Source organism: Bacillus cereus group sp. MYBK139-1, from assembly GCF_051916915.1.
Taxonomy (GTDB): Bacteria; Bacillota; Bacilli; order Bacillales; family Bacillaceae_G; genus Bacillus_A; species Bacillus_A pacificus.
In genome coordinates this window covers 519,045-576,715 of record NZ_JBQAHO010000001.1, presented here as the reverse complement: position 1 = coordinate 576,715, position 57,671 = coordinate 519,045, and the positions used below count along the sequence as shown (strand labels likewise).

The following is a 57,671-nucleotide window of genomic DNA, read 5'->3' as shown; positions in this document are numbered from 1 at the left end:
AAACGAAGCTCCTGTTCTTTCAAACTTCTCCTTATACTCCTTTACACAATAGTAAACAACTTCTTCTCCTCTTTTTACTAATTCTTCAATAAGAGCAAGAGTTGGGTCCACATGTCTTTCCCCCGGAAAATTAAACGTTAGTACCTTTTCCATATGATAGTTCCTCCTCTCAAATTAAAAACTTTCTATATTCAAGTACGTTTCTCTCCTCATTTTAATAATGGGTACTTGTGAGATTAAATGTAATAAACGAGTAAGAAACAAAGTTGATATACTATAAAATCTCCAAAGGTGGATGACTACTTCAAGTAGAGACTTTCTGAATTGCCATAAAAATAACTTTGAATATGCATTCTATTCTATGTAAGTAAAACGGAATGTGGAATATTAAGAGAAATGAATGAAATTGTATTCATAGAACGATATCCCCAAAAATGGATTTTCAAAATTAGGGAACTATAATGTCATATTGGAATAAATTAAGGGGGATAACAAGTGGACAAGGAAATGAATTATGGAAGTGATTACAAGTTTATTCCAGCAACTTCAATTGAAAGTGGTCATGGCCTCGAAGTATTGTCTGATTTATTTTGCTACACGATTCAAATCGTCAACATATGTTTTGTTGGAAATCCGCATACCGATGATTTTGTTTTAGTTGATGCTGGAATGCCTAAATGTGCAAATGAAATTATCTCTGTCACTGAGAAGCGATTTGGTACAAACAACCGCCCAAAAGCAATTATTTTAACTCACGGGCATTTTGATCATGTTGGGGGAATAATTGAACTCATCAAGTATTGGGATGTTCCAGTCTATGCTCATGAAATGGAGATACCGTTCTTGACTGGACAACAAAGCTATCCTGAACCAGATCCAACAGTTGAAGGTGGTATAGTAGCGAAAATGTCTCCCCTGTTCCCTAATGAACCAATTGATTTAGGAAGTAGCGTAAAAGCGCTACCTACCGATGGAACTATTCCTCATATGCCAGAGTTTAGATGGATTCATACACCAGGGCATACTCCTGGGCATATTTCATTATTTCGAGAAAAAGACCGAACTTTAATTGCTGGTGATGCTTTTGTTACAGTGAAACAGGAATATCTATATAAAGTATTTACTCAGGAACAGGAAATAAGCGGCCCCCCTCGTTATTTAACAACAGACTGGAAAGCCGCTAAAGAATCAGTCATTAAATTAGAAGAATTAAAGCCTCTGGTCGCTATTACTGGACATGGGATACCAATGTCAGGTGAATTGCTATCAACAAGCCTCAAAACACTTGTTCAAGAATTCGATAAAATCGCTGTACCCGACTATGGAAAATATGTAGACAAAAAGATACATTACGCATGAAAATACTTTTTTTCTTATATTTAAGAAACTAAATAAACAAATCCGAAGTGGGGATACATCTAAAAAATAAAAAAGTGGCCAATGCCACTTTTTTATTTTTGTTTATTAAGCTTGATCAGAATTTCTTACATGTAATGGAGGTGGAACTACCCACCCTTTTTTCTTACTTAAACGCAGCAAAGTTACACCTGCTTGCGCTTTTTTCATATGAAATTGTCCGAATAGCATCCCTACATCTTCTCGAAGACATTTTCCCATCACTTGACTACATGTCACAAGTCCAGCTGCTAATCCTGCAGAAACAGCTGCTGCTATTTCAACATCATTAATACGTGCTCCTGGAGGAATATCTTCAATAGATGCGACTGGTCGTTCTGGAGGAGCAGGCGGTAAAGCAACCCCATTAACTTTTAAAAGCGCCTTTAATTCTTCTATCTCCGAATTCATATCATTTTCAATTAAGCTTTCTAAAAACTTCTTCAAATCTTCATCACCTGTGTGATTCATAAATACTTGATGACTTGCAATCGCACCCTGTGCAGCAAGAAGATAACTCCAAATATCAAATACTTCTCCGTAATGTAACGGCTCATTTTGAGGATTTCCACTTAAAATACCCATTTTTAAATTCCTCCCTTTCGAAAATATCATAATCAATATTGATTTCAATATTGAAATCAAATTTTTAAGTATGCTTTTTCCTGCAAAAGATTTTCTACTATGCATGGAAAACACCTTTCCAACACTGCGTGTTTATTGTTTAGGAAAGTAGTTTACAAATCAAATACTCAAAGATTATGAAAGAAGATTATCAATAATCTTTGAGTGAGAATCCATTTACTATAAGGGTTTTTATTTTTACACATATACAAAAGAAATTGATTTACATATCTACTATATTGTATGTCAATTTACTTAGCGGTTAGCTCTACCACCAAGTTGTTGTTCAGCCATTGCTACTAAACGTTTTGTAATTTCACCACCAACAGATCCATTTGAACGAGCTGTTGTATCTGCACCAAGTTGTACACCAAACTCTTGTGCAATTTCATATTTCATTTGATCAAGAGCCTGTTCAGCACCTCGAACTAACAATTCATTACGATTTCCACTATTATTGTTTGCCATATTATTTCACCTCCGATGTTTTTAATATGCTACAGATTATGAAATAATAATTATCCTTTTTATGGGAATTAGTTTATGAATAAATATTGAATTTCTTCTTAAAATAGTGCAGAAGACATAAGAAAGAAGAGTTGCTATAACATACTGTCATAACAACACTATGTATAGATTCCTCTTTACTAAAGATTTCTGTTTTGCCAAGAGATACATATAAAGTGAAACTTTAATCAGCCCTCACCAATCGGGCTTTTACGTGCAGCCCGCCCCCCCACCTAACTTCTTTGCTTCCGCTGAATTTTGAGGTGGGGATCTTACTGCCCGTTAATGCGGGATAAATTTTGAAAAATGATTCCTAAGGAGATACGAGATGAAAGCTGTAACCTATCAAGGTCCAAACCAAGTACAAGTTAAACAAGTGGATGATGCAAAGTTAGAAAAAAAAGATGATATTATTGTAAAAATTACTTCAACCGCTATTTGCGGTTCTGATTTACATTTATATCAAGGTAACATGCCTTTACCACAAGGATATATTATTGGCCATGAGCCAATGGGCATTGTTGAAGAAGTAGGTCCAGATGTTACGAAAGTGAAAAAAGGCGACCGTGTTGTAATCCCCTTTAACGTTGCTTGTGGACATTGTTTTTATTGCCAACATGAAATGGAAAGCCAATGTGATAACTCCAATCCTCATTATGATTCTGGTGGATACTTTGGTTATACAGAGAAATTTGGTAACCATCCAGGCGGACAAGCAGAATATTTAAAAGTTCCTTTCGGAAATTTCACTCCATTTGTTATACCAGAATCATGCGAACTGGAAGATGAATCTCTACTGTTTTTATCCGATGTTTTGCCAACAGCTTATTGGAGTGTAATAAACGCAGGCGTTAAGCGAGGTGATACTGTTATCGTCCTTGGTTGTGGACCTGTTGGATTAATGACACAAAAATTCGCTTGGATGCAAGGTGCTAAACGCGTAATCGCAGTCGATTACTTAGATTATCGAATAAATTATGCAAAAAAGATTAACAATGTTGAGGTATTTGAGTTTACAAAATTTCCTGATATGGGAGAACATTTAAAGGAAATTACACATGGCGGTGCCGATGTAGTCATTGATTGCGTGGGGATGGATGGGAAAAAATCACCTCTAGAATTTCTGGAACAAAAATTAAAATTACAAGGCGGAACTCTCGGCCCTATTCAAATCGCTACGAAAGCCGTAAGAAAATATGGAACAGTTCAAATGACTGGTGTTTATGGCGGAAATTATAATGCCTTTCCACTCGGGGCATTTTGGGTTAGAAATATTAATTTAAAAATGGGACAAGCACCTGTCATTCATTTTATGCCGGAACTATTTGAAAAAATAACAAACAAAGAATTTGATCCAAAAGAGATTATTACGCACAAAATTCCCCTTGAAGAAGCGAGCTACGGTTATCAAATTTTTAATAATCGTGAAGATGATTGTATAAAAGTCATTTTAAAACCTTGAAAATTGATATGTGACTGGATCTTTGATTTTTCTATGCAGTAGACTGCTAAAAATACCCTACTGCATAGAAAGATACTCTAATCCACTTCCATTACATCCCTAAACTTAAAGATTCTTTGATTACGAAAAGCATCAGTACAAGTAATCGTCTTATTTAATGGATTTATATCAGCTACTGTTATGTAATTTTTATATAGATAGCCATTTTTATAATATGTAAGTAAAACCTCTTCTTCACCTAAATATGAAATTAACAGCTTATTCTCAATCCTTTCTTTTGCATCTTGCGTTAAAATTGGACGAGGGATTTTTGTTTGCTCCTGTATCATTTCTTTAATACAAACGAACTGCTCTGGCATACTGGCAAACGGTTGCCACTTTACCATCTCTCTTCCTTTTGGCATATTAGCATTCATCACGATTTATGTCCTCCTAATAACGTGTTTCTATATCTTGCTGTTGCGACGCTTGTGTAAGAAATTCCACGTAAAATACTGTTCTTACCAAATCGTGTTCGAATTTCGTCCATAACTTTCGTTAATCGCATTTCTTTTTCTCTTTGTATAATGTTATCGAAAAGCGAAATTTGCTCTTCCCCTTCATTTATTAGATTTGTTAAGGAAAGGCTTACCGATCGAATTGGTTCTCCTGTATGTCGCTCGTATAAAAAATAGGTACAAACATTATAAATATCCATCGTTAAATTTGTTGCTCTATTTAATGTATGTGCCTTTTTTATTCCCCCTCCATATTCCTTACTGTATCCAACTGAAAAATGAATCGTTTGCGCATATTTCTTTTCTCTTCTCAATCTGTAGCAAACTTCTTCTACATGCTCTAATAAAATAACGATGAACTCTTCTATCGAATAATCACGAAATAATATTTGGCTTTTCGCTATAGATGTTGTTGCTGGAACGTATTTTTCTGCTATTCTGCTAAAATCAATTCCGTTACTATGTAGATGTAATTCTTCCCCTATTACACCGAATGATTGCTTTAAATATTTCAAAGGATACTGCGCTAAATTTCCAATCGTATGTATACCTTTTCGATTCAATTTCATTTCTGTTTTATACGATATACCCCAAAATTTACTGAGCGGTCTAATGCTCCATAACTTCTCGGGTATATCGTCATACGTCCACTGCACTATTCCATCCCTATTCTTTTTCGCCTCAACATCCATCGCTACCTTACTCAATAATAAATTTGGACCAATACCAATCGTACTTTCAATCCGTGTACGTTCATATATTTCTCTTTTAAACTTTAATGCAAACTCACGCGGATTACTCGCAAACAAATGAATACTCGCGGTCATATCCATGAAAAACTCATCGATACTATATTGATGAAAATCTTCCGGCGCAACATACTGTAAAGCTAAACTGGTTATGTAAGTCGAACATTTCATATACGTATGCATAATTGGATTCACAATAATAATATCTGGCCGCTTCGGTATTTCGTACAACCTTGCCATTTTCTTAACTCCTAACACTTTAAGTGGCGGTGTTGCCGCTAATACAATGGACCCACTCCTGTTTACATCTCCTACAACAGCCAATTTTGTATATCGTGGATCAAGTCCTTTTTTAATACATGACACGTTTGCATAAAAGCTACGAAGATCTACACAAAGAATAATACGATTCGGTAAAAGAGAATAATCATACAAGGTTATCACTCCTAACAAAGAACGTTTGTTCTTATTATATACGAACCTACGTTCTTTTTAAAGGTATTTCTATGAAAATTTTGGTTAAAATAACCGTTATTACATTCAAGAAAAATTATAAAAATCTTCCCTCTATTCTTGAGAACTTTTTCAGTACTTAAAAATGTAAATAGATAAAAGGAGAAACAACTTCATTCTTCGTGAATAAGCACGGTATTTTAGGGACCATTCTTTGGTATTCAAAAAGGCTTGTATGTAAATAGATATTTTCATAGTAGCAAGATACCTATATAAGAAAGACTTATTTCGAAAAATAGTACTATTTAGCAGTGCTTTTTTATAACAATATCTCGAACAGACTATCATGAATCATAAATTGAATACATCGGATACATTAAAATTATAGCCTTTTTTTGAATTTTAAAAAAAGCCAACAATTTTCTCTAATCGAATCTCTAATTACATAATTTTGTACGAGAAAGGAATTGAATTTATGCACAACTTTAATTTCATTTGCGAACAATTTGCTACAATACTTAAAGGGAAAAGTAAAATAAGTCAAGGTGGTTGTTCGGTGTCTTTTCACCGCGATTTTAGAGTACTTGTACAAGGAAAACAAAGTACCTATGTAGTACCCGTCGGAGTAAGTTTTGAATCGTTGGATCAAAATGGTAATGCATTAAATTTAGGCGAAATTGCTATTCTACAAGAAGAGATTCCTGCATTTATGAAATCAATTGTACAACAAGGAATTATTGTAAGTGCTTTACATAATCACTGGCTGTACATGAATCCCTTAATTATGTATATTCATATCCAGTCGATAGAGCCCCCATTACATTTTGCACAAAAGTTAGCCAATTCTTTTTTGTCCTTAAGCAGCTATCCTATCGCTAATAATGAGGGGCAATGATTGGTGTTTAGGGTAATTACATTTTCTATATGTGTGAACATAATAAAATGATTTCACTTTGTGCCCAAAAGTAAAAAAACTACCTATCAAATTTTTAGATAGGTAGTTTTTGAATCTATTAAAGTAAAGTACTCTACTATTTTATAAAATACTATTCTCTAAACAAAAATACAGATTCTCAATTCACTGTGGCTTGCTTATCCCATATATTCCTCTAAAGTTAGTTTTTCCTTATATATTTTTTCAGCAACCTCTCCTATATAGCGTGAATATGCCAAGGCTCATACACATAACCAGTTATATTTCCCTTTGAATAACGAATGATGTACCCTGCCCAATGCACATTTTCTTTCATCCATTGTTAAGCCTGTTTTATGTTTGCTATGTCCCGTTTTTTCAAACAAAGACTCCCTGTACGTTCAGGATATCAACTTTGGTTTACTTCACTTTTTTTCTACACTCTGCATCTAGACGGTATATCCATTGACCACGGTAAGATTTATTTCAAACCCACAAAAAATAGATTACCTGCACACGAAAAAGTATAGCGTACAGGTAATCTGTTTGTTTTTGAGATTAATAAAAAACTAATTTATTTTTTGAATTCTTCCATCAATAACAGACTGAATTGGTTCTTTTGATTTTTTTATATAATCTACTAATGCTTCAAAATCAGTTGGTCCTGTTTCAGCATCTTTCCCGTTTTTAAAGGATACAAATCCATCTCCACCTGAAGCTAGAAATGCGTTCGCAACGACGCTGTAAGTTTTAGAAGGAATAATTTCTTCTCCATTTGTTAGGCGAATACTTGTTACTTTTTCTCCATTAGGTTTGTTTGCATCCCAATTGTATTGGATCCCTGAAATTTGAAGCATTCTTGTTATGTCTTTTTGCCATTGTTGATTTAAAATATCACGAATATCTTGACCCGTTAAATTTACTTTTATTAATTGATTTCCGAATGGTTGAATACCATATATCTCTCCCCATGTAATATCACCAGCATCTAAGTCATTACGAATACCACCAGGATTCATAAGTGCAATTTGAGATTGCATTGTTGCACGCTGGGCATCAGCAACTAAATTTCCAAGAGTAGATTCACCAGCCGTATTTAGTTTGCGATCTAGCGGAGCAATAGACTTACCTACAACTTCATTAACAAGAGGTGCGATTTTTGCTTGATATTTCTCCATCTTCTTCTTTATTTTTTTATCAGGCTCCATGCCTTCATGGTAAGTTGTAACAATTTCTGCTTTTTTCTCAACAATATCTTGTGTTTTACGATCAATCTTTACATCAACATCAGCAAAAGCCATACCGTAAGAATTTGCTTGTACGACAAGTTTATTATTAACAGTTCCATTTACATAAGTGTGGCTATGCCCACCAAAAATAACATCGACTTCTGGATCAGTCTCATTTGCTAATCGGACGATATCACCATTTGTTACGCCGTTCCCATCTGTTGTCCCCCCGTTATGTGCAAGAACAACGATAGATTTAACACCTAGTTTTTTTAATTGCTTTACGGATTTGTTAATAGCTTCAACTTCATCTGTAATTTCTACATTCTTTAGCATAGTAGGCATAACAAGGTTAGGCACATCCGTTGTTACGACTCCGATAAATCCAACAGGAACTCCTTGTACCTTTTTTATAGTGAATGGTGGTAAAAATAAACGACCAGTAGATTTATTATAGAAATTTGCGGCAACATATGGGAATTTTGCACCTTTAAATTTCCCTGTTTTCTCATGGTATCCACCATAAATAAGGCGGTTCATTTCTTCAACACCTTCATCAAATTCATGATTTCCTATAGTCCCAACATCGAATTTCAAATCATTTAGAAATTCAATGGTAGGTTCGTCTTGTAATAATGCTGAAACAGGAGTACTTGCTCCAACAACATCGCCAGCATGTACTTTTAATGTATTCGGATTTTGTTTTTCACGATCACGTAAATAAGCCCCTAAGTACTCGATTCCCCCTGCATCTTTATTGTTAATTTTTTTTACTGTGTCTAGTTGCCCATGAAAATCGTTAATACCGAGCATTTGTACATCTATGTAGCGGTTTGGTTCTGTACTTGCTTGGGCTGAAGGCACAGCGAATACACTAGTAAAAGTAACTGTACTTAATGCTAAAGCAACTGGAATGATTTTTTTCAACATAAAATTTCTCTCCCCTAATTAAAATCTTACATAATACAATGTTATTTTAATATATTAAGAGGATTATTTCTATAAAAATTCTACTAATTATAAAAATTAATAAGATTTTATCATTTTCCAACAAAACACTTCTTCTTCAAAAATTTGAAGATGTAAAACAACAATTTTAAGTGGAGATGATTATTCGTAGGTGGTAGTCTACACTTTTGGATTAGGATATAAAGGCCCTCTCTCAACTTAAGAAACTTCACTACACAAACAAGAACATGTACATTTCTTTGTTTTGAGAATTATTCAAAATATTATCTTGATAGTAATATAACAATGCTTCTAAGAGACTAAAAAACTCTAATCCATACATGTTAGCTGTTAAGAAGCATATTCAATCCAAAACTAATGGATATTTATAAACCTAACTCAATATCACCATTTAAAAATGAATAAAAATTTCGTTATGGAAGATTTCAATTCTTTAAATTGGTTACAGTGGTGCACTACGCCGCATTCAAAAAGATGCTCCTGGATTTATCCAAGAGCATCTTTTATAAAGCTTTATTTTTACTTGTTTATAATTTATCAATTAACAATTATATAGTTGTAATCAGTCCTTTAAAAATAATAGGAGTGCTTCATTAAATTCTTTAGGATGCGTTGCATTTAGCCCATGTGGACCACCCTTTATTAACGATACTTTAGAATTAGGAATTGCTTCATGTGTTAATTTCCCACTATATTCAAATGGTACAGTTGCATCAGAGTCTCCGTGAATAATAAGAGTAGGTATATTAAACTTCTCCAAGTCTTTTCTAAAATCTGTCTTACTAAAGGCGGTAATACAATCAAGCGTTCCTTTAGGTGATGCACCGGCTGCAATATCCCAATTATATAAACGGAATGGCTCACTAACTAAATCTGTTCGATCACCAGCCGCGAAAAATCCCTTAGTAAATTCATCAAGAAATGCAAGGCGGTCATTTATCACACCACTTTTGAATGCTTCAATTGTTGCATCATCTAACGCCCCTTCAGGATGATTCTCTGATTTGTATAAATATGGAGGAACTGCCCCAGCAAAAACAGCCTTTTCAATACGATCTGTTCCATACGTACTAATATACCGGGCTACTTCGCCTCCACCCATAGAAAAACCAACAAGTGTGACATTTTGAAGCTCTAAATGTTCTAATAATTGATGTAAATCAGAAGTAAAGGTATCATATTCATACCCTTCCCACGGCTGAGATGATTGTCCAAATCCTCGACGATCATATGTTATAACTCTGTATCCAGCCTCAACAAGAGCGGGAACTTGGTATTCCCAAGATCGACCACTTAACGGCCAACCATGAATGAGTACAACTGGTTTTCCTGTGCCATGATCCTCATAATATATCTCAATTGGTGCTTGATTTTCGGTTCCTACAGTAATTTTTGCCATTGTCCTACCTCCTTTAATATGTATCCTTTTCTTCAATAATCAGGATAAATCTCATAACCTATTTATGCCCATTTATATTGTGAACTCTATGTATGAAACTCTACTGTTTCGATGCATTCATTTTCTGTTTATGGACGATTCCCCATCTCCTACCTTTTTCATCACGAAGTATTTGCTGAACACTCCTCCTGTTCAATTCTAATAACAAAAATAGGTGACTATCAATATCATTCTATCTATAGAATGTATAGGTAAAATCAATCTATTTTACAGTAAAAACAACTATAGTTACGAACTATACAAATTATAGATAATTCAGAATTGATTAATGGATCAGTTTTCAAATACTATAAATTTGTATAGCGCTTCATGTTCCGTGAATGCTGCTATAACCAATATTATTGGTGAGCTTAGTTATAAACGAAGAAATTTATGATAGTATTCGACTATTTAAACTTTCTTCGATTACTTAATTTTTAGGAGGAATACATAATGACTGATCTCTATTCTCGTATTAACAAAGATGATGCTATCGTGCTTTTAGTAGATCATCAAACTGGTCTTATGTCCGGACTAGTACGTGACTATGGTGTTGATGAATTCAAGAACAATGTTTTAGCTCTTGCTCATACTGCTAAGTTTTTTAATTTACCAGTTATTTTAACAACAAGTTTTGAAAACGGGCCTAATGGACCTTTAATGCAAGAATTGGTTGATCTCTTTCCTCATGCACCAAAAATAGCTCGACCTGGACAAATTAACGCATGGGATAATGATAATTTTGTAAAAGCAATCGAAGAAACTGGAAAAAAACAACTTATCATCGCAGGCGTAGTTACGGACGTTTGTGTTGCTTTCCCGGCACTTTCCGCTATAAAAGCTGGATATGAAGTATTTGCTGTTACTGATGCTTCAGGAACTTTCAGTAAACAAGTTGCAGATGCTGCCAATACACGTATGGCACATAGTGGTGTGCAACTTATGAACTGGTTTAGCGTAGCTTGCGAATTACAACGCGATTGGCGCAACGATGTCGAAGGTTTTGGCAATTTGCTTGCTAGCAATCTTCCAGGCTATCAAAATATAATTGGAAGCTATAGAGGAGCTCAGCGAGATCTTAGTAAACAAAATGCATAAATGTATCTCAAGGAAATAGCTTTAAATCACCTTTTTTAAAGTAGATAGTATAAATTTAGTGCTGATTAAATCAGCACTAAATTTAAATTAAAAAGTATAGTAGAGCTTCAATTGACAGAAGATACATTACTTTCAATAAACAATTGAAAAAGGAGCGTTTTATTATGAGTAATTTAGAATTGTTAAATCCGGAGAACAGTGCCTTAATTTTGATTGATTTTCAACCTCAAATGACTTTTGGAGTTGCAAGTATTGATAGACAAACATTGATTAATAACGTTATGCTACTTGCTAAATCAGCAAAAACTTTTAACGTACCTACTATTCTTACTACAGTTGAAACACGTAGCTTTTCTGGTTATTTTTGGCCACAAATTCTTGATATATTCCCAAACCATGAAATTATAGAACGTAGTTCAATGAACTCTTGGGAAGATCCGAAATTTGTTGAGGCAGTTAAAGCAACCGGTAGAAAGAAATTAATATTTGCAGCACTTTGGACTGAAGTTTGCCTTGCATTCCCTGTGCTTGAAGCAATTAAAGCTGGCTATGAGGTATATGCAGTTGATGATGCTTCAGGTGGTACTAGTTTGACAGCACATAACGCTGCTATGCGTCGTGTAGAACAAGCTGGTGCAATTCCAGTGACAGCCATTCAAGTTTTACTTGAATACCAACGTGACTGGGCACACAAAGACACTTATGATGCTGTAATGGAGATTGTAAAGGAACACACTGGTGCTTATGGTCAAGGTGTAGAATACGCATATACTATGGTGCATGGCGCGCTTCCAAGCAGAAAAATATGAAACAAGAAGGAGTAACTGTCGAAGAGACTCATACAGAGAAAACAATGGATGCTACTGATCCAGTAACAACAATTGTTACATGGGAAATTCAACAAGGGAAAGAAAAACAGTTTGAAACATGGAGACATGAAATCGAAGCTGCCGCTACTAAATTCCCAGGGCATTTAGGTGTAAATCTAATAGTCCCCAATAACGAATCCAGAGAGTATACTGTTATTTTTCGCTTTGATACGTATGAGCATCTACGTGCTTGGCAACAATCAGATGTTCGCCGAAATTTGTTAAAAACAGCAGAACAATTTCAGGCTACTAATCCAACTTACAAAACTGAAAGCAGTTTGGCTTATTGGTTTGTTACTCCGAAAACGCCAGTTCCACCGCCAAAATGGAAAATGTCTATCGTTACCCTTCTGGGTGTATGGCCTCTTAGCATGTTAGTTCCTAAATTGATAGGACCTATTATAAAACATATGAATCCTATTATGTCCGCTTTTTTCGTTTCTGTATGTATAGTGTCCTTGCTATCATGGGTAGTTATGCCGATTTTCGGTAAATTATTTCATCCATGGTTACAAAATAATAGGAAGTAGACGAGGTGTGAATATGAATGTACCGGATATAATCTTATATAACGGAAAAATCACTACTCTTGATCCCTCTCAACCTGAGGTATCTGCTATCGCCATAACTGATGGTTTAATAACTGCAGTAGGTGGAGATGATCTTCTTAATAGTGCCACAGAAAAAACAAAAAAAATAGACCTTAAAAGAAAAAGAGCTATTCCAGGCCTGAATGACTCTCATATACACGTTATTCGTGGCGGTCTTCATTATAATATGGAATTACGATGGGAAGGTGTGCCTTCAATTACCATTGCTCTCGAAATGCTCAAAGAGCAGGCAAGGCGTACTCCTGCTCCTCAGTGGGTAAGAGTAGTTGGAGGTTGGTCTGAATTTCAATTTAAAGAGAGACGGATGCCAACTTTGGAAGAGATTAATGCTGTTTCTGAAGACACACCTGTCTTTGTGCTACATCTTTACGATAGAGCACTTGTAAATCGTGCAGGGCTGCGTGCACTCGGATACACAAAAGATACCCCAGACCCTCCAGGTTGTTTAATTGAGCGGGATAAACGAGGTAATCCAACGGGCCTTTTAATTGCGAATCCTAACGCTTCTATTCTTTATTCAAGTTTGGGTAAAGCTCCCATACTTAATTTTGACGACCAGATTAACTCAACTCGCCATTTTATGCGCGAATTAAATAGATTAGGTATTACAAGTGCCATTGACGCAGGTGGCGGTTTCCAAAATTACCCTGACGACTACAGAGTTGTTGAACATTTAGCCGAGAAGGAACAATTAACTTTACGTATTGCTTATAATCTATTTACGCAAAATCCTAATCATGAATATGAAGACTTTGCTTCATGGGCAAAAATTGTTTCTCCAGGTCAAGGAAATGATAAGTATAAGATGAATGGTGCCGGAGAAATGTTAGTATTCTCTGCAGCTGATTTTGAAAAATTTCAAATGCCACGGCCCGAACTAGCTACGATGATGGAAGCTGACTTAAAGAAAGTAATTTCTTTATTGGTGGAAAACCGTTGGCCATTCCGTTTACATGCAACTTATGACGAGTCAATCACACGTTTCTTAAATGTATTTGAGGAAGTCAACAAAGAAATTCCTTTTAATGGTCTACGATGGTGGTTTGACCATGCAGAAACTATCTCAGATCGTAGTATGGAACGTGTTAAGGCTTTAAATGGCGGTATTGCCATCCAAGACCGCATGGCTTTTCAAGGTGAATACTTTGTTGATTTATACGGAAAGGAAGCTGCAAAGCGTACTCCTCCGATTTATCGTATGTTAGACCTAGGTATACCTGTTGGCGCCGGTAGTGATGCAACTAGGGTTTCCAGCTATAACCCTTGGGTTGCTCTTTACTGGATGGTTGCCGGAAAAACCATTGGTGGGCTTTCCATATACGATGAAAAAAATAAACTTGATAGAAAAGTAGCTCTGGAATTATATTCAAAAGGAAGTGCGTGGTTCTCTGGTGATGAAAGTAAAAAAGGAACCCTTGCAGTAGGTCAATTTGCTGATATTGCTGTATTGTCTGCTGACTACTTTACTATGCCAGAAGAAGAAATTAAAGACCTTGAATCATTACTCACAATTATGGGCGGGCAGGTTGTTTATGGAAATGATGAATTTAAAAATTTATCACCTGAATTGCCGCCAGCATCACCTGATTGGTCACCGACAGGAGTTTATGGTTATGGTGGCGCTAACCTAGCCCACACTATACTTTCTCACAATTCCCATGATAATAAGTTACATAGTTGCAGTAATCCTCTCCATCAACACACTCATACCGTAATAGGAAAAGATGGAACTAAATGGGGTATTGGTTGTACTTGCTTTGCTTTCTAAGTCAAAACCACCGGTATAATGCCGGTGGTTTTCTTTCTACAATAAGGATATGTAGATTCAAAATAGCAATGTATATCCATAATGGGACTATACGATAAGAGCGAAGAGTTGATTGATTAACTTGACTTGTTTTTGACAGCCTTCTCTTCTTGTAAAGTCCGTCCTTTTTTCCTTAATTAAAAGTCAGTGGTATCCCCTTTTGATCGACTACACCATACATATAAATCCACTACCCTTTGACTTTAATATAGGTCTCATCTCAAGACGTATAGATTTTTTCAATTGTTACACTAAAATCATTATTATACTAATACCTTTTCATGGTTATTTAACTTCTGCATAAAGATACGTGCTGCAAAACTTAAAAATTTATCGTCAAAGTGAATAAGATTAATATCTTGCCTTGGTGTTGGATCAATAATACGAACTATACTCAAAGTATCATTATTAACAAAATCAACCAGTGAAAGAGGTATTATGGCAACCCCATGACCATTGTATACAAGGCTCAATAGAGAAATAGAAGATTTTGTTTCTATATTTGCTTCAGATAAAGATAACCCTAAACTCTCACAATATATTTTAATAGATTCACGACAACTACATGAAACCATTATTCTACTCAGTCCTACTAATTCTCTAAAAGAAACAAATGATGTTTCATTCAAAGGATGTTTTTTTGGAATGACAAGGACAAGCTCTTCGCTATACAAAAGGGTACTTGTTAATGTGTCTGGAATTTGAGCACTACGCGTGATGCCTATATCAATATTTTTATCAACGATTTGATTTACAGCAACTTCGGATTCTATAATTTTTACAACGATGTTGGGATAATGTTGTTGAAACTTCATAATATAAGGTGTTAAATAAGTGAGGTCCTCCAATAAACCTCCTATAGTAATTACACCTCTTTTTACACCCTTTAATTCAAAAATTTCATTATAAACGTCATCAAATTGTTGCATGATAAATTTTCCTTTATCAAATAGCAGCTTACCCGCTTCTGTCATTTTGATACCTCTTCCAACTCGATGAAACAAAGGTGTATCAAGTTCACCTTCTAACACACGGATTTGTTGACTTAAAGTCGGCTGTGAAATACCTAGAACTTCCGCAGCTTTAGTAAAACTATTATTATTACAAACTTGAATAAAGTACTCTAAATGACGTAATTCCATTCTTGATACCCACTCCCACTCTCCGCTTTATGAAAGATTTATAATGAAAAGGACAATATGTATACGTTATGCATAACAACTATCTTTCCTACTATATCAATTGCAATTACATAATTTCTTTATTTTGTACTACAATACATTTACTACTATTTCTTAATTTTCCCTCCTATTTATTTAATTTATATTTAATTAGGATATTACTAAACAGAAATAACATCTAAAAACTTACACTTTCTGTGCGTAATATCCTAACTTTTTCAACTGTTTACTTATCATTTTTTCTCAATATAATCCAAATTACCAAATATTTGCCGAATCCCCTCTTTATGCTGAGGAAAAATTAGTGTCACCAATTCAATACTTTCTGAAATAATTAATGCATACGTGACACGGCGGTCTTTAGGACATGGTTTCACCTCTTCTTTTCCAACCTATCCACTACATACGTGATACAAAAACTTGCAAGTAATATTTTGTCCCCAATTTTTTTATAGGCTGATCAGCTTTACTGTATAGTAGCTCAAGCACTGCAAATTCAGTTACATTAAGTCCATAAATTTTTAGATCCTTTTCAATACATTTAGTGATTGGCTGTAATTCCCTTGATAATATAACAAATAACTTTAAAGATAAGCTCTCATCGTTAATCACGCTCGCAATTACCAATCCTTTACAAATTATCTTGAATTCGAGATTTATTATATTATCGTCAAAATATTATGTCAATCATTCATTTTAGCTTGATCAAGCCACTTATAATTTATTTCTCAACATAAGACATATGGAATTAGAAGAAAACAATTGCTAATATATAAGTATCTCAATTACGTTATTTCTTTTAAAGAGAGCTTGTTTTTAATCGCAAGTTCTCTTTTTCCATATTCTAAATTGGATTCGAACAAATTTCAGATGATGAGTCTGTCCCCATGTATATGCTATAGTTTTTAAACAAAGATTACTAACCATATATCTATCATATTTTTTATAAACAGGATTAATTAGATTTAAAAAAAGACTTCTTTTTCTTTACTCGTAATAAATCACCTGTCCATCCTTTGACTCGCATATACAAATACATACCCCCTGTTGTAAAAATAATAAATAAGAGAGCGATTAAATAGCTATATTTCCATTCCAGTTCAGGCATATATTTAAAATTCATCCCCCACAATGCTCCTAAAGCCGTCAAAGGCGTACTTACAGCAGTTAATACAGTAAGAGCTTTCATAATTTCATTCCCACGATGAGAAGAAACAACTTCTTGTAAATGAATCATCGTGTCTAATTCTTCTTGGTATTCTTTAACGAGTTGTAATCCACGCTCTAATTTTACGTGTGTTTGTTTATAGCAAAGGGTGTTTGTTAAGTTTTCTAACCAAGCTTCCTCCAAGCCTTGTAACACTTCTTGTATTAAGCGAAACACATGTGTGTTCATAAATAATTCATGACGAATATGGTAAATTCTTTCTAAAACTGCTATGTTATTATGATGATAAAAATCCCATAACACATTTCTGAAATTGTTTTCAAAGTAGTCAACCTTTCGTAAATAGTGAGATATAAATATTGATAAGATCGCACATACTCCTTCAGCGGAACTATTACAATTTTTTATACTCATAGGGAAATTATGTATTAATTTTTGGAAATCCTCTTCCTCTTTTTCCTGGACCGTTATCAGTATTCCATGAGCTACGAAATAATGAAGAAAGTTTTGGATTTTGGCGTCCTTTTTATCTTGATCATATAAAAACGAACCATATACACAAGTTTGACTTGGTGATAACGTATAAACATATAATCCATTTTCACAAGGAGAACTTATTTTTTTTACAAATTGAGAGAAATAAGATGTTACATCACGAGGGATTATAGAAGAAAGTTTTTCAAGTTCACTAGTTTTCACATGATACCAATCCCATTTCGGCATTTTTATGCATTCCATATTATTCTTCCTTTCTGAATAGTTTTATGTTTGATCAAATAATATCCGTAATATGAAATTTATATGTAGGTATTCATGTCTTGGAGGAAAAGTTTTTAGATCCTCTAAATTACAAACTAATATATAGGAGGTCTTCTTCTGTTACAAGGAAGACCTCCTATATATTAGTTATTTGTATTCTCAATTTTAAACATTTCCTCTATACAAGTACTTTTTATCTTTTCTTATTGATATGTGGAAAAGAAGCCACATACTTTGGCGCGTCTATTCAACGAACTACATTCCGGTCGTTATTATAATTTAGATTCATATGCAGATTGATTGGTGATGTCGTCAAATACTTGACTTCCAATCATGTAGTATCCATGAAGTGCAGCCTCTTTCGAAGCGTCTACTATACGGAAAGAAGAAATTTCATCTTGCATTTTTTCAATTCGTTTTTTGTGGAGATCTACTATTCCTCCTGTCCAAATAATAGTGTCATACTGGTCTAACTTAAATTGTTCTTGTAATACACGTATTACGTCTTGGAAGTGTGTATCCAACTCTTTTTGAATCAAAGTATGAACCTGACTTGTCTGAGGATTTTCTTCTCGATCCCCATATCCTTTTTCTAATATGTTTGGCATGTCGTTAATATGCAAGTGATCACTTTCCCCTGCATGATTCTGCACGATATTCTTAATATTTTTCAAAGGCTTGCTACATCCTAGTTCCGTCTCATAATGATTTAAAATGACATTCTGTTTCATATCTGTCATTTCTAATGTACGAAATCCACCATCAATAATTAAGATACGATCTCGTTCCTGAATAATTCCCTCTTTTAAGAAATAGGCATGTAAAGCGACTGGTTGCTGAAGAATCAAAGCATTTTCAACCGTAATATTTATAAATTTCCCATCAATTTGTACGGAAGTTTCTTTTTTTAGTGCACGTTGTAATTGCTCATGTTGACTACCAAAATAAGTAACGGGAAGCCCGGTAACAACTAAAGGTAACACGACATTTTCTTTATAATCCTTTGCAATGCAACCAAATATTTGTTGTTTAAACTGTTCGCTTTCATAATAATTTTCTATTTCTTCGTCAAATGGAGGAAGAAATGAAGCGTCAGATTGATGCGCTTCATTTCCCATGTAGTATGCAAAGTCTAAGTCTATAAAACTTACCTTTGTTAAATCTTCACTTTCAGCATGATTAGGTACAGGGGCTAGTGTGGAAGCTTCACTCTTAATCGTCACCTCAGAATCTACATCCTGTCGATATGCCCGCTTAGTAAAGCCGATTCCTACATTAATTGCATACAGAGATTTCATACTTTTTTCCTCACTTTCTCTTTTTAGAATTAAATCTAAGCACTCTCTTCTTTCCCTTCTTTCATATATTTCTTTTCATTTTTCGTTTTCTCCCCGTCTAAGTCCTTACTATTTTCATTTATTTCGTAATCCTTTTCATCTTTTTTCTTTTTGTTATTTTCGTTTTCTGTTAAATCTTTAATGGTAGAAATGACAACTGGTGTGGCTGTAAGCAGTTGTGGTAATGTTTGTTTTGCAACATTAGCTGCCGTTACAGAGAATTGTTTACTTGTCTCAGTTACCTTCTCTAATGTTTCCTTTATGTTCCCTTCTTGTAGTTTTTCTTTTACGTTTTTTCCTTTCGTTTGTATAGCTTTCCGATTTTCTTTTTTTAATAAGGAGACCATGATTCCGGTCGTAATCCCAATCACAGCACATTTAAATATTGTATGTTTCATTTTTCTCACCCTTCTCTACTTTTATTTTCTTCCATGCTACGACCTAAAATAATTACCTGACCTATTTATCAGATGTTGCAATCTATTAGAGAGAATGATAGTTTTGTGGCTGCCTATCACTCGCCGTTGGTGTTTCAGCTGTTACTAGAAGTAAAATTCTCCCTTGATCTAATTTTTCTTCATATAAATTAGCTTCCTCCTTCGACAACCCCATTTCCTCCATTTGATTTCGGAGTTCGTCCCCTTTTTTGGAGAAAAAGTTGATAATACTTGTGCCCAATCCTTGTTCTTTTACTCCGATCGTATTTGTGTTTGTATCATCCGCAATCTTTTTTGTTAGATGTTTTTCATGTGTTAAGACATAAATGTCATCTTGGTGAATCCCTTGCAATTCTAGCTCTTTTACTTTCATAACTACTTCCTGTTCATTTTGATATTCATGAACAACCGGTTTTCTTTCATTCTTATGCATGGTATTTTTCCTCCTTTAGATTTTTTATTTTTTTATTTAGTTGTTATGTAATATGTAATACACCTATTTTAAAGATGTTAAACCTAAATTTTCAAAAAACTTCACATGATAGGTTATTAATGTTTTTGAATATCAAGGAAATGTCACGAGCACTTTGCTTTGATAACAGCGTTACAAATAACGCTTTATTTGGAAGACAAGTCCATTATTTTATAGAAATCATAGAAAAATAAAAAAGCACTCCTTTTCAAAGAGTGCTAAAAAAAACATATAACCTAATAAAAATATTTCTATTTTGATTACAGAAAGAAAGTCTTTATTAAAACATATGGTTGCTAATTTAATTGCGATCTGCCTTGCACCCAAGCAGCAATATCATTTATAACATACTCAGGAATATTAGCAGGACTATAATATTCATCCGGTTTACTTATTTCCCCATCGCCCTCTGTAAAGAAATGATTTAACTTTGGATATAGTCGATAATCAACGTTATTTCGTTCTTTTAATTGTTCTTTCCAAAGAGGAATTTCGATTTTTGATTGAACTTGATAGTCTCTTTCTCCTTGAATAATAAGAAGTGGTGTCTTTTGTTCTTTTGATATTTCTGCTGCTTTAATTTTCCGAATAGAATCCCAAAATACTGCTGATCCTAAGTAAAAATCTTTTGGAGGATTCTGACCAGAGAAATTTGGATCATTTAATAATTCAAATTGCGATTTGTAAAATTTATATTGCTCCTGGTTCATTGCTCCAATAGAAAAAAGATACTCAAATTGATCTAAAACAACGTCTTGAATCGTACGAGCTGGTCCACCCATTACAATTGCCCCAGCAATATTTTGATTTTGGTCTTTTTCAATCATTTTCGGAAGCATCATTCCACCTTGACTATGACCAAGAATATATATTTGACTCTTATTTATTAGAGGCTCATTTTTAAGAAATTGAGTTACAAGAAGAGCATCATCTGTTGTCTCTTTATCAACTGTATAGAAGGGACTGAATTGTGTTTTCAGCCCATGTTCATACGTTCGTTTATTATAGCGAAGGACAGCAATTCCCTTCGATGCAAGACCTTCAGCTAAATCGCGAAATGGTTTTAAAGCAAACGCTGTTTCATCCTGATCAGTTGCTCCTGATCCTTGAACAAGAATAACCGCTGGAAAAGGACCATTTCCTTTTGGAACCGACAATGTTCCTGGTAATGGAAATGCACCACTTCCAACTACTACTTCTTTATCAACAAATGATTCAGGCTTACTATATGATGGACGCTCAGCAACAGGACTAAACGACATGCTTAGTTGAAAATCGTCTATTTTTCCAGATGGATCTAGTTTAATTAGTAAAGGTACAGTCATTTTTTCAAAAACTAATTGAATCTCCACATTTGTATGAACAGGATTTGTCTCTTTTTGTGTAACCTCTCCAATTTCTATAAAAGAACCTGCTTGTAATTGAACTGGCAGTCCCTCCCAATAGCTCTTCAACCATTCTTCGGATATTATTTTCTGTAATGACCTTGAGGTTAAATCAAATGCAGATTTATAATCTTCACTATTCATATGGCGAATAAATGAAAGAGTAGTAGATATAACAGGATTTTCATCATCACTATTGTCTATTTTTTTTATATTTGTGTTTACTTCCTTTAATTTTGAAATAAATTGGTAGTTAAATGGATTATTATATGTATTAGGATATAAATTTGTTTTCAAAATTTCCGTATTCCGTGCCTTATACAAATTTGAAGAACTCTTAAAATTTTCAGGTGAAATTACTTCCTCCGCATATGAGACTGAGGGAATTGCTATTGTAAAAATTGCACTGATAAGTAATAACTTATTCTTCTTTTCTTACCCATACCTATTGATTCTCCCTTCAAAATTTAAAATTTCTAATACAATATGCCAACTATAAGGAAAATAAAAATTACCAAAGAGATTAATAATCTATTTTACGATCCCCCTCTCAAGTTAAAAATCTATCATTAACAAACTTCAATAAAAAACGCCTTCCCCCTCTTTTTTTATTGTTGGATTTTCCAATGACCTAGAAGCACAGCACGAAATTACATGTAACCGACCCATGAGATTCTCTGTTTCAAAAGAAAAAAGCACCCCACTAGATGCTTTCTTTAATTGTTCTCACTATCATTTATTCAGGTAATTCTCTTATTACTATAAGATAAATTCATTCTATTTCCTAAACCTCACTTATTTCTTAATTCACTCATACCAATATAAAACCTAATAACCTACCATCAAAAAATAAAGAAAATAGGTTATTTGGCTATTCATTTCGTAAACTTAATGCTCAAATTAGTTTTTTTCACAAAGTTAAACTTTATTAAGAAAAACTTAAAGAATTTCCCTCTATATTCATAAGAACTTTTTTCTATACTCAAAAATGTAAATAGACAAAAGGAGAAACGATCATGAAGAAATTTGTAATTTGCATACTAGGAATAGGCCTCCCTATATACTTACTACCTTTCATATTACGCGGAGATTTAGACAGATTTAATCCGATTGCTGAAGAAAAAAATGTATATGCCGTTGCGAAAGGATATGGTGTTCCAGATTATCATCATAAAGGAAAAGCTATGTACTCACTAAAAGCTGTTGACGAATTAAGTAATGAAAAAGAATATACAGTTGGAACGAACACGCCTAATGATTTTATAAGAAAAACTTACTTAAAAATTCATGTGAAAGGAAAATATGTGTATTCTTACGATATTATTTCTAAAAAGGATATTCCTGAGAAAATAAGGGGACAATTGGAGATAGCAAATAAATAAAAGAGCCAATTCATACGATTTGGCTCTTTATTCTCTCTCCCATCTACCGTTTGGATAATTCTTTCGGTAGATTTATTAAATTCGTTATCATTGTTCCAATAACCATTGTTCAATTACTTTTACTGTTTCATCTCGTTGTGCTTTTGCCGTAATTAAACTCGCATTATCACCTTTTTGCTCACCATACATGCCAAAATGAGCATGGTTTCCCCCTTTTATCATGTGCATAGTTGTATTTTTCGACATTAACTTTTTATTGTTCTCTATTTTTTCTAGAGTTGCTAAAGCATCTACTTCTCCATAAATTGATAACATCGGAATCGATTTTGTAGAAAAGTCATCTGCAGGATACGAACCTAAGAAAATGATTCCGTGTACCTTGTCTTCATGCTGAGAGGCATACTTAGAAATCATAGCTCCGCCCATTGAATGCCCCGCAACATACCATTTTTGAACTTCAGGATACTTTTCAATTACACTATCTACCTCATTTATTCCAAATATCGCTAAGTTTAATGGTAACTTAGGCATTACTACAAAGTGCCCATCATTTGCAAGAGCTTCTCCTAAGTAACTATAAGCCTCAGCTTCTACTTTAGCTCCTTGATAAAAAATAACCCCTACTTTCGCATCTTTCGCTCCAAAAACGATATTATCTTCATCTTTTTTATCATCTACTAACGACAAAGCCTCTTTCGTCGGTTTATAAGTAAACTGAGACCAAGTCAAAAAAGTAATACTTCCTATAATTAAAATAGCTAGTAAAGAGTACAGCATAATTTTTATCCATTTCTTCACAAAGATGACCTCCCTAAGATGTATATATTCCATATTTCGGATTATCATTAACACACATAAAAACTCGAGCATTTTTATTATGCTCAAGTTTTTAGTTCCGTCTTTAATTTATACTATAAATTGTCCAAGATAAATATGTAGCAAATGCAGACCATAAAAAATACGGAATTAGCAACCATGTCGATACCTTAGATAATTTGGAAGAAACCACTATGAGAAGTAACGTAGTAATAGCGACAAGTAAACAATCTACTGTTGCTAAAAACAAATTCTTTTGGCTAAATTGAAAATAGCTGAACGCTTGATTGAATATATAATTTAAAAGGAATAAAAACCAAAATGTTTTTGGCTTGAATCCATAGTTGTTGTAAATAATTGCAACTGATAATGCAATAAGTCCAAATAATACAGCCCATATCATTCCGATTGTCATACCAGGAGGTGTCCAAGACGGCTTTTCTAACGCATCATACCAAGTACGATCAATAGGGAATAAAACACTAGAAACATAAAACAAACCATATGTTAGTAAAAATACTATAATACTAGATTTTTTCATAAACATTCTCCTTTTTACTAGAAGATTATAGAAACTTTATATGATTAGTATGTCCTTATAATGGATAAAATTCTAAATACATATTGTTTAACCTATTTCATACAAATTCTTTCATATTTTTATATGCACAAAGGGCTCTCTCTCGTGCTGCCTTATGATCAACAATCGGATAAGGATATGTATTCCCAAGTTTTATATTGGATTTTTGTAAAATATGCTCAGGTGCTTCCCAAGGTTTATGTATATATTTGTTTGGGATATCTCTTAATTCTGGTACCCATCTTCTTATATACTCTCCATTTTTATCAAACTTTTCTCCTTGTGTGATAGGATTAAAAATACGAAAGTACGGTGATGCATCTGCTCCACTTCCAGCAACCCATTGCCATCCCATTGTATTATTTGCAATATCAGCATCTAGTAGTGTATCCATAAACCATTTTGCACCTTCTTGCCACGGAATTAACAAATGCTTTACAAGAAAAGAGGCTACAGCCATTCTTGCCCGATTATGCATAAAACCGGTTTGCCATAGTTCTCGCATTCCCGCATCAATAAACGGATAACCAGTTTCACCCTTCTGCCATACTCTTAATAACTCCTCTTCCTTATTCCACGGAAAATGTTCAAAGTTTTTATTAAGAGGTTTATATGCTGTAAACGGATAGTGATATAGCAAATAATAAGAAAACTCTCTCCAAATTAATTGGCGTATAAAACTAATCACTTGTTTTTCAAAAAAACTACATTGTCTTTCGGTACTTTTATTTATTAAGTAGTGATACATTAACTTCACTGATATTTGGCCAAATGAAAGATATGGCGCCAACATTGAATGAGCATTTTGATTTGGAAAATCTCTTCCTTCACTATAAGAGGCTAATTTACTAGAGAAAAATTTCTTAAATGTTTTGTATGCCCCTTCCTCTGTAGGCTCCCATATTGCTTCCATATGAGATGTCCACGGTATAGTCGGCAACAAGTGTAATTCTGAGACAGATAAGCTTGCTGGTAAAGAGCTTCCCCACTTTATACTCTGTACTCTGCTAATAGGTTTAGGTATTACCTGCTTTTGAAATGCATTGTAAAAAGGCGTAAACACCTTATATTCAGTGTTATCCTTCTTTTTTATAATCCACGGTTCTAATAATAAATGCGAATTAAATTCCTTACAAATAATACCTTTATCTTCTAATATCATTTTCATTTTTTGATTAGATTTTAACCTGTCTGGATCATAACAACTATTCCAATATACAGCCGTTATATCTAATTGTTTTATGAGAGAAAGTATTTCTTCCTGTATATTTCCTTTGCGGATTATTAAAGTAGAGCCCAATGCCTTAAGTTGCTTTTGGACATCTATTATAGCATGGTGTAACCACCACTTTGCCGCACTTCCTATTGAAAAAGTTTCATCTTGTACATATACCGGAAGAACCTCCCCGGACTGAACAGCCTCAAATAGAGCTGGGTTATCATATAAACGAAAATCTTTTTGAAACATAACGATAATTTTGTTTTGCATGGCTATCCCCTCTTACTCTTAAAACATAATAGATTCTTTATGTGAATAATCCTCTTTTTTACTTTTGCATTATTATATTAATAATTCTTTGTAATCGTAAACAAACGTTTCCATAGTTATTGGACTTCTATCTAGTAAATTCGATAAATCTGATGTGACTTTTTTAGCTAACCCTAATTTTGCAGTTGTATATATTCCAATCATAACCCAAATAAAGTCACTGTTAAGTCCCTTTTGAATCATTCTTTTTCTAAATTTAAATATACTTGGATTTGTATAAGTAATATCTTTATTTATTATTTTTGAAATAATAGCAGCAACTTCATAATATGTTAATGCCTCATTTCCCGTTAAAGAATAAGCTTTAAATTCATGTCCCTCTTCGGTTAATATTTTAGCTGCAACTTCTCCAATATCCCGTACATCTATAAAACTTGTTTCCCCTTTACCAGCAGGTACTTCAATTATTTTTTCATTTCTTAATTCATCACCATGTTGTGATAATAAATTTTGCATAAAAAAACTCGGTCTTAGGAATGTGTAAGGGATCCCAGAAGCCTTTATCATAGCTTCAATTTTAGCATGAGGTACTATCGGATTTTTTTCTACACCTAATAAAGATAAAAATACAATGTGTTTTATACCTATTTCTTTTGCGGCATCTACAACAGGCTGGAAATACTTTTTTGCATCAGCTAGATGTGGTGGTCTTATTAGAAAGATTTTAGTAACACCTGTTAAAGCCGCCTTTACAGATGAAGGATTTTCAAAATCAAAATACACTCCTTCAGTTTCTCTACTGCGCGTTGTGACTTTGAAAGTAGCATTTCTTTTTATTAGGCATTTTACAACCTCTTTTCCTACATTCCCTGTAGCACCTGTTACTAAAATCATTTTAATCACCCTTTATTTTTTTGTAAATTTTGAATCATACTTTGCAAAACTCGAACTGTATTTTCTACTTCCTCTTTAGGAATACTAGCTGTAGCATTTTTTATAACTTCATCGCTTACATTTTCTATCTCCTGTATTAATGTCTTAGTTTCATCTGTTAAAAATATTAAATGTGACCGTTTATCTTTAGGATTATGTTTTATAAGAATCCATTCTTTTTGCAATAATCTTTGTATAATCCCGGTTACTGTTGGACGGTCTGCTAAGAGCCTTTCAGCAATCATAGCTGGGGTGGTTCCATTTGGATAAAGAGATATATCCTTTAACACAGACCATTGCTGAGCTGTTATTTTATATTCTTTTAATTGATTTGATAATTCTGTTTTCGTCATTATACTTACCTTGTGTAATAAATAGCCTAAATTATTCATATAACCCCCAATATAGTTAGCACACTAATTATATAGTTAGTATACTAACTATAATGTGTAATTACAAACTTCAATTAATAGTTTATATATAAAAGATATATCAAATTCTTATTTTGTACTATTTCATATTATATTTAAAATCTTCTTTAATCCTGTTTTGCATGTATTGTACACTCTATATACAAAGGTTATTCCTTGCTGTTACTTTAAATAAGCATTTACAATTGTATCTAGCATAGGTATTTCTTATTGTCCGATTAGTCATATTTATTCTTAATTCTGCAAAATAAAAAGAAACTGGAGAAAAATATAGGAAAACAATTTGATAAACAGTCAAACTTAAATACATTTATTGATTCAACAATCCTATGGACTTTTCAAAACAAAAATGCTATAAATATACTTTTGAATGAAGGTAAGCTTATAGCCAATCCTATTTTTGTTAGTAAAGAAGATTGCACAGCATATAAATACATTGTAAGACACATGAAACAGAAAGGTATTGACTTTACTATAGATTTCCCCATTTGGGCATGGCATTCATGCAATGGTTACAAAAAGAAGCCTACTATTGTTTATAAATGCTTTATTTAAGCATTTATATTAGTTACATAATGAAAATTCTTAAATAGTTTTTAAACATTTTTTAAAAGTTGTAATTCTACATGTATCGTAAGACTATTTCCATGACTTTCAGCCCATACTTTGCCCTCATGCAATTCAATTGTGCGCTTTACAATTGCTAAACCAATTCCGGATCCGTGTATTTGACTCGACCGTGATTTATCAACTCGATAAAACTTCTCAAACATCTTGCTTAATTCTTGTGCTTCAAGATGATCTGTTTTATTTGTAATACAAATAAATGCCTTATCTTCTTCTTTTTTTAGTTCCACTATTACTGTTGAATTTGAAAAACTATATTTTTCAGTATTAGATAGTAAATTATCAAATACACGCACCAGTTTTTCTATATCTGCCCATACCCAAATATCCTTATTAATGATATTTAGTTTAACAATTAATTGCTGTTTTTCAAAAATCGGGATATACTCTCCTACTAGCTGACCTAACAAATTGCCCAATTCTACTTTTTCTTTTCTCAACTTAACATCAGGTAAAGATAATTTTGTGTATTCAAACAATTCATTAATGAGAGTTTTTAATTTTAATGTTAAATTATACGTATTTTGAATATACATTTCTAATTCTTCTTTATTTCGATATTGTTTTTCATTTACTAATGCTAAATATCCAATAATAGACGTTAAAGGGGTACGCAAATCATGAGAAATATTGGTAATAAATTCACTTTTACCTTTCTCAATTGCTCTCTCTTTCTCAAAACGCTCCCTTAATTGACTAGCCATCCAATTAATATTATAAGCTAAAGAAGATAATTCATCTTTTCCTTTAACACGTATGGAATGTTTCCAATCTTTTTTTACAATCTTTTGAATACCTCGTTCAATTTCTTTAATGTATCTTGTAATAGGGATCATAAACAGCAAAAATAAAAGGATGAAAATTAATATACTGCTCACCAAAGCAAGTAATAAATTTTGATTATATTGAGTTGGTGAGATTGTTTTATTCGAATTTGCAGATTGTACCATTACATATCCAATTCCATCTTGAAATGAAACTGGTGAAACAAACAATATGAACTTCTCAAACAAAGGATTTCTGACGTTTGGTGTAACATTTAATTTCTCCTGTAATAATTCCTGTGGGAGATTATCCTGCAATTGAAAATTATGTGAACGATAGATAATATGGCCTTTATAATCTAATACTAAAAACCTTAAATTTTCATTCTTCTTTTGGATAGATTGAATCATCGGTATAACTTGTTCTATATGCCCAGATTCCAAATTACGCTTTTGTATATCATTAGTTATCCCTATCGCTATTTCCCTTATTTCGGCTTCTTTTTCAATCTGTTGATTATAAGAAAGTAGATTTGCACTTTTCATTGCTATGAGAAAAAAAGTAACAACCGCAACGATGAAACAGAGCAAAAAAATTAAAATAAGCTTTATATTTAAGCGTGTAGAAAAGAATATATTATCCCTTAATTTCGTACGATCGATCATACTCTATAGCCAACTCCCCATACTGTTTTTAAATAAACAGGCTGACGAGGGTTTTCTTCAATTTTTTCCCGTATTTTAGTAATATGAACCATGACTGTATTATCTGATTTATAAAATGAATCTTCCCAGACCATCTCGTATATTTTTTCTACACTAAAAACCTTTCCTTTATTTCTCACTAATAAAGAAAGTATGTCAAATTCCTTTGGAGTTAACCTTACTTCTTCATTTCTAATGAAAACTTGTCTTGTCTCCTCGTCTACCTTAAGATGGCCTATTTCATGAATAAATTGTTTTACTTCTTCTGTTTGATAAACACGATATCTTCGTAATTGAGATTTAATTCTTGCCATTAATTCAAGTGGATTAAACGGTTTGGTAATGTAGTCTTCTGCCCCACTCATTAATCCCTGGATCTTATCTATATCCTCATCTTTAGCTGACAAAAAAATTATAGGCATTTGATATTGTTCTCTTATTTTTAAACAAGCCTCTATGCCATCCATTTTCGGTAACATAATATCTAAAATGATTAAATCAATTGTTGTATTTCTTAAAGTTTCTAAAGCTTCTATAGCATCCGATGCATCTATAATTTCATACCCTTCATTTTTTAAATAAATGGATACGATTTTTCTTATCTCTATATCATCATCTACAATCAAAATTTTTTCTTTCTGCATCATATTTTCTTCCTCTCTGACATCTCGTTCTATGCTGTAGTATTATACATTTAGTTTTACCTTACACGTATAAAGTGAAACTTTAATCAGCCCTCACCAATCGGTCTTTTACGGGAATCCCGCCCCCCACCTAACTTCTTTGCTTCCACTTAATTTTGAGATGTGGGTCTTACTACCCGTTAATGCGTGATAATACACTTTGCTTTTTTAAACATATTGAAGAAACCATCTGTTTTGCAAGTTGATTTGAACTGGGTAAAATAGCCCCCTACGATCCGAGGCCGCCTCACATACTCTTACATAAAACAAATAACATTCATAAATTCCTCTCCAATGTTAATTTAGAACATACAATCAATCTACTGAAAAAATCTTAATTTTCACCCTACAAAAATATTAAGATTTCTTAACATTGAATGGAGAATTTACATATTAAAAATGGACAGTTCCCTATACTATTAGACCTGTCCAAATTAACGTTTTTAATTTGTAAATTAAAATATTATACTTTTCTTTATTTTATAATATCTGTCACTATAAACATTGATTTTCTATCTCTCTAAGTACATCATTTCCTATATTATCTATCTTTTCATTTTTTACGTTATTATATAAACTCTGTAAAATCTTTAACTCTGTTCTTAAATGTAAAATGACACTAGATAATATATATAGCTTAGCTAAACTCTCTTTTCCACACTTCTCTTCATATACTTTTTGAAGAGTAGTAAGATATAACGTCAGTTGAGAGATTTTAATTTTTAGCTGTTCTAGAATTAATTGTTCCTCCCCATATTGTGCAAAAAGTAACGCTTCATATATAGGACGATGCATATCCTCTTTCTTTATCATTTGCTCTAATAATAAATGCTCAAATTCTTGTTTACCACTTTGAGTAATACCGTAAATAGTCCGTTCAGGGCGTTGTTCATTACGAATAATATCAACAACTTCTATAAAGCCCTTCTTTTCAAGTTGCTCAAATGTATAATATAAAGAGCCTTTTGTAATTTTTATATAATATTTCATTTCACTATTTTTTAAAAGTTGCTGGACTTCATACGGATGTCTATTCTTCTCCATAAGAAGACCCAGCATAAAAAGCTTTGTATTCATAATTCTCCACTCCTTAATAACTTATACCAATAGTATAAGCTAAAAATAAGCAAAGAATCTTTTTGTTTTATAAAATTTATGAATTCGAATTCACTTTATTATCCTTTGTACCAGCTTTGACATTCCCCATAAATAATATTGCCATAAATGAAACGATAATTGGAATTAAAGCTAATAGAAATACAGTAGTAATTGAAGATGACATAGCGGCTATAATTTTTTCAAGAATAAAAGTAGGGATACTGGCCCTTATATCTGAGCGAAATATTGCACTTGGATCACCTAAATTATTTAACATGCTGGAACCGTGTTCTATTCCCTTAAAAGCATCCTTTAAATTAGCTGTAAAGGTACTATTTTGAATGGAGCCAAAAATCGTTACCCCAATTGTCATACCTAGTGAACGAAAGAATGAATTTGTTGAAGTAGCTGAGCCACGGAATCTCGGTTCCATATTATGAATAGAAACTGTAGGAAGTAAAGAAAACGAAAATCCAACCCCAAATCCCGTTATAATCATGTATATCGTTAAAAGTGCACGGCTTGTTTGCGGATCCATCGTTCCTAATAAATACATACCTATCCCAAAGGATATTACAGATAATAACATTAAGTTGCGGTAACTAATTTTCGTTTGAAATATTCCGCCAATGGCACTACCTACGACAGAACCTAACATCATTGGTGTTAAAATTAATCCAGCATTAGTTGCTGTTCCAGCATATACAGCCTGAACAAAAATAGGAATGAATACTGTTAAAATAACAAATGTTGCTCCATAGAAAAATGTAATAATTTGAGATATTGCAAACTCCTTACGCTTAAACATCCAAAATGATATGATCGGATCTTTCACTTTTCTTTCTACCAATAGGAAGCCAATAAAAAATACAATAAACGATGTAAATAACCCAATGATTTGTATCGAATCCCACTTAAACTCTTTTCCTCCTAATTCTAAAGCGAACATTAAGCTAATTACTGCTATTACGAGCGTTATCGCCCCCCACCAATCAATATTTTGCTTAGTAGGTGGATTATTTTCTTTATAAGCTTTTAAAATAAAAATTAATGACATTAAACCAATTGGAATATTGACGTAAAAAATCCAATGCCAACTAATATTTTCTGTTATATACGCGCCTAATAAAGGTCCTAATACACTTGAAGAACCAAATACGGCCCCTAATAATCCAGTCATTTTTCCTCTTTTTTCAATAGGAAAAATATCAAATACAATGGTAAAGGCGATTGGCATAAGTGCACCCCCACCTATACCTTGAATTGCACGATAAATACTTAGCTGAACAATGCTTTGCGCAGTACCACATAATGCAGAACCAATTAAGAAGATTAATAAACCAAAAATATAGAACCTCTTTCTACCATACATATCAGATAATTTCCCAAAAATAGGCATACCAGCCATAACTGCAACCATATAAGCAGAAGTAACCCAGACGAATTTATCCAATCCACCCAAATCTGAGACAATTGTACCAATTGAAGTAGCAACAATTGTATTATCCATTGCAGCCATTAAAATGCCTAGCATTAAACCAGCTATTACTAAGCGTAAGTTGGTCTCTTTTGCAACCATACCTCTTTCCTCCTTTTTTCACACCCAACAGAATAAATAGTCTAATTAAACTATATACTCATTATAGTTTAATTAGACTATTTTTCAATAAAAAAATAAATCCCCCCAAAATATATTGGAGAGATTACAAATGTAGAATTGCTTCTTATATAAAATAATTAAAACCGTTAAAACGATCACTTCTTTATACTACTGTGATTTTGCGTACATATAGCTTATTCATTTAGTTTTGGTCTAGTTTGTAAATATAAATTCAAATCTGGACTTGAACCGCTAATAATTACATCTCGAACCATTTTAGAAAGTGCCATACTATATACTAATCCATTATCTCCATACGCATAGATAAAGTGACAATTTGGAAACTCTTCATACATTCCAATTATAGGTAAACCATCATGAGTACCACCATAAAAAGCGCTTAAATAAAATTCAGGTTCAACCGTAATATTTGGAAAGAGCTTATTAAATTCATTCACTAATTTCTCTTTTTTATGGATTAATTTTGAATCTCTTTCTTGAGCAATGTTTGTATCTTCATCTAACCCACCTATAATAATCCTGTTATCTGCAGTAGTTCTCATATAAATATATGGTCTCGCAGTTTCCCAAATGAGAGTACGTTTATACCAAGAAGATAAATCTTCTACAGGATTAGTAACAATTGCATACGAGCTAATTAGTGTAGCGTTCTTTTCCTTTTTAAATTCCAAACCTTCATATCCTGCAGCCACAATTACTTTATCGGCAGTAATAGAATTGCCCCCTTTTGTATAAAAAACAGCACGTTCTTTCTCTAACTTTTTGCCAACAATCTCCGTATCTTCATAAATGTGGACTCCTTTATTAGAAGCTTGTTTTAATAAACTATGTGTAAATTTATACGGATTTATTTCACCATCGTTATACGTATAAATAGCTGCACGTTTTTTAAATGGATATCTCTGTCCAATTTGTTCCTCTGATAGCCAAGTCGCTTTAAAATCATGCTTATGTAAATAATACAGTTCTTTCTCTAATTTCTTTATATCCTCTTCATAACTTGCATAATATAAACTGTCACGTCGTTTAAAGTCAGAGCAATAAGGTGAATTTTGATCAGCATATTCAATATCATTAATAGCTTGTTCACATAATTTCATATGCTTAACTGCATACTCTTCTCCAAATGTATTTACAAGTTCAAAAAACATCTTGTCACCTAAATATTGAATAAGTGCTGTATTTGTAAGGTTACTTCCGTGTCCTACCTTTCTTTTATCAACGACAACAATCTTTAAATCTGATTCACTTAAATAGTATGCGGATTGAGCACCGGAACTCCCTGCTCCTATTATTAGTACGTCACATTTTATATCTTCTTCCAATTGAGGATAAGAAGGTGTATTAGAAAAAGTTGTGTTCCAATATAATTTCCCTGTCTGTAAATCCATTTAAAGTGCACCGTCCTAAATAAAATAGTTATATCCCCATCTGTATCTCCAAATCATTCTTACTATATACTTCTTATCAAAATTATTCTTGCTATCATTAAATTATTAGTACAATATGTTTGTCCACTCATATTTGGTATTAAACTAAGCTTATAAAAAGTTAATAGTATATATATTATTTATTTTCATTTAGAAATTTAAGAACTTGGTTAAAAGCTTCTTGACCTGCTGGAGTGTTCATTTTAAATTGAAATTCATGCGCTAACTTCCCAGAGATATTTTTATCGAAGAAAAGTGTATCTACAGGTACTCCTTTATTTTGTAAAGTAGAAGCTAATGCTTTAGCTTGCTCTTCAAATGATGCAGTATTTCCATCTGTAATGAACGTTGGTGGATAATCTTTTGTAACGTGTTGATAAATAGAGGCGATTTCCATTTCAGGTAATGTTTCAAACTTCTTTTTCCCAAAGTAAGCCCAGCCAGTAGTACGCATAAAGTCTTGCACTTCTTTGGATGTTTCCATTTTAGCTAATGCAGGCATATTATACGGACCGCAAAATAGCAGTATACCTTTAATTGTAGAAGGAGCAACAATAGCGTCGATTCCAGTTAATTTCGCATAATCTGGAGATGTTTGAATAGTAACGAATTGTCCAGATATTTGCGCTCCAGCAGAATCTCCGGCAAAATACAGGTCATCTAGTTTCACATTATATTTCTTTGCATTTTCTTTTATATATTCGTAAGCCTCACCAAGTTGTAGTACTGGTGTAGGATACTTTCTTTTAGGAGCAAGAGCATAATTTATATTTATTACTGTATAACCACGAGCAGCTAATTCTACTGCATAACCAGTAATGTCTGATTTATCTCCACCTACAAACCCACCCCCGTGCATCCAAAAAATAACAGATTTTTTTCCCGTAAGGTTTTTGGGATAAATAATATCTAATGTACCATCAGGAAATTTAGAATTATAATTGATATCTTTAACAATTCGTGTCTCTTTTAGAGCATTTTTATAATTGTTAGATTGAACAAACATTCCACCTTCAAATGCTTTTTTTATGAGAAACGCTTTTGGAATAGGTGAAACATTCCAAAAAACAACTCCCGCAATAATCAATCCGAAAACAATACAAATAGTTAGCAACATTCTTTTTTTCCATATTATTTTAGGTTTTAACTGTTTTATTGTCATAATTAAAGAATCTCCATTATTTTTAATAATAATCTTAAAATAAATCACAACATAAACTTTTATTTCCCACCTGCTAATCCGTCCTTAAAATTTCATCCAAAAGGTTATATATTTTTATTATGTACATATTAGATATCTCCTATAAAACACATTAAAAATTCAAACAAAAAGAGCAAAAGATCCCCATTTATAGAAGATTTCTTTTGCTCTTTGTAAAAGACATAAGTCCAAATAAAAGTTGCTTATCTATCGATAATTTACACATAAGAATGCATTTGTTTTACTACTTGATTAGCAGAAACTTCAACAACTGTTTCTTTTCCACCTGTTCTATCAATCTTGAAACCATGAACTTTAACATTAGAAGGCACTAACGGATGATGACGAATCATATCTATACTCTTCTCAATATTTTCACTAACATTTTCTTTTCCACTTAGCCATTCCTCAAGACTACCACTTGAAAATTCAGGCATGCAATTTTTAAAGAGATAGTCTAGTTCCTTGTTATTTTTTATGGAATCACGTTGAATTTGTAGATTAACTACATTAGTTTCTTTATCCTCTATTCCGACAACAAAAATTTCTTCCACATTTTCTTCATAAATAGCAATAATAATAGATCTCATTATATCTCCATAAGGATGTACAATTACAGAATCGTAGCTGTGTATAGTCAACATGTTTTCTCGTTGAACGTTAGTTACTTGTTGGATAATAGGCTCTATCCCGTGTTCAATGTCTGTTAACAATAAAACCTTTTTATTCTTTGCATTCATATATAGCACTCCTTCTTCATGATTGTATTTATGAAACTTTTAAACTAGTAACGATAGTTGATTGTTCATGACATGATTGTTACCAATTTTTCCATTGTCCTTCTGGATCAACACTCGCCAGTCTAACCCACCCATTTTTAACTTTTTCTCGAAATGTGAAATCATTCTTTAGCAAACGTTCTATATATTTAGTAGGCGCTTGAATTACAATGAGTAAACGAAGTGGTGAGTGATACGTCTCATTATCTGACTGCATAACGGATTGCCAAGGTAAGCCTGATAACAAATCACTTGCATTTCCCTGCATAACACCGAGACCTGACGTTACAGTTTGTGTTGTTTTATTCCCACTACCATAATAATGAGGGGCTACAGTTGAAGCGTAATATTGTAGATTGATCCACTGCGCTACTGTTCCTGGTCCCGCTATGATGCTAGCTAATATATCGCCACTTTCATCCTGTTTCCAATCATAATTATGAAGGAAGGCCCTTCCTTCTAAGTCACAATCCTGCGTTAATTCACGCTGTCCGATGATAAAAGATGCATTACGGGCTAATCCCCATTCTGGACGTATTTCACTCCAATCTTCTGCAAATCGATGTGCCTCTTTACTCGGATTTTTTATTTTCGTTTTAAAATTAGGTAATTGTGTTAAACGCTCTCTGTTTGCATGTTGGCTCACATTTGGCATAACTGACTCAATACGATCAAATGCTTCTTGCGCAGCTTCCGAAAGTTTTGGGACGTAAATCCATTCCAATTCGTCCACTGTTGTTTTATGTTCAGCTGCTACAAAAATGGTATCCTCAGGAATTTTAATACCTTCAGCAGACAATGCCTCTCTTACTTCTGGAAGATTACATAAAGTAGCAAAAACTCTTGCATTGAATCCTCCTGCTGCTCCGCCACAAGCACCACACTCAAGCGCTGCAGCATAAGGGTTGTTCGTACTTTGACTACTATGTCCGCACATTACAACTAAAGGCGCGAATTTTTCTGTCAATCCCACCATTTTTAAAGCTTGACGCACATAGTTCACTTTTTCTTCTTTCGTAAAACCGATCGGTATCTCACATTTTGTATCATGAACATGATTAAGTGAGAATGTTGTATCAGGTTTTTGTAACATCGTTTTACGAAGGTTACGAATGAAACTGCCTACTCTTCTTGGCACAAAACTTCTTGTCACCATTTGTAAGCCAAGTAAAGGGCCACTTACCTCAGGTAGTAACATACTTGTCAATACATTTTGTTTCATCGTCTTAAACGTATAACTTACTGAGCTGTCTATCTTCTTGCGTTGTTTATAATTTTTAAATTCCTTTTCATCCGCGAGTTCTTTTATTTGATGTTTCGGTTTTAATATAACCGGCAAAGAAGGATGACTGTCATTACTACCTAGTTCACTAGTCGCAATTGGTAACCCGAAGAAACCGGCTATTCCAAACGTTTCGAACGGACCTAATTTTTCTAGGTGGCGACGAAAAGGTTCTGAACGTACATCAATACAGAATGCTAATTGAGCTAATACATGTTTTTTATCATTCGTTGCACGTTGTTTAGAAGCGATCTTCTCCCTTAATTGCTCAGCATGCGTCTGTTCCCAAGCTTCTAGCCAAAGTTTCCTGCGAATATTTTCATCAAAACGATAAGCAACTTTTAATAATTCGCTTTGTTCAGTGGCAGACATTTGTAACCATTCCTCTATTGAAATATCCCCCCAATAGATCCAAGAAGCTATAAGTGGGACAACCTCAACTTTTTTCTCAACCTTTTGATTTCTTATAGGTAAATAAGGTTTTACAATGGCTAGCTCCATAGAAATTCGAACTGCTAAATATTCAATCATAAGTTCCTGTTCCTGAATTGATTGTTGGGAACGCCATCGTATCATTCCTGCCCATCCAGGCAAAGCAAGCAAGTGCCCTTCAAGGTACGCTTGCTTGTTAGATTCAGAAATTCCTAGTTCAGATAATGCTTTTGTTAAAGCTCCCTGGGCATCTTGTGGCCAATCTTTTAAAACTTTACGCTCATTTTTACTGAGCGCTGGATCAAATGTAATAAGGTGGTGCCATGCACGATACAAGCCTTTCTCTCGGTTTGGCATCGTCCAGCTTGCCCCGGAGTCATCCAAATATAATTTACACCATTTAATGATGTGATAATTAAGAATATCAGATAGGTTTTCACCCTTTTGATCCTCTATAAGTGAACTGATTAATTGCAAAGAAGAATCTTTCATACCCCCTGTATTTATATAACTTATTTCTTCTGCTAATTTATTTAATTCTGGCGATGATAACAAACTAGAAGGTAATCTTTCTAACTTTAAAGCTTCTTGGCAAAAACGCTCCGCTTTCTCTCGCGGAATATGAAAAGATTGTGAATCAAGCCAACGAGACAAGCCACTTTGTAAAAATAATTCCTCAATCTCCCCTTTTGCCTTTGCCGAATGAATCATAGAAGCACTCGGATATATATCCACATTACGAATTTCTTTTAACCAATCTGCAACTTGTTCAAATGATTGTTTTTCAAGCCCCATCCAAGGGTGATGAGCTGCAAATGTAGCAATCGGCCAAAGTGGTGCAATCACTCGGCTAGCAGATTCAACTAAATCATTCATATTATTTTCTTGTACTTCAATGTTTGTCTCTTTCTTTTTTAAAGTTTCTTTCGTTACGATTGACGATATGCCCATCACTGATTACCTCCTTTTGATACATAATGTTTCAGATAGCTTGGATGACTTTCTACTGACTTTCTTCTCGCCTCACCTACTCGAACGAACCAAAGGTACATTACAGCAAATATAGTAGAGGATTGGTTACGAGTAACGAGGGTACTAATAGCACTACCAAATAATAAGAGACATATAACAAAAATAACGGCTGGAGCTGAAGGTTGAACGCTTTGATACATGTCAGTATGCAACCATTTATAAAGAGAATTATGAACTGTAAAGTAAATGAGAGAAAATCCAGCTAAAATAAATAGACCAACAATTCTTCCCATTCTTCCCTCTCCAAAAACAACAAGCTGTTTCCATGAAAAGTATAATGACCACCCTAAGACGAACGCACTAACGAATTGATACCCTTCTCCAGAAGTCGTAAACCAAAATGCAATCACTATAAATAATCCGAAAACACGCCCGACTATCATCCATAAATTGGACATCTTTTCATTAGACTGCTTCACTTCCCCAAAACGTTGTACGGAAGAACCAGCTTGTAAAAACAGTGTAGCTTTAAACAAACCATGTAAAATTAAATGAATAACAGCCGCTAAATAAGCTCCTAATGCGCATTGAATCAGCATAAACCCCATTTGTGCAATAGTTGATCCCACTAGCTGACGTTTATAATCAACCTGAACTAGGCTAATTCCTGTTCCGATTAAAACAGAAATACTAGAGAAAATTAGTAAAATGATTTGTGTAATATCATCATGAAACAGTGGCGAAAATCTAGTTAACATGATACCGCCAGCATTTACTAACCCCGCATGCATAATAGCAGAAACAGGAGTTGGAGCAACAGCCGACTCAATTAACCATCTTTGGAAAGGCCATTGTGCTGCTGGAATCATCACAGCTACTATAATGAATAAGTTAATTCCTGTTTTCTCCAACGTTCCAAATTGAGCTACATTTTCATTCGTTACAACTGATGTTAACTGCCACTGTCCAGTGATTTGAAAAAGCCAAATGATAGCTGCTAGCAAGGCGATCCAGCTTATTGTAAATAAATAACTAGAAATTTTTGTTGCTTCGCTAACTACTTTCCATCCTTTATTTAGACCTATGAGTAAAACCAATCCAATAAGAGTTGCTCCCCAACAAATAATCATGAAACGAAGATCATTACTTAGCCATGCAACTGAAGATACACCTGTAGTAAATGTAAAAAGTGCAAAGTATTTTCGATATGAGCGATCCCCCAGTAAGTAACGTATAGAAAAACGTTGAATGATTAAACCAATTGTAAGAACAAAGAAAGACATGAACCAAGCTAAAGTATCTAAATGCCAAGGCCCTACAACGCTATCTCCATTGTGATTAACAAGTGCGAGTAAAGAAACCAATGAAGGCAATGCAGCGATACCAATATGGATATGAACAAAACGTAAAGGTATCCTTGCATGTAAAAACAATAATCCACTTAGCCAAGAAGCACTAAGCGCCATAAAAAATAATGTTAACAATGTTGATGAACTTAGCGAAATTAACATGTAAATACTCCCTTCTAAACGAAAATAAACTGTAAGAATTCCTTTTCATTACGATAATTTTTTAAATTTTCATTCACTCTTTTTAGTACATCGTTTTTTCCCATAAAAAAAACCGACAACTTCCATAATTCAATGATTTTATATCATCATTGAATTATGGAGATTGTCGGTTTCCCTTCAACTAACTTCAATAAAGTTTTTTGAAGAGCTCCCATTTTATAAAAGAATGTATGTATTACTCCTATTAAAAAGAAAAGTATATTTCTGATCTCCTAGATTATACAATCAATATATCAATTTATGTTATGCGCCATCTTTTCATTAAGAAACTTTTTCATTTAGTCAATATTACATATTAAAAAAATGCTAAAGCCTTAATTATAGCAAACAGTTAAAATAAGCATCTATTCATTTTTAAAACAATTATAAGATAAACCATATTAAGCATTTTGTCAATTTTTTATCAGTTTTTAAGATTTATTATACGTAAATAACTTCAAATTTTTAATTATTATCATGTTAATAAATATAAATAAAGTGCGAAATTTTTAGGTTTCTTAATTATCTCCCTCTAACTCTACGGTGGTTTTAATTTTTAAAACTTTTCCTCAAGATTATGAAACAATTTAAAAATCATTACTCGTTCACCTGTACGAGAGCTTATATCCGTATGAAAACTTTTCACTTTCTCTCCAGTTAATTCTAGTATGATCTCTTTCAAATCGTCAATTCCAGATTCAACTAGCTCCGAACGATTTTTCTTTATCGTTAGCATACCATCTTTCGTTTCGCAAACAGTATATTCAGCCGGTGTTAAAATACCTTGTAAATTTACGATAATCATATCTCGTAATATATCTGTCTTAACGGATATAGACCCGCGTCCTAAGTAGTCCTTCTCCCAGTGCGTAATTGCTTTGCTTATCTCTGATTCAATAGAGCCTTTTGAGTTTTTCATTTATGTATCCTCCTTAAATAAAATAAATTTACAATAACAATATAATAATCTGGATTGATTTTATTTTCAATTATTGAGAAGAATTTATTGGGGTAGCAAAAAAGAACTCTTATAAAATTAAGAGTCCTTTTTATATTATTTCGATAAAAAGAAAAACAAGTACCTCAATATTAGATCACTTACTTTTCTTTCATCATACACTTTCTAAACAACCCTATAAACCATTCTAATTACTTGCTTCTTTTTCAAGTTTTTGAGTCGCCACCTTTTTAGGCATGAAACATGCAAAGATTAATGCTACAAAAGATAAGAATAACATAAATAGATAGGCATCACCTGAGCCGAAAATAGAAGATAATTTCGCTAGTTGAATAGCGGCAATGCTTCCATTTTCTAAAGATAACTCTGAAGCGTGTGAAGTTGCTTGAGTCGTATATATAGTAATAACAACTGCTGTTCCAATAGCACCTGCTAATTGACGAATCGTATTATTTACCGCTGAACCATGTGAACCTAATTCTCTAGGTAAAGCATTTAGTCCTGCTGTATTTAAAGACATTGAAATGAAACTTAATCCAATTCGCAAAATAATAGTGCGCACCATTACATACATATACGTTGTAGATTCAGTTAAATCAATTACACCCCACATCGAAATAATAATAAATACTAACCCTGTAATAAAGAGTGGTTTTGCTCCGTATTTATCATACATTTTACCTGTAATAGGTGATAAGAATGCATTAATAACAGCTCCAGGTAATAGAAGCAAACCTGTTTCAAATGCGGTAAAGCCTCTTCCATTTTGTAAGTAAATCGGTAAAAGAATTAAATCAGCATACATAATCATCGTGACGAGTACGTTTATCACTGATGTAAGAGTAAAAATTTTATACTTAAATACGGATAAATTTAATAATGGATCGTTAGACTTTATTTGACGTAAGCAAAATAACGCTGTAACAATTATACCGGTAATAATTGTTGTAATAACAATTGGATGACCCCATCCCTTACTTCCTGCACTACTGAATCCAAATAAAACACAACCAAAGCCAATCGTTGATAAAATGACGCTTACAATATCCAACCTTGCTTTTGTCGTATCTGCAACGTTCATTAAATATTTCAGTGCAAGAATAATGACGATGAATACAAATGGAGCTAATCCAATAAATAACCATCTCCATGATACATATTCAATGATAAAACCAGATAACGTTGGAGCGATTGCTGGCGCAAAAATCATGGCAAAGCCGATAGTTCCCATAACACTCCCACGCTTTTCACTAGGGTATAAATATAAAATAACTGTCATCATGAGCGGCATAATAATTCCCGCCCCAATTGCTTGAATCATTCTTCCTGTTAATAACATGCCAAAATTGATGGCACCGGCACATAGTAATGTTCCGATGAATAAAAAAAGCATTGAGCTAGTAAATAATTGCCTTGTTGTAAAACGTTTCATTAAAAATGCCGTAATTGGCACTAACACACCGTTTACGAGCATAAAACCTGTTGATAACCATTGTACAGTTGCAGCTGTAACATCAAATACCTCCATTAAGTTACTCATTGCCACATTAAGTAACGTCTGGTTTAATGTCGATAAAAAACATCCAGCAATTAGTACAATTAATAAAACTTTCTTATTTCTTTCTGTTATTCCCTTCTCCATCTGTAAACTCCCTTTTTCCATAGTTGCATTATCGACACAGTGTCGATAAAATTCATAGTAACAAAGATACATATTCCTGACCATGAACAATTTTGTTGAAAATGTTCATTAATCGACATTGAAAATATGCTTTGTCGAGAAAGTCAAAGAAAAATCTATAAAGGAGTTTAAAAATGTCTACATCTAAAAAAGAGGATCCTCGTACACTTCGTTCAAGAGAAATGTTTAAAAATGCCGTCTATTCCCTTTTACAAGAGGAATCTACTATTTCAAATTTAACAGTTCAGAAAATAGCAAACAAAGCTGGGTTAAATCGGACAACATTTTACTTACACTATCAAGATATTCAGGATTTACTCATGCAGCTCACTGATGAAATTTTAAATGAACTTTCTAATAAAATTACTGCTTTAATACACGTAAGTGATTTATCCGAAAAACAACAGCTAACACAATTGCTTGATTATTTATATACTCATCGAAATTATTTATCCATTTTATTTAATATGAATCATTTTGAAGAACAATTATTTCTATTAATAAAGCGATTAGTAGAAACGAGAAGGAATAATAGTGAGACAGAGCTACCAGCAGATTATGTCGCTATTGAGATTAAAACTGCCTCATTGGTAGGAATCATCATGTGGTGGATAAGAAATGGACTTCATTTTAGTTCAGATTATATTACAAATCAAATTTATTTCATGTACAGAGGATAATGATTGCAGGCTATTTACTAATAGAATGAGGTTAGAGCATATGAGCCCTGTTTCGCTACGGAGAAAAACGCGAATTTCGTACACTAAGAGAATTTGAATATAAAAAATCCCCCGATTGTTAGAATGTGCTTAACAATCGGGGGACACTTCATGGAAATCGACTTTGTATTAGTTATTGTTTTAGTAATAAAAACATCTTTTTAAAATAACTATATTTATACTATAGACGTTGATCTTTCTGGAAGTTTAGACAAAAATGATCCTCATCATTATATACCCCAAATTCATACCCTTGCTCTTTATAAAATGTAATAATTTCAGGGAGAGCTTGTAATGTTTGCGCCTTTTCATGCATTAAAACAACTTCTACCTCTTCTGTTGTTTGTTTCTTTACATTTTCAATAATTTGAGTTGAATTATCTTTTAATTTCCAATCATTTGAGTCTATAGTCCAATCCCACACTTTCATTCCTGCTTCTACAATTTGATTACGAATTTCATCACTCTTTAATCCTGGTGCAGATCCATATGGCGGACGAACCAGTTTAGGAGTTGCGCCTGTGATATTATGAATTAGAGCTAACGTTTCTTTCATCTCCGGTACAAATTGTCCTTTTTTGTATAGCTTATCACTATTATGTGTCATACTATGAGCACCAATATAATGTCCTTCTTTTACCGCTCTTTTTACGTTTTCCTGAAAACCTGTATTTTGTAAATTACTACCTTGCATAAAAAATGTCGAAGCAACATTTTGCTCTTTTAATACATCTAAAAATTTCCCAGTTAATTCACTAGGACCGTCATCGAATGTTAAATAAACAACCTTTCCTAACGGTTTTCCATCAGGTCTTTTCTGTTTTTCCGGTAATGTTCCCTTATTCCTTTCTTGTTGCTGCGTATTAACTTGATCCATACTTTCATACGCTACTCCCTTCGCCGGGATAGCATTCCATTTCCCAATTAAAAAGAATGTGAAAAATGTCGCTGCTAAAACAACTCCTAGAGATATTATTGCCTTTGTTACTATACTTGTTTTTTTCTTACTTTGCGATTCTTTCATGATGTTTCGATCCTTTCCCTATTAATTATTTATAAGGCTGAATTGTTAGTTTCAGCCGGTATTTACAATAAATAGATTAATAGAGACGGATAAAGATAAAATGCAGATAATGTCGAAACCAGTTAAAGAATAGCCTATTACATTCACTCTTCTGCAAAATATTTGTTTCTCTAATACAGTTAAATTTGAACACCGAATATACACCCAAAATAAAAAACACTAATCTTTCTAAACATCATTTTTATATTAAGATACAAGAATACCGGTATTAAGATAAAATACAGAGATAACCTTACTATTGAAATTCTATTATAATTTTGTAATTGGAATGAATTTGGATTACATAAAGAACCAGAAGAAATAATATGATTTGGAGGTATCACGATGAGCCTTTTAATTAGGGAGTTAGAAACAAATGATTTAGATAATTTCCCGGAGATTGATGACAGTTTTATAGTGAATGCTCGGTTAATGCTTTCTCTTTCAAAAGTAAATAGACACATAGAATATACAGTAGAAGACGTTCCGAGTTATGAAAAAAGTTATTTACAAAATGATAATGAAGAACTGGCGTACAATGAATATATAAATAAGCCAAATCAAATAATTTACATAGCACTGTTACATAACCAAATCATTGGATTCATAGTATTGAAAAAGAATTGGAATCACTATGCTTACATAGAAGATATAACGGTGGATAAAAAATATCGTACACTCGGGGTTGGTAAAAGATTAGTTGTTCAAGCAAAACAGTGGGCAAAAGAAGGCAACATGCCAGGTATCATGCTTGAAACGCAAAATAATAATGTCGCAGCATGTAAGTTCTATGAAAAATGTGGATTTGTAATTGGTGGGTTTGATTTTCTTGTTTATAAAGGCTTAAATATGACAAGTGATGAAGTTGCAATTTATTGGTATTTGCATTTCGACTCTTAACGTTAAACATAGTCAAAATAAAAACCCCAATCTCTCCATATTAAAATTGAGAAATTGGGGTTAAGTTACTTAACAATATTTTTATTTAAAACCAGTAACTTATTAATAATCCTGCTGATAATAAAAAGCCAAAAATCGTATTTGTCATCGCTGTTGATTTCATTGCGATGCGCATATACCCTGGATCCTTTGCTCCTTTTTGGAAACTTTGAATGGCGGAGATTGGCTTTCTCAAACCTAGGAACATCACTAATGCCCAAGGGCTTATATAACCCATTAATACAATTACAGCGATCCATAAATAAGCAATGAAAAAGGCTACAGCTAGTGTTACTACTGCTTTTTCTCTCCCAAGGAGGATGACTAATGTCTTTCTTCCACCTTTAATATCTTCTTCGATATCTCGGATGTTATTTGACATGTTGATTGCACCGACTAAAATTCCAATTGGAATGGAAATTAATACACTTTCAGTCGTTATCGTATTCGTTTGAATAAAGAAAGCAATAAGTACAAAGCATGTCCCCATCAACAATCCAGAAACTAATTCCCCAAACGGAGTGTACGCAATTGGTAATGGACCACCTGTATATAAATAGCCAACCGCCATTCCAATTAAACCGATGACAACTAACCACCAGCTACTATTCATACAAATATAAACTCCAATAAATGCTGCTACTACATACAATAAAAGTGCAACTGTTAAAACATTTTTTGGTTTCAATCCATGACGGACAATTCCGCCACCAATTCCAACAGAATCAGCTGTATCTAATCCACGTTTGAAATCATAGTACTCATTAAATAAATTCGTTGCTATTTGCAATGCTAAACATGCAACCATCATCGCAATAAATAAAAGCCAATCAATTTTGGCAACATAAAGTGATGCCACTGTCCCTAAAATTACAGGAGAAAACGTCGCCGTTAACGTATGCGGGCGCGTCATCTTCCATATTAATTTAGCGGAACTAATTTCTTTTTCTGTCCCCATAACTCTGTTCAAACTCCCTACTTTAAGTATAAATTACTAGCAGTATCTTTCTATCTATGTCCTGCCACGCATCTATTATAGCAAAAAATGAATTGGTAATAGAACTGTAATGCTCTTGCTTGCACCATAACTTTGCATCAAAATATCATTTTTTCTAATATGGGGTACAGTTGCATGCCCATCAACTTAAGAATTTCATAATACCCCCAAAACGAAGAAAATTTTCGTTTTGAGGACACTTCAAAATATTAGCTTGAGGGTATGGGACTGAACCCCTAATGCTTTATTTTAATAATAATTCTTTTCATAAAATAAAACCCAGTTATCAGTCTAAACCATTTTTTAGATCTAACAATAACAAGTGTACATTTTTACCTTTCAGATAGTCTCTCTTATTCTAATTTCTTCATTTCTTTCAGCCGTTCTATATCCTTTTCTGAAGCCTTTTCTATTTTATACAATTCATAGCTACCCTTTGTCTCATTTATCACTACAAATTCAATTTCATTCCGAATATAGCTTTTAGTTTTCCCTTTTTTATAACCAATAACATTATCTAATATAGTTTCCCCACTATCTTTTTTATATAAATTATAGCTAACAGGCGGACGACCAATTACATACTTATTATCAGAAAATCCGACTATATCATCTCTCCCTAATCCTGTCGAAACACTCCAGACAAAAATAATCTGAAATATAGAAAAAACAACAATACCGCATATGGAAAAAAATAGGATTGATTTAAAAAATAACTTTAAAGATATCCTACCCAAAAATATTCCCTCCCATTTCACCTCGGGATAGCAAGAACAAAACGTGAATTTTGTACGCTAAAAAACCGAATTTTTTAGATTTTTGAAATCAGTCCCCCGCCAGTGCCATAAGAAAAAGAGTTACCGCAGTAACCCATTTGCTTATAATACACGTCACTAGGAAAAGCTATGGATGAATAAAATCAATCTATGAAATTTCCCACAATCTTTTAACCTCCACCAATTTCTGTCCATTGAATTCCATTCTATATATATATCTGGCTTTGATGTCTGTAGTAAAAAATTCAAATCATACTTACTGTCATAATACCCATCATCAACGTCATAATAGCTCCATGAGTGCCTACTACTACTTTCTGTCCTTGATAGGTGTTTAATAATTCTTTATCCGACATTCGTTCCTCGATAATCCCTCCAAAGTTGTATAAACCCTCTTTACACACTTATCCTACGATTCTATAAAAAGAATAGTGTATATTTCATTTTAGGCATTATATTATATTGAAATGTTATTCAATCTTTCCTGTGATTGACTACTAGTTCTAGCAAACAGACCTTTATATAGGAAAAATGCCCCCATTATTACAATCATACCAATATAAACAGACATCATCGTAGGAATTAAGAACGCACCGACGATAATAGTCATTCTTGCAATTAGGTCCGCCCCAATATCTGATAGACCCGCAAAGGCTGAATATGACCCTCTCTTGTCAGCCGGAATCATATTAGCTTGTTCTGCATTTCTGATTGGTGAGTAGACAAGTTCACCAACAGTAGCAATAAAGTTAAAAATAATTAGTACGTACCAAGTGTTTGAAGATGTTACTGCCACATAGCCTATCCCATAGAGCACAAGACCTAAAAGTAACGCTTTTTTCCCACTTAGATAATCAGTAAATTTATTTATAATAAACGTTAAACATACTACTAAAAGCATATTTTGTATGTTAAGAATACTTAGCATCCTCACTCCTACTATTTCAAAGTCCCCAATGCTTATTGGATTGAATGTTTCTGAAAGTCGTACACCAATATAACTGTTTAAAGAAAACTCTGCCGCAAATATGCAGGTAGACCCTATTACAACTCTTAAAAATGCTCTATCTTGAATAGCAATTTTATAATTTTGAATTAGATCAAGTACTATATTTTCCTGCCTTTTTTCTAAGCATTCTTTAACTTCTGTAACTAGCCAAATTTTATATGCAATTGGTACTGTAGCAGAAACACAAGTCAGTAGTATAAACAGCTCTTGTTGATGATTAATGTATAAAAAACCACCTAATGCTGCACCAATTGCCATAGAAAGATTCATAAGCCAATAGTCAATTGTATAGACAGCCTTTCGATTCTCCGGTGTAGTTGAGTCTATGATGATAGCCTGCATGGATGGACGCCCAAGACTGCTAGTTATTATAAAACCTACATAAGCGATTGCAAATAACCAAATCATCTTATCTGTCGGATATAAGCTTACAGTCATGAATAAAAACATTAAAGTACTAGAAAAAGAAGTTAACAATAAGATTTTCTTTCGTTGAAATCGATCTGAAATGTAACCTCCAATTAAATTTGAAAAAAAACTTAACATAACCGTTAAGATTAAAAATAAACCAGCCCATACTTTATTTATTTCTTGAGCAAAAAACAATGCCATAAAAGGCATTACTGCTGATGTAACAGCACGATTAAAAAATGATGTAATTAAGCGTACTTTTATATTTTGTTCAAATTCTTTCCAATTCATCGTATCTCCTCCCCTTGTCTAATGTTATATTAAACTAGACTTATCAAATTAAAAATGGACACCTTCAGAAAAACATGTCCACTTATAAAAGGAGATAGGAAAATGGATAAAACTTTACTAAACCTATGGCAATCATTTTCTTCTGGAAATATAAAAATACAAGACCTAGCAGATTTTTTAAATTTAAGTACAAAGCAAACAGTACGTTACTTACATAAATGGATGGATGAAGGTTGGCTAACTTTCATTTCTGGAAAAGGTAGGGGAAACCCCTCCTCTCTCCAATGGTTGAAAAATGTAGAACAAATCTATGAGTCACAAGTAATGGAAATTATGGACCAACAGCCTGTTGAAAAAAGCAGTAAATATTTACTATATAATTGGTCTCCAAACAGTAAACTCCGCTTAATGACTAAGTTTCATTCAAAATTTGGCTATATACATAATTCAGATGACAAATTAATTATTCCTAGAAGGAGGCCCTTTTTAACAATCCATCCGCTCGAGGCTGCCGATGTACATAGTGCACATATTGTTGCGAATGTTTTTAATCGACTTGTTTATATGGATGAAAAGGGGAACATATTCCCTGAAATAGCTCACAGTTGGGATTTAACTCAATCTACGCTTAGACTATATTTAAAAAAGTCTATAAAATTTCATGATGGATCCATTTTAACAGCGGCTGATGTGAAATTATGTCTCTCAAAATTACGCAGTCATACATACTATAAAGACTTATGGGCACCCATAGAAAAAATAGAAGTTGTATCACCATTAATTATTGATATACATTACCCAAAAGGGTGTAGTTATTGTTTACAAATGTTATGTATGATAAATACAAGTATTTATAAAGAAAATAACGGTCAAATCATAGGAAGCGGTGGTTTTTATATAGGAGAGAATAGCCTGGAGAAAACATCATTGATAGCATTTCATGATTATTTTCAAGAAAGACCTTTACTAGATACAGTAGAATTCATTCAGGTCCCTCTGGAATTTGATACTATTTATCAATCTTCCAAACACCATAAATGTAATTCTACTTTTCAAGTAGAAAGGAATTCCGGTTTTGGCGTTATAATTATGAATGCTTGGCGCGATTCTTCCATTCAGCACATAGATGTTCGTAATTACTTACATTCTATTATCGCTAACAATATAAATCATATTCATGAATATGATTCTCAAAAAATCCCAAATATTAAAAGCTGTTTAAAAGACATAGATCATCAAATCAATATCCCAAAAAGAAAACGTCCTGAATTTAAAGAACCACTTATTATAAAAGCTACTCAGTATACAGAAGCAACCACACAATGGTTAATGAATATCTTAGAAAAAGAAAATATACCTTTTCAAGTTAAATGGGTTCCATTTGAAAACTATCTTAGGGATGAAAAACTTAATGAACAAGTCGACCTTTTTATTCATGGTGAAGTATTCGAGATGAATCAAGAGATATCATTTTATTATTTTTTAACAGCTAGATATTCACCATTGGCTAAAGTTTTAAAAACAAATAAATCACTAAGAAACCAACTATCTAAATACAAACATACACATTTTGAAGAGTGGTCTTTACTAAATAAGAATCTTGAAAAAGAACTGATAGAATCCTCTATTATGATTCCCTTATACTATGATACACGTCAAATTCCTTTTTCATCAGATTTAACGAATATTAAGATGAAATATTTTGGTTATGTGGATTTTTCTCAACTTTGGATAAGACCTTTAATTTAAAATTCGCAAGAAACCTAATCCAGTAGAAGCAGACGATTTGTGTTTATGTGATCTTGGTTACTTCATTTTAGGAGACTTACAAACTTTTCATGATAACGGAGCTACTACATCTCGCGGTTGAAGCTGAATACACACATTTATATCAAGAACCCTGATTCAGTTTTGAGCATTAAGCTTACTGGTTATGACAACTACATTCAATTTTTCAAAAGAAAATCCGTTGCTCAAATGCGAACAACGGACCTTCTTTATTTGAACCAATGTAAAACATCCTCAGCAATCTCTTCCGGTCTATCCCAATGCATTAAATGCCCTGTATCTTTGTAAAGCTTAGTCGTAATATTAATACGCTTCTTAAATTCTGCTATCTGCAATTCTCTTATTTCTAAATAATTATCGGGAAGATCACAATACAACAATAAAATATCGCTTTTAATTTTATGCGGTTTCAATGTTTTATACACCGTATATTGAAACTTAATTACACCTCTAGCGGTATCGCCAGTAGCATGCCATTTTATTTTACTATCGTCTTCTCTCATTAAATCATAAACCGCACGTTCTAGTAATGGTGACCACCTGCTGTAAGCCAGTTTTTCTGATTGGATGAATGCTTTTTTACTATCAAAAATATATTCATCAAAATCTTTTTCGTAATGGGTAATTTCTTCTTCTAATGATCGCGGTGGACACTCTCCTTCTTTCGCATCTTTATATAGATTCGCAAAATAATCCGCATTCATTTTGCCATGATGATAACCACCATCTAACAATACCATTTTATTCACTTTTTCTGGACATTCTGCTGCATAGTGAAGCGCAACGCTTGCGCCCCATGAATGTGCTACTATATAAAAGGTTTCTTTTCCTATGTGCTCAAGTAATGCTACTACCCAATTTGTTAAATGGAATGCACCATAATCTTCATCCTTCTCAAAATTTGGTGTTTTCCCATGTCCAGGTAGATCAAACGATACAATATGATATTTATCCTTTAAAAGTTCCGCGATTTCAATAAAACTTAATTTTGTACTTCCTAAACCATGAAAACAAATGATTTGAGGATTACTTTTATCTCCCCATTCACAAACACTTGCTTCATATTCACCAAATTTTACAAAAAAGTGATTCATTTTTAATCTCCTCTAATTATCAAATATAAATTAGTTCCAATGCAAAATTGTTTTTTCAGAATAAATAAATTCCACAAAATTATTCAAATCCCTTTTTCATAAATGGTCTTTATAGACTACGAAAGTTAGAAAGTACTAAGCGCTTATCATTTCAATTAATGGTTAGACTACATCTGCACACCTATGAAATGAATATAGTTTAATAATTGTACTATACGTTTATCATATGTGTGATGTTTCAAAGTTCTATCCAGTCCATTTTTTGCTATTTGTTTTCTTTCTTGTACATGTTCCAAATAATACTCCGCTTTTTGTATAAACTCCCGTGCACTATTAAACGTTTCTATTTCAACACCAGGTATGTAATGCTTCGCTACATCTGGTCGTATATCAGTTAATTGAAAAGAACCTACAGCATTAATTTCAAACGTCCTATTATTTACTGAATATGCTTGGATATTTGCAGCATTACAATTCAATTCCTGATCACTTGGTGAACGATGTAAATTTATATTGATTTTAGTCGATACGTAAAATTGCAATGCATCCTCATACTTCGCAAGTGGCAATAGTTGTATTTTATCCTTTAACCTTTCATAATTCTTTAACTTCTCCCAACCAAATCCTACAATTTTTATGTTTTTTTCTGCTAAATACTCTGAAATAGAATCAACAAAGGTAAGTCTATTTTCAAATGCTGTACCTATAAAACTAAGATCATACTTATATGTATCTTCTTTCTGAGAAGGTTTAAACACATCTTGATTTGCTGCTAACGGAAGATGAAACACATTCTTACATCCTAACCCTCTATAAAATTTGATACAATTTAAATCTTGCGTAAATATGTAATCATAATACGGCACAAGATGTTGTGTTACATCCGTATAATACGGATCATCTGTCAGCCAAAGTCCAGTAGTAAAACCCGCACTCTTTAGGACTGGCATGACACTAATAATTCCCTCGTTTAAACCACCGAGTACCAAAATAAAATCAGGTTTCATTTTTAATGCGGTTTCTATCGCCCTTTCTGGGTTTACCATAATTGTATTACTGTTTACCTTTTGTAAACTATTCAAAATTGCGGCTTCGATCATTGGATAATAAAAAGGAATTCCCGATTGAATAAATAAAATTTTCTTAGGCTTATTGTCTTCCATGTCATCCCCCTATTTCTACATAATCAAAGTGCACAAAAATTAACAGTCTTTATTCATTTTCATGGCCTCTTACTTTACATGTATAAGCACCGTTTATGTCCATTATGTTGAAGTTCCCTCATTTTAGAAGCTGTCACAAAGGGAATAAAGTTAGGTTATATTCAGCCCAATTATTAAACATAGAGAATGAATACATAAAAAAAGAGCCTGCTCGTATGAATTGGCTCTTTCTCTTTTACAATATCTAATACGCTATAGAGTATAAAAACATGGTTAAGATCAAATTATTTCCAAACAACTCCCCGCCGCTCGTATTCCATTCTATATTCAACAGCAGCTGCAATTTTAGGACTTGCGAACTTTTCCGTAATCCAAAGAGCTAAATCAAGTCCTGAAGTAACTCCTCTTGCAGTAATAACATTCCCTTGATCTACAATTCTATAAGGAAGAAGTTCTGCTCCATATTCACTCATTTCACCCTGCGCCAAATGATGCATTGTTGCCTTTTGACCGTTCAATATACCGGATGCAGCTAGTAGCATACCTCCTGTACAAACTCCAGCAACAATCGTTCCTTCATTGTTCATCTCTCTAATCATTTTGGTTAAAGTACCAAGCTCTGCTTGCTTTCTCACCCCATGTTCAGCTTTATGATTCCAGCCACCACCAGGTACAATTAACAAATCTGGACGATTATCCATGCGTAAAAAATCATGTAGTTTCACCGTCACTCCAAACGAAGTAGTAACTTCTTGTTTTGGTTCACTTGAAACGAATTCAACTGTAAACGGAGCCCCTTCTTCTATCGCTCTTTTCAGTACTTCAAAAGGTGCAAAGGAGACGAGCTCTCCAAAACCATCAAACAATACAATTTGTATTTTCATTTTTAGAACACCTCATATGTTTTTTCCTACCACAATATTTCCAACAATTAAATTTAACCTATACAAGTCTCTTTCTATATCCAACCGAATTATTTCTTAATTTTTTCCTTTCATGCTTTTCACATAATAAATCAAAAAGACTTAGAAATGACGTATAAATTATTTATCATTCATTTCTAAGTCTCTTATTACTACTGCTATTTAATTTTAAAATTGCCTATTACTCACCCCACTCGCCACAAATTTGAGTCACTTTACGAAAAACTTATCTATACTCAGGCACTTACAACATCTTGAATATAATTTTTATCTTTTTTCTCTCCTTCTAAATCTCTTCTCTCCTTTAAATCTATACACCTCTTAATAATTTTGTGGTGAAACAAACTTTTCTGCAACATTTTATTATGTCTCCAAATTATAAATACACAGGTACCCGTAATACCAAGAAAAACTATATAAAAAGCAGGTGTAACAACTTGGTTTAATGACATTTTATAGCTATCATTAATCAGCTTTGATAGTTCTTTAATCGCTTGTTCTTTGTTTGCATTACTATCAACAAATGTTTTTCCAATAAAAGTAATTAACGACTGTACGTTCGAGTTAAGCATTGTAACTAAAGCTACCACTATTCCTAATAAAACAGAACTCCAAACACTTAAAAATGTTTGTTTCAAACCGGTTTGCTTATTCATATCAACCTCTATATCTAGACTGTCTTCCAATAAAAATAGTTCCTCTTTCGAATGAACTTGTGTCGTTTTTTCAATAAATTCTTCACATTGTTTAAATGTTATGTTTTTCACCACACATTTTTCGCCAAAATGTTCTTTTAATTTTCCATCCATATAATAAGTCGCATTTGTAAATTTGGGATGTTGTGTTACATGCATCAAATCACCCTTCTCACTTTATTTTTTAATTTGTTTATAACAATAATAACATGTATTGGTTTGAAGTTGTTAATAACTTGTATCTAACTCTCCTTCAAATTTCTTTAATAAAAAAGAAAAAGCATCCATTTATTTTTTATGATTAAAACACCATGTTTTCTTTATACAACTCTAATCATATTTCTTGCTTAATTAAAAAAGATTATCTTAACAATAAAAGTTTTATCTATATTGGAATCAATATAGATATCATATCTACTTGCTAAAGATACTCCCTAGATAATTCATTATTTATTTTCTTTTTTATATAATTTTGGATTTGGTGGTGTACTATTAAAACAAAATCTCCCTTTTACATCTTCTCCAGCAACCATAATAGGATTACCTTCTTCATCCTCAAGGAACCATATTCCTCCTACTACTTGTCCATTTTCAGGAACATAAAATTCTGCTTCTTTATATGAAAATTCTTTAAAAGAAAGTAATTTAAAGTTAATATTCCCTACTTCCAAGAGTTCATCTACAATTCTATTAGCATCTGTATATACAACTCTAAAGTTATCTTCATATGTAAGATAGCACCGTTCAATCTGTATTGCTTTTCCATCTTGAATTATCATAAAATCATCTGTACAAATAATTGTTATTTGGTATTTTTGCGTCTTAAAATCTTTATAAAAATTTAAAGCTGCTTTCCGTATTAATTTTGGTTGGTTTTTATCAAAAGAATGAGCTTTAGTCAAATTGAGGTCATTAGAAGCAAAAGACAGGTTTTGAATTTTACAATCAAAGGCGTTATTGTTATGATGCTCAATTATATACTTCTTAGCGTAAGCCGTTTCTATCGCTTCGTCACCATACCACAATTTCATTACAATTTGATGCAAATCTCTTCTTGCTCCAAAATGGCCCGAGCCAGTATAAATGTATGTTTTTTTATGATCTACAAACATTTTTTCATCCACATACCAATTAACTTTTGAAAGGTCTTTCCATATCGTAGGTGTATAATCCGTAAATCCCACTATTCCATATTCTTTATTAAAAAATTGAATTTGTTCATTATCATAACTTAGTTGAAGCTTTACACTCATTTATCCCTCTCCCCTAATATAACTACAATGATAGCTTTAAATTAATTGTCTCCTACACTTCAAATATCCATTCTCACCTTTTAATTATAGACTAACGGATACAGAAATTACATATTTAAACAACACATATTAAAATACAAAAAATCCATTTAGCTACCAAAAATAAAAAGATATATAACTAAAACTAAGAATCTTTGAATTTCTTAAGCAAATCGGTTTCATTCATTAAACAAAAAACACCATTCTCTCCTACGATTTCACAGAAAGAATAGCGTTTTTATTTTAGATTTGTTAACCTATCTTTATTTATAACTCAACCAAGCATCCGCCCAATCCGCATGATCATTTCCATTACCGTTACCTGCATCATCAACGACTAGTTTTAATTCTTTTTTACCTGTAAGGTCAACATCAACAAATTTTGCTGGCGTATTATAGTACATTGTACCGCTATTAAATACTTCGGCCCCATCAAGTAGCACTTTAAATACGACTGAACCGCCTTTACCACCAGGCTCCTGGTCGATTCCTACGTATGAATGAAATCGTTTGTAAGTTGAATTTGATATATCATAGGTAATTTCTGACTTCGAATGCGTTCCGATTCCTTTTTTGTACGTAATCGGTCCTGTCGTTCCGAGTAATGAAAGTGGGTTTTTGTCAGTGCTTTTATCTTTTTGAACCGTTGCCCATCCAGCAGTTGCTTTTACCCATGAAATGTCACTAAGATAGATGCCGCCGGAAGCAACTTGCACTTTCGTTGATGTTACCACCGCATTCCCCAATTTGACAGAAACCCCAACTTCTCTTACTCCTTTAAACTGGGATGGCGGAGTTATAACAAACGAATATGTCTCCTCTCCTCCTGCCGGTAATTGAAAGTCTGTTGCTATTGGCTGTGCATTCCAGCCTTCTGGTAATTGCAATTCAATTTTTCCAGGTGTCACTTTTTCCTTTATTTCATTTTGGACCTTTACCTTTAATGTAGTCGAACCACCTTCACTACTAATTGGATGTGGGTCAACATTTGCCGAAATTAGCTTTACTGCTGGTGTTACTTCTATTTGATTGGATTTACGAACCGTCCCGCTATCTGTGTTTACTTCCGCTTCAATGGCATACTTATTAGCAACTACATCAATAGGGACAGGTAAATCTGCCTCAATTGTTTTCGATTGCCCTGGCTCAACGCCTTCAAAAGCTACTTGAATCGGTTTCACATTCCAGCTCTCTGGAGCCTTTACAACCACTTCTCCAGATGAAGATTTCAACGTACCAAAGTTTGATAAGTTTGCCTTTACCTTAACTGTATTTCCTGCTGTTACACTGCTCGGAGATTCTAAATCGAAACTAAGCATAGACTCAATCTTATACTTTTTACCTTGTTCCGTTTTAAATGAAATCGTATCGCCATCCTTCGTAAATGGCACCGGTGTATTCGTACCGACTCTTGTCACAGTAAACGATGTATTGAACATCGGACTTTTTAACTTTACATCGTTTCCATGATCAGAAGTCACCTGAATAACTGTAGGCATACCATTTTTCCAGTCCGCATCAATCATAAATGCACCGCGTGCTCTTAGTCCTTTATAAGAACCGTCCTTCCAAGCTTTCGGAAGTGCAGGCAATAGTTGAATGGAGTCGGTATGGCTTTGAATTAACATTTCAGCAATTCCTGATGTTGCGCCAAAATTCCCATCAATTTGAAACGGCGGATGCGTATCAAATAAGTTGCTGAGCGTACTTCCTGTCAGTTGACCTTGCAGGATTTTA

50 protein-coding genes and 4 pseudogenes (2 of these 54 cut by a window edge) are annotated in these 57,671 nt (G+C 33.2%); 12 read left to right on the top strand and 42 right to left on the bottom strand.

The genetic code is table 11. The features are described 5' to 3' along the window. A protein-coding gene (locus ACTFRS_RS02885; RefSeq protein ID WP_440024308.1) for a hypothetical protein crosses the window boundary here: on the bottom strand, nt 1-111 show its 5' end (the start). Its footprint begins 225 nt before the window's first position; only the first 111 of its 336 coding nucleotides appear in the window; the start codon lies at nt 109-111; its stop codon lies off the left edge, out of view. 384 nt (nt 112-495) lie between these two features. Between ACTFRS_RS02885 and ACTFRS_RS02880 the strand changes: the two genes are divergently transcribed. Further along, nucleotides 496-1,359: an MBL fold metallo-hydrolase gene (locus tag ACTFRS_RS02880; RefSeq protein ID WP_242293308.1), complete on the top strand. Its 864-nt coding sequence runs from the start codon at nt 496-498 to the stop codon at nt 1,357-1,359. A 105-nt stretch (nt 1,360-1,464) separates the two neighbouring features. On the opposite strand, the gene ACTFRS_RS02875 is transcribed toward ACTFRS_RS02880, so the two are convergent. Together ACTFRS_RS02875 and sasP are read right to left on the bottom strand one after the other, a co-directional pair. Beyond that, nucleotides 1,465-1,980, bottom strand: a complete 516-nt coding sequence (locus tag ACTFRS_RS02875; protein ID WP_242293309.1) for a DUF3231 family protein — start codon at nt 1,978-1,980, stop codon at nt 1,465-1,467. A 294-nt stretch (nt 1,981-2,274) separates the two neighbouring features. Continuing rightward, nucleotides 2,275-2,487, bottom strand: coding sequence for a small acid-soluble spore protein, SasP family (gene sasP, locus ACTFRS_RS02870; RefSeq protein ID WP_000002833.1), 213 nt, complete (start codon nt 2,485-2,487; stop codon nt 2,275-2,277). Nucleotides 2,488-2,854: 367 nt separating this feature from the next. Between sasP and ACTFRS_RS02865 the strand changes: the two genes are divergently transcribed. Next, complete coding sequence (locus tag ACTFRS_RS02865; protein ID WP_000649081.1) at nt 2,855-3,988, top strand: zinc-dependent alcohol dehydrogenase; 1,134 nt, start codon at nt 2,855-2,857, stop codon at nt 3,986-3,988. 77 nt (nt 3,989-4,065) lie between these two features. Here ACTFRS_RS02865 and ACTFRS_RS02860 read toward each other — a convergent pair whose 3' ends face one another. Both ACTFRS_RS02860 and ACTFRS_RS02855 read right to left on the bottom strand, forming a co-directional pair. Further along, a complete protein-coding gene (locus tag ACTFRS_RS02860; RefSeq protein ID WP_000980464.1) occupies nt 4,066-4,407 on the bottom strand; it encodes a YolD-like family protein in 342 nt (113 codons plus the stop codon). Beyond that, nucleotides 4,404-5,669, bottom strand: coding sequence for a Y-family DNA polymerase (locus ACTFRS_RS02855; RefSeq protein ID WP_440024311.1), 1,266 nt, complete (start codon nt 5,667-5,669; stop codon nt 4,404-4,406). The genes ACTFRS_RS02860 and ACTFRS_RS02855 overlap by 4 nt, the downstream gene beginning before the upstream one ends. A gap of 493 nt (nt 5,670-6,162) precedes the next feature. Between ACTFRS_RS02855 and ACTFRS_RS02850 the strand changes: the two genes are divergently transcribed. Continuing rightward, nucleotides 6,163-6,582: a DUF1259 domain-containing protein gene (locus ACTFRS_RS02850; protein ID WP_000551409.1), complete on the top strand. Its 420-nt coding sequence runs from the start codon at nt 6,163-6,165 to the stop codon at nt 6,580-6,582. Between the two features lie 197 nt (nt 6,583-6,779). Here ACTFRS_RS02850 and ACTFRS_RS02845 read toward each other — a convergent pair. From ACTFRS_RS02845 to ACTFRS_RS02835, 3 genes and pseudogenes are all read right to left on the bottom strand, one after another. Beyond that, nucleotides 6,780-6,943 (bottom strand): annotated as a pseudogene (locus tag ACTFRS_RS02845) (D-alanyl-D-alanine carboxypeptidase family protein); the annotation flags it as partial. Between the two features lie 226 nt (nt 6,944-7,169). Continuing rightward, on the bottom strand, nt 7,170-8,759 hold the full coding sequence (locus tag ACTFRS_RS02840; protein ID WP_440024313.1) for a bifunctional metallophosphatase/5'-nucleotidase: 1,590 nt from the start codon (nt 8,757-8,759) through the stop codon (nt 7,170-7,172). Nucleotides 8,760-9,360: 601 nt separating this feature from the next. Next, nucleotides 9,361-10,197 carry a bromoperoxidase gene (locus ACTFRS_RS02835; protein WP_440024315.1) on the bottom strand — a complete coding sequence of 279 codons (837 nt, stop codon included), beginning with the start codon at nt 10,195-10,197 and terminating at the stop codon, nt 9,361-9,363. 492 nt (nt 10,198-10,689) lie between these two features. On the opposite strand from ACTFRS_RS02835, the gene ycaC reads away from it, so the two are divergent. The 4 genes from ycaC to ACTFRS_RS02815 all read left to right on the top strand — a co-directional run bounded on the left by ycaC (nt 10,690) and on the right by ACTFRS_RS02815 (nt 14,582). Beyond that, complete coding sequence (gene ycaC, locus ACTFRS_RS02830) at nt 10,690-11,334, top strand: isochorismate family cysteine hydrolase YcaC (RefSeq protein WP_440024317.1); 645 nt, start codon at nt 10,690-10,692, stop codon at nt 11,332-11,334. A gap of 164 nt (nt 11,335-11,498) precedes the next feature. Continuing rightward, nucleotides 11,499-12,143 (top strand): hydrolase, encoded by a 645-nt coding sequence (locus ACTFRS_RS02825; RefSeq protein WP_000067162.1) that lies wholly within the window; start codon nt 11,499-11,501, stop codon nt 12,141-12,143. Then, on the top strand, nt 12,140-12,733 hold the full coding sequence (locus ACTFRS_RS02820) for an antibiotic biosynthesis monooxygenase (protein WP_440024319.1): 594 nt from the start codon (nt 12,140-12,142) through the stop codon (nt 12,731-12,733). Before ACTFRS_RS02825 ends, ACTFRS_RS02820 begins: the two co-directional genes overlap by 4 nt. A gap of 13 nt (nt 12,734-12,746) precedes the next feature. Beyond that, nucleotides 12,747-14,582: an amidohydrolase gene (locus tag ACTFRS_RS02815; RefSeq protein WP_439194831.1), complete on the top strand. Its 1,836-nt coding sequence runs from the start codon at nt 12,747-12,749 to the stop codon at nt 14,580-14,582. A 302-nt stretch (nt 14,583-14,884) separates the two neighbouring features. On the opposite strand, the gene ACTFRS_RS02810 is transcribed toward ACTFRS_RS02815, so the two are convergent. The 7 genes and pseudogenes from ACTFRS_RS02810 to ACTFRS_RS02780 form a co-directional block, all read right to left on the bottom strand. Then, on the bottom strand, nt 14,885-15,763 hold the full coding sequence (locus ACTFRS_RS02810; RefSeq protein WP_440024321.1) for a LysR family transcriptional regulator: 879 nt from the start codon (nt 15,761-15,763) through the stop codon (nt 14,885-14,887). A gap of 225 nt (nt 15,764-15,988) precedes the next feature. Then, a pseudogene (locus ACTFRS_RS02805) lies at nt 15,989-16,414 on the bottom strand (MarR family winged helix-turn-helix transcriptional regulator). A gap of 343 nt (nt 16,415-16,757) precedes the next feature. Continuing rightward, entirely contained in the window at nt 16,758-17,708 is a 951-nt protein-coding gene (locus ACTFRS_RS02800; RefSeq protein ID WP_000388884.1) for a magnesium transporter CorA family protein, read from the bottom strand. A 293-nt stretch (nt 17,709-18,001) separates the two neighbouring features. After that, nucleotides 18,002-19,027 (bottom strand): ParM/StbA family protein, encoded by a 1,026-nt coding sequence (locus ACTFRS_RS02795; RefSeq protein WP_440024323.1) that lies wholly within the window; start codon nt 19,025-19,027, stop codon nt 18,002-18,004. Nucleotides 19,028-19,062: 35 nt separating this feature from the next. Further along, nucleotides 19,063-19,464 (bottom strand): peptidase U61, encoded by a 402-nt coding sequence (locus tag ACTFRS_RS02790; protein WP_440024325.1) that lies wholly within the window; start codon nt 19,462-19,464, stop codon nt 19,063-19,065. Nucleotides 19,465-19,549: 85 nt separating this feature from the next. Then, nucleotides 19,550-19,936 (bottom strand): general stress protein, encoded by a 387-nt coding sequence (locus ACTFRS_RS02785; RefSeq protein WP_098225008.1) that lies wholly within the window; start codon nt 19,934-19,936, stop codon nt 19,550-19,552. 335 nt (nt 19,937-20,271) lie between these two features. Then, nucleotides 20,272-21,771 (bottom strand): alpha/beta hydrolase, encoded by a 1,500-nt coding sequence (locus ACTFRS_RS02780; RefSeq protein ID WP_440024614.1) that lies wholly within the window; start codon nt 21,769-21,771, stop codon nt 20,272-20,274. Nucleotides 21,772-22,376: 605 nt separating this feature from the next. Here ACTFRS_RS02780 and ACTFRS_RS02775 point away from each other — a divergent pair. After that, a complete protein-coding gene (locus ACTFRS_RS02775) occupies nt 22,377-22,742 on the top strand; it encodes a YxeA family protein (protein WP_087965135.1) in 366 nt (121 codons plus the stop codon). An 87-nt stretch (nt 22,743-22,829) separates the two neighbouring features. Here the strand turns inward: ACTFRS_RS02775 and ACTFRS_RS02770 are convergent, their stop codons facing one another. The 5 genes from ACTFRS_RS02770 to ACTFRS_RS02750 form a co-directional block, all read right to left on the bottom strand. Continuing rightward, nucleotides 22,830-23,540: an alpha/beta hydrolase gene (locus tag ACTFRS_RS02770; protein WP_440024327.1), complete on the bottom strand. Its 711-nt coding sequence runs from the start codon at nt 23,538-23,540 to the stop codon at nt 22,830-22,832. A 103-nt stretch (nt 23,541-23,643) separates the two neighbouring features. After that, nucleotides 23,644-24,099 carry a TspO/MBR family protein gene (locus tag ACTFRS_RS02765; protein ID WP_065703722.1) on the bottom strand — a complete coding sequence of 152 codons (456 nt, stop codon included), beginning with the start codon at nt 24,097-24,099 and terminating at the stop codon, nt 23,644-23,646. 97 nt (nt 24,100-24,196) lie between these two features. Then, nucleotides 24,197-25,627 (bottom strand): cryptochrome/photolyase family protein, encoded by a 1,431-nt coding sequence (locus ACTFRS_RS02760; protein ID WP_087965131.1) that lies wholly within the window; start codon nt 25,625-25,627, stop codon nt 24,197-24,199. Between the two features lie 72 nt (nt 25,628-25,699). Continuing rightward, nucleotides 25,700-26,521: an SDR family oxidoreductase gene (locus ACTFRS_RS02755; RefSeq protein WP_044793057.1), complete on the bottom strand. Its 822-nt coding sequence runs from the start codon at nt 26,519-26,521 to the stop codon at nt 25,700-25,702. 5 nt (nt 26,522-26,526) lie between these two features. After that, nucleotides 26,527-26,952: a MarR family winged helix-turn-helix transcriptional regulator gene (locus ACTFRS_RS02750; protein WP_001061041.1), complete on the bottom strand. Its 426-nt coding sequence runs from the start codon at nt 26,950-26,952 to the stop codon at nt 26,527-26,529. A gap of 309 nt (nt 26,953-27,261) precedes the next feature. On the opposite strand from ACTFRS_RS02750, the pseudogene ACTFRS_RS02745 reads away from it, so the two are divergent. Further along, nucleotides 27,262-27,522, top strand: a pseudogene (locus tag ACTFRS_RS02745) (DUF3841 domain-containing protein); the annotation flags it as partial. A 65-nt stretch (nt 27,523-27,587) separates the two neighbouring features. Here the strand turns inward: ACTFRS_RS02745 and ACTFRS_RS02740 are convergent. The 11 genes from ACTFRS_RS02740 to ACTFRS_RS02690 form a co-directional block, all read right to left on the bottom strand. Beyond that, complete coding sequence (locus tag ACTFRS_RS02740; protein ID WP_098450737.1) at nt 27,588-29,048, bottom strand: sensor histidine kinase; 1,461 nt, start codon at nt 29,046-29,048, stop codon at nt 27,588-27,590. Further along, nucleotides 29,045-29,731, bottom strand: a complete 687-nt coding sequence (locus ACTFRS_RS02735) for a response regulator transcription factor (RefSeq protein ID WP_001168370.1) — start codon at nt 29,729-29,731, stop codon at nt 29,045-29,047. The genes ACTFRS_RS02740 and ACTFRS_RS02735 overlap by 4 nt, the downstream gene beginning before the upstream one ends. Nucleotides 29,732-30,265: 534 nt before the next feature. Beyond that, a complete protein-coding gene (locus ACTFRS_RS02730; RefSeq protein ID WP_001093178.1) occupies nt 30,266-30,847 on the bottom strand; it encodes a PadR family transcriptional regulator in 582 nt (193 codons plus the stop codon). A 76-nt stretch (nt 30,848-30,923) separates the two neighbouring features. Then, nucleotides 30,924-32,447, bottom strand: a complete 1,524-nt coding sequence (locus ACTFRS_RS02725) for an MDR family MFS transporter (protein ID WP_440024330.1) — start codon at nt 32,445-32,447, stop codon at nt 30,924-30,926. 215 nt (nt 32,448-32,662) lie between these two features. Then, on the bottom strand, nt 32,663-33,880 hold the full coding sequence (locus tag ACTFRS_RS02720) for an NAD(P)/FAD-dependent oxidoreductase (protein ID WP_000365728.1): 1,218 nt from the start codon (nt 33,878-33,880) through the stop codon (nt 32,663-32,665). Nucleotides 33,881-34,055: 175 nt separating this feature from the next. Then, nucleotides 34,056-35,081 (bottom strand): alpha/beta hydrolase, encoded by a 1,026-nt coding sequence (locus tag ACTFRS_RS02715; RefSeq protein WP_318160592.1) that lies wholly within the window; start codon nt 35,079-35,081, stop codon nt 34,056-34,058. Nucleotides 35,082-35,338: 257 nt separating this feature from the next. Further along, entirely contained in the window at nt 35,339-35,860 is a 522-nt protein-coding gene (locus ACTFRS_RS02710) for a hypothetical protein (protein ID WP_000992255.1), read from the bottom strand. A gap of 79 nt (nt 35,861-35,939) precedes the next feature. Continuing rightward, a complete protein-coding gene (locus ACTFRS_RS02705) occupies nt 35,940-38,564 on the bottom strand; it encodes a DUF2309 domain-containing protein (RefSeq protein ID WP_318160591.1) in 2,625 nt (874 codons plus the stop codon). After that, nucleotides 38,564-40,096, bottom strand: coding sequence for an NADH dehydrogenase subunit 5 (locus ACTFRS_RS02700; RefSeq protein WP_440024333.1), 1,533 nt, complete (start codon nt 40,094-40,096; stop codon nt 38,564-38,566). The genes ACTFRS_RS02705 and ACTFRS_RS02700 overlap by 1 nt, the downstream gene beginning before the upstream one ends. 595 nt (nt 40,097-40,691) lie before the next feature. Next, complete coding sequence (locus tag ACTFRS_RS02695; RefSeq protein WP_000798158.1) at nt 40,692-41,054, bottom strand: DUF2294 domain-containing protein; 363 nt, start codon at nt 41,052-41,054, stop codon at nt 40,692-40,694. 226 nt (nt 41,055-41,280) lie between these two features. Continuing rightward, entirely contained in the window at nt 41,281-42,735 is a 1,455-nt protein-coding gene (locus tag ACTFRS_RS02690) for a DHA2 family efflux MFS transporter permease subunit (protein ID WP_000410731.1), read from the bottom strand. A 173-nt stretch (nt 42,736-42,908) separates the two neighbouring features. On the opposite strand from ACTFRS_RS02690, the gene ACTFRS_RS02685 reads away from it, so the two are divergent. Beyond that, nucleotides 42,909-43,454, top strand: a complete 546-nt coding sequence (locus ACTFRS_RS02685) for a TetR/AcrR family transcriptional regulator (RefSeq protein ID WP_000107859.1) — start codon at nt 42,909-42,911, stop codon at nt 43,452-43,454. Nucleotides 43,455-43,674: 220 nt separating this feature from the next. Here the strand turns inward: ACTFRS_RS02685 and ACTFRS_RS02680 are convergent, their stop codons facing one another. Continuing rightward, a complete protein-coding gene (locus ACTFRS_RS02680; RefSeq protein WP_000665169.1) occupies nt 43,675-44,517 on the bottom strand; it encodes a polysaccharide deacetylase family protein in 843 nt (280 codons plus the stop codon). Between the two features lie 384 nt (nt 44,518-44,901). Here ACTFRS_RS02680 and satA point away from each other — a divergent pair, with 384 nt between their 5' ends. Further along, nucleotides 44,902-45,456 (top strand): streptothricin N-acetyltransferase SatA, encoded by a 555-nt coding sequence (gene satA, locus ACTFRS_RS02675; RefSeq protein ID WP_000054742.1) that lies wholly within the window; start codon nt 44,902-44,904, stop codon nt 45,454-45,456. An 85-nt stretch (nt 45,457-45,541) separates the two neighbouring features. On the opposite strand, the gene menA is transcribed toward satA, so the two are convergent. The 4 genes and pseudogenes from menA to ACTFRS_RS02655 all read right to left on the bottom strand — a co-directional run bounded on the left by menA (nt 45,542) and on the right by ACTFRS_RS02655 (nt 48,979). Next, nucleotides 45,542-46,453 (bottom strand): 1,4-dihydroxy-2-naphthoate polyprenyltransferase, encoded by a 912-nt coding sequence (menA, locus tag ACTFRS_RS02670; RefSeq protein ID WP_000536373.1) that lies wholly within the window; start codon nt 46,451-46,453, stop codon nt 45,542-45,544. Nucleotides 46,454-46,845: 392 nt separating this feature from the next. Continuing rightward, the gene (locus tag ACTFRS_RS02665) at nt 46,846-47,229 is read right to left on the bottom strand and encodes a hypothetical protein (RefSeq protein ID WP_139866037.1); all 384 of its coding nucleotides are present in this window, start codon (nt 47,227-47,229) and stop codon (nt 46,846-46,848) included. Nucleotides 47,230-47,416: 187 nt separating this feature from the next. Next, nucleotides 47,417-47,615 (bottom strand): annotated as a pseudogene (locus ACTFRS_RS02660) (histidine phosphatase family protein); the annotation flags it as partial. Nucleotides 47,616-47,725: 110 nt separating this feature from the next. Next, complete coding sequence (locus ACTFRS_RS02655; protein ID WP_139866038.1) at nt 47,726-48,979, bottom strand: MDR family MFS transporter; 1,254 nt, start codon at nt 48,977-48,979, stop codon at nt 47,726-47,728. A 102-nt stretch (nt 48,980-49,081) separates the two neighbouring features. On the opposite strand from ACTFRS_RS02655, the gene ACTFRS_RS02650 reads away from it, so the two are divergent. After that, entirely contained in the window at nt 49,082-50,728 is a 1,647-nt protein-coding gene (locus tag ACTFRS_RS02650; RefSeq protein WP_097853025.1) for an ABC transporter substrate-binding protein, read from the top strand. A gap of 248 nt (nt 50,729-50,976) precedes the next feature. On the opposite strand, the gene ACTFRS_RS02645 is transcribed toward ACTFRS_RS02650, so the two are convergent. From ACTFRS_RS02645 to ACTFRS_RS02620, 6 genes are all read right to left on the bottom strand, one after another. Further along, nucleotides 50,977-51,861, bottom strand: coding sequence for an alpha/beta fold hydrolase (locus ACTFRS_RS02645; RefSeq protein WP_139866039.1), 885 nt, complete (start codon nt 51,859-51,861; stop codon nt 50,977-50,979). A 167-nt stretch (nt 51,862-52,028) separates the two neighbouring features. Next, nucleotides 52,029-53,024 (bottom strand): CgeB family protein, encoded by a 996-nt coding sequence (locus ACTFRS_RS02640; RefSeq protein ID WP_139866040.1) that lies wholly within the window; start codon nt 53,022-53,024, stop codon nt 52,029-52,031. 284 nt (nt 53,025-53,308) lie between these two features. Then, nucleotides 53,309-53,908 (bottom strand): DJ-1/PfpI family protein, encoded by a 600-nt coding sequence (locus tag ACTFRS_RS02635; protein ID WP_070806460.1) that lies wholly within the window; start codon nt 53,906-53,908, stop codon nt 53,309-53,311. Nucleotides 53,909-54,183: 275 nt separating this feature from the next. Beyond that, the gene (locus tag ACTFRS_RS02630; RefSeq protein WP_440024338.1) at nt 54,184-54,801 is read right to left on the bottom strand and encodes a hypothetical protein; all 618 of its coding nucleotides are present in this window, start codon (nt 54,799-54,801) and stop codon (nt 54,184-54,186) included. 287 nt (nt 54,802-55,088) lie between these two features. Then, nucleotides 55,089-55,895: a hypothetical protein gene (locus ACTFRS_RS02625; RefSeq protein ID WP_113759987.1), complete on the bottom strand. Its 807-nt coding sequence runs from the start codon at nt 55,893-55,895 to the stop codon at nt 55,089-55,091. Between the two features lie 302 nt (nt 55,896-56,197). Next, on the bottom strand, nt 56,198-57,671 hold the end of the coding sequence (locus ACTFRS_RS02620) for a glycosyl hydrolase family 95 catalytic domain-containing protein (protein ID WP_440024340.1). It continues 1,997 nt past the right edge of the window; only the last 1,474 of its 3,471 coding nucleotides appear in the window; the start codon falls outside the window, past its right edge; the stop codon is at nt 56,198-56,200.

Coding starts and splice junctions, on each gene's coding strand:
- ACTFRS_RS02820 (WP_440024319.1), top strand. CDS start 12,140: ATGAAACAAGAAGGAGTAACTGTCGAAGAGACTCATACAGAGAAAACA.
- ACTFRS_RS02775 (WP_087965135.1), top strand. CDS start 22,377: ATGAAGAAATTTGTAATTTGCATACTAGGAATAGGCCTCCCTATATAC.
- ACTFRS_RS02765 (WP_065703722.1), bottom strand. CDS start 24,099: ATGAAAAAATCTAGTATTATAGTATTTTTACTAACATATGGTTTGTTT.
- ACTFRS_RS02655 (WP_139866038.1), bottom strand. CDS start 48,979: ATGAATTGGAAAGAATTTGAACAAAATATAAAAGTACGCTTAATTACA.
- ACTFRS_RS02840 (WP_440024313.1), bottom strand. CDS start 8,759: ATGTTGAAAAAAATCATTCCAGTTGCTTTAGCATTAAGTACAGTTACT.
- ACTFRS_RS02705 (WP_318160591.1), bottom strand. CDS start 38,564: ATGGGCATATCGTCAATCGTAACGAAAGAAACTTTAAAAAAGAAAGAG.
- ACTFRS_RS02625 (WP_113759987.1), bottom strand. CDS start 55,895: ATGAGTGTAAAGCTTCAACTAAGTTATGATAATGAACAAATTCAATTT.
- ACTFRS_RS02645 (WP_139866039.1), bottom strand. CDS start 51,861: ATGAATCACTTTTTTGTAAAATTTGGTGAATATGAAGCAAGTGTTTGT.
- ACTFRS_RS02810 (WP_440024321.1), bottom strand. CDS start 15,763: ATGGAATTACGTCATTTAGAGTACTTTATTCAAGTTTGTAATAATAAT.
- ACTFRS_RS02825 (WP_000067162.1), top strand. CDS start 11,499: ATGAGTAATTTAGAATTGTTAAATCCGGAGAACAGTGCCTTAATTTTG.
- satA (WP_000054742.1), top strand. CDS start 44,902: ATGAGCCTTTTAATTAGGGAGTTAGAAACAAATGATTTAGATAATTTC.
- ACTFRS_RS02795 (WP_440024323.1), bottom strand. CDS start 19,027: ATGAAATCTCTGTATGCAATTAATGTAGGAATCGGCTTTACTAAGCGG.
- ACTFRS_RS02760 (WP_087965131.1), bottom strand. CDS start 25,627: ATGCAAAACAAAATTATCGTTATGTTTCAAAAAGATTTTCGTTTATAT.
- ACTFRS_RS02800 (WP_000388884.1), bottom strand. CDS start 17,708: ATGGAATGCATAAAAATGCCGAAATGGGATTGGTATCATGTGAAAACT.
- ACTFRS_RS02750 (WP_001061041.1), bottom strand. CDS start 26,952: ATGAATAATTTAGGCTATTTATTACACAAGGTAAGTATAATGACGAAA.
- ACTFRS_RS02690 (WP_000410731.1), bottom strand. CDS start 42,735: ATGGAGAAGGGAATAACAGAAAGAAATAAGAAAGTTTTATTAATTGTA.
- ACTFRS_RS02815 (WP_439194831.1), top strand. CDS start 12,747: ATGAATGTACCGGATATAATCTTATATAACGGAAAAATCACTACTCTT.
- ACTFRS_RS02680 (WP_000665169.1), bottom strand. CDS start 44,517: ATGAAAGAATCGCAAAGTAAGAAAAAAACAAGTATAGTAACAAAGGCA.
- ACTFRS_RS02720 (WP_000365728.1), bottom strand. CDS start 33,880: ATGGATTTACAGACAGGGAAATTATATTGGAACACAACTTTTTCTAAT.
- ACTFRS_RS02715 (WP_318160592.1), bottom strand. CDS start 35,081: ATGACAATAAAACAGTTAAAACCTAAAATAATATGGAAAAAAAGAATG.
- ACTFRS_RS02755 (WP_044793057.1), bottom strand. CDS start 26,521: ATGATTTTAGTAACAGGTGCTACAGGGAATGTAGGAAAAGAGGTTGTA.
- ACTFRS_RS02695 (WP_000798158.1), bottom strand. CDS start 41,054: ATGAAAAACTCAAAAGGCTCTATTGAATCAGAGATAAGCAAAGCAATT.
- ACTFRS_RS02735 (WP_001168370.1), bottom strand. CDS start 29,731: ATGCAGAAAGAAAAAATTTTGATTGTAGATGATGATATAGAGATAAGA.
- ACTFRS_RS02730 (WP_001093178.1), bottom strand. CDS start 30,847: ATGAATACAAAGCTTTTTATGCTGGGTCTTCTTATGGAGAAGAATAGA.
- ACTFRS_RS02640 (WP_139866040.1), bottom strand. CDS start 53,024: ATGGAAGACAATAAGCCTAAGAAAATTTTATTTATTCAATCGGGAATT.
- ACTFRS_RS02630 (WP_440024338.1), bottom strand. CDS start 54,801: ATGCATGTAACACAACATCCCAAATTTACAAATGCGACTTATTATATG.
- ACTFRS_RS02875 (WP_242293309.1), bottom strand. CDS start 1,980: ATGGGTATTTTAAGTGGAAATCCTCAAAATGAGCCGTTACATTACGGA.
- ycaC (WP_440024317.1), top strand. CDS start 10,690: ATGACTGATCTCTATTCTCGTATTAACAAAGATGATGCTATCGTGCTT.
- ACTFRS_RS02700 (WP_440024333.1), bottom strand. CDS start 40,096: ATGTTAATTTCGCTAAGTTCATCAACATTGTTAACATTATTTTTTATG.
- sasP (WP_000002833.1), bottom strand. CDS start 2,487: ATGGCAAACAATAATAGTGGAAATCGTAATGAATTGTTAGTTCGAGGT.
- ACTFRS_RS02785 (WP_098225008.1), bottom strand. CDS start 19,936: ATGCATAAGAATGAAAGAAAACCGGTTGTTCATGAATATCAAAATGAA.
- ACTFRS_RS02740 (WP_098450737.1), bottom strand. CDS start 29,048: ATGATCGATCGTACGAAATTAAGGGATAATATATTCTTTTCTACACGC.
- menA (WP_000536373.1), bottom strand. CDS start 46,453: ATGGGGACAGAAAAAGAAATTAGTTCCGCTAAATTAATATGGAAGATG.
- ACTFRS_RS02790 (WP_440024325.1), bottom strand. CDS start 19,464: ATGAAACATACAATATTTAAATGTGCTGTGATTGGGATTACGACCGGA.
- ACTFRS_RS02685 (WP_000107859.1), top strand. CDS start 42,909: ATGTCTACATCTAAAAAAGAGGATCCTCGTACACTTCGTTCAAGAGAA.
- ACTFRS_RS02835 (WP_440024315.1), bottom strand. CDS start 10,197: ATGGCAAAAATTACTGTAGGAACCGAAAATCAAGCACCAATTGAGATA.
- ACTFRS_RS02650 (WP_097853025.1), top strand. CDS start 49,082: ATGGATAAAACTTTACTAAACCTATGGCAATCATTTTCTTCTGGAAAT.
- ACTFRS_RS02850 (WP_000551409.1), top strand. CDS start 6,163: ATGCACAACTTTAATTTCATTTGCGAACAATTTGCTACAATACTTAAA.
- ACTFRS_RS02710 (WP_000992255.1), bottom strand. CDS start 35,860: ATGAATGCAAAGAATAAAAAGGTTTTATTGTTAACAGACATTGAACAC.
- ACTFRS_RS02635 (WP_070806460.1), bottom strand. CDS start 53,908: ATGAAAATACAAATTGTATTGTTTGATGGTTTTGGAGAGCTCGTCTCC.
- ACTFRS_RS02725 (WP_440024330.1), bottom strand. CDS start 32,447: ATGGTTGCAAAAGAGACCAACTTACGCTTAGTAATAGCTGGTTTAATG.
- ACTFRS_RS02865 (WP_000649081.1), top strand. CDS start 2,855: ATGAAAGCTGTAACCTATCAAGGTCCAAACCAAGTACAAGTTAAACAA.